The organism is Polycladospora coralii (assembly GCF_014773435.2).
Classification (GTDB): domain Bacteria; phylum Bacillota; class Bacilli; order Thermoactinomycetales; family Thermoactinomycetaceae; genus Polycladospora; species Polycladospora coralii.
In genome coordinates, this window is record NZ_JACXAG020000001.1 from 692057 (window position 1) to 749727 (window position 57671).

Below are 57671 nucleotides of genomic sequence, written 5' to 3' on the forward strand. Positions count from 1 at the left end.
GGCATCCCATAGGCACCAAATGTATAGATAATGTCGGCCGGACAAATTTCATATCGCATTGGATAAAAATCTAAACCAAAGCCCTTCGCAATTTCAGTTATTTCTTCAATTGCATACTCCAGTTTTTCTCTTTCCCCTGACATCGAAACATCCCTTCTTTCCCGAAGAATTCTTGTGAATTCCTATCATTATCAAGCAGGCTTTTCAGCATGCAGGAAAGCCTATTATTTTTGAAATGTCTATTTATAAGTCCCACTCATTTAACAGCATATTAAGTACGATATCCAGTTCATTTTTCATTAATATCGTACTCACTATAATTATACAGAATTTTCAATTTAGTATCAAGTAGGACGAACTTCTTTTATATGATTCGTGAATTGCTCTAGTAGTTCTTTTTGTGTACTTACGATGAATATGGTCCGAATCGCCTCATTTTCATTAATTGGAATCGCCTTTATTTCCTCTTGTTTTAAATCTTTAATCGCAGAATAGGGTAATACCGTAATCCCCCTACCTGCCCTCACGTATCCCAATATACTTTGACCATATGGTGTTTCGTGCGCAATTCGCGGCTTTTTGTTTAGTTTAGCAAACATACGATTGACAAAGTAACGACTGTCACACCCCATAGGATAGAGTAAAAAGGGCTGGTCTATCACATCCGCAAATGTAACTTGATCTCGATTTGCAAAAATATGATTTGCCGATACGATTAGAAATAACGGTTCAGAGAATAGTGGTTTTTGATAAGTGTTTGGGTAATCTTGTTGTAACTCCACAAATGCAATGTCAATATCACCTTCTAATAATTTTGCCATTAATTTTTGTGAATTATCTTCTACCTGTATATGTTGTTGAAGCGGAAAGTGCAGAAGTTTTAAAGGTAAGTATTGTGACGCCAAGCTAGGTAAGCTACCAATTTGTACAATATGCTCAGCTTGCAGCAACGCTAGGTCTGATTGGAGCTTTTTCCACTCTGAAAGAACTTTTTTAGCATAATCTAATGTTCTTTCACCTGATTTTGTTAGTTCTACCCCCTGAGGTGAACGGTTAAGTAGTTCACTATTTAGCATATGTTCTAACTTCTTTATTTGTTTACTTAATGCAGGTTGTGAAATGTTTAGTTTTTGACTCGCTCTTGATAAGCTTTTTTCTTCAGCGATTATTAATAATGATTGTAACCAAACTAGTTCCATAGCCATCTCCTCAATCCCTCTCTTATAACCATCCGTTATACCCCTATAATGATTATGAAATTCCCATCGTTTGTCTTCTCCATTATGCTGTATGTAAAGGAGGAGTTATGATATGAAAAGAGCGTTACTCGTTATTGATGTACAAAATGAATTTTTTTCCGGTTCTCTACGTGTCACATATCCCGAAAATAGCTTTGAAAATATACGAGCCACAATGGATGTGGCGAGAGAAAATGAAATACCTATTATCGTGATTCAACATACTGCACGCTTCGGGTCTGATTTTAAAAAAGGAACCGAAAAATGGGCGTTACATGAAAGAATCAAATCTTTCCCGTATGACCATTATATCGAAAAACGATATCCAGGCGCTTTTACTGGTACAAGTTTAGAGGACCTGTTAAAAGAATTAGAGATAGAAACCATTGCGATTACCGGTTATATGACCAATATGTGCTGTGACACGACTTCACGTCAAGCTTATCATTTGAATTACAAAGTAGAGTTTCTCGCTGATGCAACAGGAACTTTTGACCATAAAAATAAAGCAGGCTTCATCTCTGCCAAAGATTTGCACGAAGCTGCATTAATCACACAACAGACTCAATTTAGTCAAGTCTTAACTTTAGCAGAATGGAAAAAAAAGATTGCTGAATAATTCTTGATCAAGGGCTCTTTTAGGGATATTCCATGGCAGTTTACGATTTAAGTTGTCGTGTATATTCGTTAATCGACACTACTGAACAAATGTAGATGAAACGAGCACAATAGCCGTTATTGCTAATATCATTTCGATACGGCTTGTGATCTTACCAAATCTAGTGTTCTTAATTCGTTTTATATTCGCCTCTTCACGAGTCATTCCGCTTATTAAAACGATAAGTAGGATGAAAGCGAAAACGATGCCAAAGATACTTGATGAAGCTACTCTAAAGTGATAATTCCAAGTATAAACGATTATAAAGACCATAAAAAATATAAGCTTAGCGACTCTGAACCCAATTACTTTCATTGCTTTTTCATGCAGAATTTCTTTCACCTCATTAAACATGTAAACACCACCTAATCATAGTGCACTTTATTCGTTAAACGTCTACACATATGCCTAATCGAAAAACACGCTTGGCATTCAAAGATTGCTTTTGTTTATCACAAAAAAGCACCTCAATTGATCGTCGTTTTCCAATTGAGGTGCTTCTCAATTTTCAATAGAGGCTTTCTCCAACCTCTGGAACAAGATCGAAATGTTACAATTTAAAACATGTTCTAAGTGCCTTTTTACACGATTTACTTCTTGTTTTTCAATGGTATAGTCATGCAAACAATAGAAACAAATTTGCAATCCACTTTCTACTCGATTAACTTCTACTTTTTCAACAAGCTTTCGTTTCGTTATCATCAATTTTTTTGAAATTAAAAGTACAGCACCCATCAGCTCTATCTTTTTCCATTCTTTTTCGCTAAACCAGTTCATATAAGGCTTATATAGTCGAATCAGTTGGAGCTTTGAAGAAAAGCAAGCAATATAAATACTTCTCATCTGACTTTTCTGTGAGATCCCATCTAGCGATTGTCTACTTAAAAGATGAAAGAGGCCTTTTGCACTGAGTCCTGGATAAGCATGTTGTACCAAAGAAAATAAAGTGGCTCTCTTTAATGCTAAATAATCTTTTGTATATAACGCGAATAACAAATGTCGCTCTAATGCTTGTAGTATACGATTTGAACAAGCTGCAATGTGGTGCGACTCCTCAGTTATATCATGTTTAGCTAAAAATTTACGCAAACTAGACTGGCTCAATTCTCGCCCGGAGCGCGGTAGCCGCATTTTTAAAGAAGTTAAAATCAACCCTTCACGTAATCCTTTACGACTAATTAATAAATAGGGGCTTCGAATATCGTTCATCAGGGATTGAATTACCCATACAGCAGGAAACAAGGCATCATCTCTAGTTTCTGATTTCACATCTAAGAAAGATTTGCGGTAGTCATGTTCATTCATAATGTGATGAATCGTTTGTTTCACTTCACTGCGAATCATTTGGTATTGATGGATATCATATAAAGGTCGTCTATGAAATTGGGCATGTACCTTTGCTAAGCTACGTACAGTCCCCCCTAGACCAATAAGCGGAAGTCTCAGATTTGTAACCCATGGGATCGCTTTCCAATTCTCCTCTAAAAAGCGGTGGATGACCTCAAACTTAGACTCATTTGTACGCTCTTGCTCTACAAGTTGCTTTAATGTTACCGAGCCAAATGAAAAGCTATGACTATTCACCATCTTCCTATCCTTCACAAGGGTAACTTCTGTACTTCCTCCTCCAATATCGACGATCACACCATCTTTTACATAAGTGGTATACATGATACACCGATAACCATAATAGGCTTCTTCTTTTTCACTCAGAATGCGAACTTGATATCCCGTCTCTTGTTTAATTTGAGCAACCATCTCTTTATTGTTTCGTGCCAGTCGAAAAGCCGCTGTAGCGATCACATCCAAATGGGTGATTGCTAATCCGCTTATGGCTTGCTTAAATTTATGTAAAGTGGAAATGGTTAACTGAATTCCAGCCTCTCGCATCTTTTGGTTTTCATCTAAATATTGGCGTAATCGTATCGGAACTTTATAATTATAGAGTTCATAAAGATTTTGTTCACTCCCCCACTCATATACGACCAGTCGAATGGTATTTGATCCGATATCGATAACTGCAAACCTTTTAATCACTCCAATTTCCATCACTTAATCCATCCGTTCCATTCAACGTATTTCGTTCTATTGTATCATCTTCCGCTTCGAATAATACCTATATGATCAGACATATTGGCATAAGGTTAATATGAGGAGACGTATGAACATGAGGTATCCATTACTCCCCACTATTGACAAATTAACCTTAAAGTATGCATCCATTCATGTCTACTCAGTATGAAGCCTCAGATAAAGTTCTTAATACCGCACGAACAGGACTACCATCCCCTCCAACAATGGGTAAAGGGAGTGCAATTAACTCATAGTTACCTTCTTCCACATGGGACAGGACAGCACCTTCTAAGATATAGATTCCAGCATCAGCTAGTGCATGATGAGTAGGGAGCTCTTTGCTGTCAAGTGGATCAACGGAAGGAACATCTAAGCCAATCAGCTGAATCCCCTTTTTTGCTAATAGGGGAACGAGATCAGGTCTTAGATACGTACAGGTCTCTGGAAAGCGAGTGGGATCCTGCCAAGAATCCGTTCGAATGATTAATCTTTTTACACCCTCTAAAGAAATTCCTTCAAAATCTGAGGCCCCGATGGACATCCGATTTGGCAAATGAATCACCCGTACCTGTCCCATAAATATTTTCAAATCTAACTGATTAACTTGATCTCCGTTTACATCAAAATGATAGGGCGCATCCACATGCGTACCTGTATGAACACTCATCTGGATACGACCTACATTCACAGAACCGCTCTGTTCCTTTGTTACCGCTAAATCATATGTTAAAGGTGTATCTCCTGGCCACACAGGGATTTGTTCAAGTAGTGGTTGACTAATATCGATAATCTTCATGCTACCACATCCCGCTGATTTGGATATTGTAAGTATACTTGATCATCCATAATTTGTTTTAAGCGTGATATGGCATCGTATACATCAAAATAAGATGTATATAGGGGTATCGGAGCCAATCGGATCATATTGGGAGAACGATAGTCAGGTACAACTTCGTTTGCTTTTAATGCTTTACAAATACGAGCAGCATCTGGATGCTCTAAGCAAACATGGCCACCTCTTCTTGCCTTATCACGCGGGTTTACGATTTTAAATCCATGACCGACTAGTCTTTCTTCAATCAAATCCATCATATATTCTGTTAAAGAAAGAGATTTTTTCCTCAGGTTTGTAATTCCCACTTCGCTAAAGTGTTCAAGTGAACCCATTAATGGGGCTAAACTCAGAATATGAGGTGTTCCAATCTGAAATGCACCTACATCAGAAGCGGGTTCAAATTGGTGTAGCATATCAAATTGTTTCTCTTTATCAGAACCAAACCACCCTGCTAAACCTGGTTCTAAGCCATGGTGTTGCTCATGAACAAACAAAGCCGCAACTCCACCTGGTCCGCTATTTAAATATTTATACGTGCACCATACCGCAAAATCCACATGCCAGTCATGAAATGCATGTGGGATCACCCCAGCAGAGTGACATGCATCAATTCCAACTTTGATTCCCCGTTTATGTGCTTCTCTTGTAATGCCTGCTACATCAATTAATTGACCACTTCGATAATATACAGATGGTAAAAAAATGAGTGCGACATCATCCTCCATTGCAGCTATGATATCTGCTTCTTCAATTAATAAGCCATCATGGCTTTCGATTTGAATAAGCGCATCTTCAGGGTCATAACCATGTAATTTAACTTGACTCTGAAGCGCATAAATATCAGATGGAAAATTAAGCGTATCTGTTATAATTTTGTATCGCCGCGCTTGCGGTTGATAAAAACTGGCGATGAGTTGATGGATATTCACAGTCGTAGAACCCGTTACAATCACTTCATTTGGTTTAGCTCCTACTAGCTCAGCCATTTTTCGACCTAGTTTTTCACTTAATGTATACCATTCTCTTTTTCCCTGTGTCCAACCATCTATACCGTATTGCTTCCATGAGTCAAGCACCTCTAAAACAGTGGATTCCGCTCTTTTTGACATCAAACCTAAAGAGTTACCATTCAAGTAGAGTAACTTTTCTTTTATGTAGAATTCATCCCGATAACAAGCAAGTGGATCCGTTTGATCCATTTGTAGCGCCAACTCTTTCATCGTACGCATGCTATCTCTCCTCTATAATTTGGTACGTAAATCCCATAATTCCGGAAAAAAACGATGGTCCAATACTTGTTTTAGATATTGCACACCAGAAGAACCACCTGTACCACGCTTAAAACCAATAATACGTTCTACGGTTTTCATATGACGGAAACGCCATTGCTGAAGCCAGTCTTCAATATCTACTAGTTTTTCTGCTAATTGATACAAGTCCCAGTAATTTTCCACATCTTGATACACTTGTAGCCAAGCTTGTACGACACTTTCATCCCCTTCATAAGGCAAGCTCCAATCCCGCTCTAATACTTCCGGATTGATTTTAAAGCCAGCTCGCGCTAGTGCCATAATGGCAACATCATATATGCTTGGACTTTGATAGGCTTTTTCTAAACGTTTTTTTAACCCTTCATCTTTCTCGTATATTTTCATAATGTGAGGACTTTTATGGCCCAATGCGAATTCAATTAAGCGATATTGAAAAGATTGAAATCCGGATGACTGTCCTAACTGGTCTCGAAACTGAATATATTCTGACGGTGTTAGAGTGGAGAGCACATCCCAAGATTGAATAATTTGAGACTGAATCTTAGATACACGTGCTAACATTTTAAATGCTGCCGACAATTCCCCCTGTTTGATGTGATGAATAGCTTCGTCTAGTTCATGTAATATCAGCTTCATCCATAATTCAGTGGCCTGATGAATAATAATAAATAACATTTCATCATGATGGTTCGCTAATCCTTTTTGACAGGATAGCAGTTGATCTAGTTGTAAATATTCGCCATATGTCATTTCATTCTTAAAATCAGTATGTATGCCTTGTTCAAGATGCTGCTCTTTTCTACTCATATAATAGCTCCTTTGATTGCAGATGTATGGAGTCACTGTGATCATCCATGACCGAAATACACGCCTCATTTTTTGATTAATCTCTTTTATGGACTAAGCGTCTACTTATGACAAACCAGACCAACCAAATTAAGATGAATAGCAATATCCAGCCCAATACGGAAAGTGTAATTTTGATTGCCTTTAAGGTAAGTACCATTAAGATCACCAGTACGATAAAAGAGATCGGTAAAATTCGATTCAATATCGTTACCACTCTTTCTCTTTGCGATTTACTCAGTTCTAGTGCAATCTCACTTTGTTTCAATGAATCCAATTTGCCCCCGCATCCTCATTGGTAAAATAAGGATCAGGAGGCCATCAACCTAATCATACGCCTAGACTTCCCTCAGAAGATCCAGCGTGTGATTGTACACACCTATTATTTTAGCATAAGGTAACACATATCCTCATCATGACTAGTCAATTCATAAAACAATCGTTATACTGATAGTGCTTATTTATTTTAATATATAGAGGTAGCTAGCTAATACTACATCTATCAAAGGAGGAAATCATTTTGAGTAAAATTGCAATCGTAACTGATAGTTCATGTGATTTACCTAACGAATTAGTAGAAAAATTTAACATTACAGTAGTCCCCTTACGGATTAACTTTTCTCATGGAGAATACCGGGATGGAATTGACATTTCTTCTGATGAAGTAGCCGATCAACTAAAAACGGAAGTCCCTAAAACATCTATGCCTTCACCTGAAGATATTGAGCAAACGTTTATCCAATTACGTGATGCGGGCTATACCCATTGTATTGCACTTACGATTTCATCCAATATGAGTGGTACATATAACACATTTCGCATTATAGCAGAAGATTTTGAAGGAATGAAAGTAGAAGTAGTCGACACCAAAGGTTTATCTTGGGTGCTTGGCTTAATCGTACTGGAAGCGGCACGAATGATTCAAGACAAATTTGATTTTCAAGACATACTGAATGCGATGGATGAAATTAAAGAAAAAGTAAAAGGTTTTTTCGTCATCGATACATTAGAATATTTAAGAGAAGGAGGACGCATTGGTAGAGTAACGGCTTCCCTCGGAACAATGTTAAATTTAAAACCTGTTATTACAGTTGCTCCAGATGGGCGCTTTGTTTCATATGGTATGGGAAGGGGTAAAAAACAGGGTGTGAAAAAAATGTTGGTTCCAATCATGGAACAGCTGGAGTCTGCTCGCTCAAGTATCGCCATTTTCCATAGTAAAGCTGAAGCTGAAGCTGAAGCGTTAAAAGAAAAATTTAAGGATCTTGAAAACGTCTGTGACCTTTATATTAGTTCCATTAGTCCAACATTATTAGTTCATGCTGGACCCGGTATTCTCGGAATTGCGATCAGCACATTCCGTAAAGAAGATCAGTAGGAGGGCCCTATGAAAAAAGTACTAGTTTTAGGTGGAACACGTTTTTTTGGTAAACGATTGGTCCAACTGCTCGTAAAGCAAAATTATGATGTAACCATTCTGACTCGTGGTCAAACAGCTGATGAGTTTGGAGATAACGTCAGACGCTTGGTATTGGATCGAAATGATCTTCACGCATTAGAGCAAGCTTTAAAAGATCAGTTTTTCGATATCATTTTTGATCAGATCTGTTATACACCTGAGATGGCAGCACAATCGATTCATGCTTTCAAAGGGAGAACAAATCGGCTTATTTTCACTTCAAGCAAATCTGTGTATCAACCACAATCGTATGCGCTACCTGAAACTGACTTTGACCCCAGCGGCTATCCCATTTTAATGAAACAAACCGATTTATCCTATGCTGAGGGGAAACGTTTGGCGGAAGCCGTGTTTGCACAACAAACGGACATCCCAGTCGTTTCTGTTCGACTCCCAGTGGTGCTTGGACCCGATGATTACACAGAGCGGCTATCTTTTCATATTGAACATATCGCAGCTGGTACACCTTTCAGCGCTCCCAACTTAGACAGCAAGATGTGTTTCATTCATGCACAAGAGGCAGCCGATTTCTTATTATGGTGTGGCGAAGCCTCCTTCACAGGGCCGATTAATGCTTGTGCAAGTGGCCACATTCCAATCGGTGATTTTTTTAAGCTCATTGCACAAACCTTAAAAAAACCTGTGCATGTCATAGACCCAGCTGAAAGCGTGCCAGCCTCTCCTTATGCACCACCCACGTCTTGGTACATGGATAATACACTAGCAAGTAAGCATGGCTATGCATTCTCTCAGCTAATGGATTGGCTACCCGATCTTATCCGACAAGAAGCAAATACATAATACGTTGTAAACCGAACAATAATTGTTCGGTTTATTTTTCAACCACCACCACTGCTGCTATATTTTCTTTGATATCGCGCAAATGTAAGCAATGGAAAGATATAGGGATAACTATGATAGTAGATATACATCTGTCCAGCTAATCCTGCTCCTACCGGATAGGTTTCGGCTTCTTTTTTTTCATGCACGAGGAATAATAAACGTTCTATACCACGCCGAATCACATCATTTGGCGTTGAATGGTATGCAATGAGCGCATCTAATGCCCAAGCTGTCTGCACAGTAGTCGAATTTTTTAAGGGTACATACGCCTCTTTTAAATCACTATAACAAGATTCTCCCCATCCGCCATCTGACAATTGAATCTGATAAAGCCATTTCACAGCTTTTTGTACCATCTCCTCCTGTTTCGAAACCCTTATAGCAGCTAATCCTGTTAATGCAGCCCAGGTGCCGTATATATAAGCAATTCCCCAACGGCCGGACCATGCACCACTCGTTAATTGATTTTGTTTTAGCCATTGGTAACCTTTTTCTACTTCTGGACGCTCTCTTCCCCACCCGAGTGTAGTGCCCATAAATTCAAGTGTACGCCCAGTTAAATCAGCCGTAGAAGGATCGCCATAAACATATTTACCTTCTTTAAATGGCAAAAGTTGATGCCAAGACTTATTCATATTTTTCTCAAAAGCTGGCCAGCCCCCATCTTGATTTTGCATCGATTGCAACCAAGATAACCCACGATTCCATGTTTCCTGGTATTCTCCTTGACTTACAGAAGGTGCGAATGCACGTAAACAGGCTGAAGTGTCATCCACATCAGGATTAATCGTATTACAATCTGAAAAACCCCAACCGCCTGGTGGTGCATAAGGGTTATTTATAGACCAATCCCCTTTTTTAGTATGTTGCTTCTCATTTAAATAGCGTAAGCCTTTCTGAACGCATATGTGATGTGCGGGAAGCCCAGCTGTTTGTATGGCATATAAAATCAATGACGTATTCCATACGTTAGCTGTCGTTTCTTGTATATGCATGCCTGTTTGCATAGGATAAGCCATATTTAGAATACCTTGAATTGCCTTTTCAATGACAGGATGTGTCGCATCATACTTTAATGCGCGCAATCCATAAATCATTAAAAAAGTACTAGTCAAGTAATTATATAGTGTACCATCTGATTCAATTCGATTAAGCATGAATCGCTCTCCCCACTTGAGTGAGCGTCCATGAATAGAAAACCGTTTAAAATCAGACCCTAGAGCGCGTTCAATCTCCTTTTTTGTCCAAAAGCGGATATGTGGATCTGGTTTAAATAACGCTTTTGTATAAGGTAACCAATCGTTAATCTCCCACATCCCATCCAATTCGACACAATACTTTTGGTCAGCAGCAATCATGATTGGTGCTGTATGAACACGCGTATATCCAACAAAATCGAAAAAATGAACAGGGGACTGTAACGGTAATAAAAAAAATTCAACCGGTATTTTAGGAAAATCACTCCAACTACCATGTCCTAAAAGAGTGAGTAACACACGTGTCAATCCACCTGCTTCCCGTGGACCACCTTGTGAAATGATAAACTCTCGTGTTTTTTGTAATAGCCGATCATCCATATTCATTTTCCCAATATATAATAGCGCTAATGTCGCCTCAATCGTTTCGGATAAATTGCCTTCCCTCTCATCAGAAAACAGTTTCCAAGTCCCCTCTTTTGTACGTCTATGTAATAAACGATCTCCTATTTCTTGCTCCACATTTGGTCTTTTGATGTTAAATGAACGTAGCAAGATCAACGTAAGTGCATCTGTTTTCACTCCTGTTTCGAAGCAAAGGTCCCATGATCCATTTGCAGTTTGATTTTTGACCAACCAGTTGACCAATTCATCCATAGTCGCTTGTACATGTTTATGTATGGACGTCATATTTCTCCCCCTTTCAACTTCTCTTATCCCATCTATATGTAGAAGTTCCTATGTTTTATGAGCAAATATAAAGAAAACTCGCTGATCAGCGAGTTTTCTTTATATGAAGTGCTATGCTTTTAACTGAATCGAACAGGTAATTCGACTAAACCTCTAAATATCGAAGCGTTACGCCATTTGATTTGGTCTTCTTCTATGGCCAATTCCATATGGGGGAAGCGTTTAAATAAAGCATTTAATGCAATTTGCCCTTCCAGGCGTGCGAGCGGTGCCCCTAAACAAAAGTGAATACCGAATCCGAATGCAATATGGCGATTAGGTGTACGTCCGATATCAAGTTCTTCCGGTTTCTTAAATTGAGCAGGATCACGATTCGCACTCCCAATTGCTATCCACACACCATCTCCTTTTTTGATAGGCTGTCCATGAAATACAAAATCTTCATTTGCCCAACGTTGTGTGGTGATTTGTACTGGATTTGTAAAGCGAAGTAACTCTTCAACCGCCGTACCAATCAACTCGGGTTGTTCTTTTAGACGCTTAAATTGATCTGGGTGTTTCAATAGTGCTAACGTCCCATTTGCAATTAGATTTACAGTTGTTTCATGTCCTGCGATAATCAATAAAAAGAGCATCGAAAATAACTCTTCCTCCGACAATTTCTCTCCGTTTTCCTCAGCTTGTACCAGTCCACTAATTACGTCATCGGTTGGATGTTCACGCCTTGCTTTAATCAGTTCACCAATGTAATTTTTAAACGCTTTCATCTTTAATTGTGTATCTTTTATTTTAGATTCATCATTCGATTCATCAATTAAAGCATTTGACCATATCCGAAACTGTTCCCGCTTTTCCGGTGGAATACCCATCATTTCAGAAATAACGATAATCGGAAGTGGAAATGCAAAGTCAGACAATAACTCCCCTGTTGATTTTTTTTCCATTTCATCTAAAAGCTGATCAGCAATTTCTTCAATTCTTGTACGGAGATTTTCGATCATACGTGGGGTAAATACTTGATGAACTAATGAGCGTAAACGCGTATGATCAGGTGGATCTTTCATTAACATATGTTCAGATAAAAAGGCTAGATCTCGATCTTCACTTCGTTTCTGTAAATCTTCTTTAGAAAAGATATTGTTTACATCTTTTGTTAATCGATTATCTCGCAATAAAGCGACACAATCGTCATAGCGTGTGATCAACCATGAAGGCACTTCTTCTTGAAACCCCTTAAAAGTGAAATAATGAACGGGATCATGTTCCCGAAAGTGCGCATAAACTGGATAAGGGTCTTTACGATATTCTGGTGAAGTAATATCAAACACTACTTTTTCCATAGCGAACCTCTCCTTAACAATAAATCAAATAAACGGCTACTTATTACACTTATGCAATAATAGTTTATCGCTTTATGCGCAGATCGTAAATCCAAAATAACATAATTTAATTTATTTTTATATTTTTTTATCAACTCTTTATTTAATGACAAATGATTAAATGCAGGCTGATATGCCATTGACTTCTTATTTGCATCAGTTTATAATGCGTTTAAATGTTTAAACCAAAGAAAGGTTGGCGCATTATCTTGAAAGAAGAGGCAGTTGAAGTATTTCGCTCATGCATCCCCCTGTTTCATGCACTAAGCGATCCAGCACGACAAGATATTATTCTCATGTTAGCTCAACATGAGCATTTAAGTGTCAATGAAATTGCAAATCATGCTACCTTATCACGACCGGCAATTTCTCATCATTTGAAGGTACTGCGAGATCTTGGTATCGTTGCAATTCACAAACAAGGTACTTCTCACTATTACTATCTTACCTTAGATGACGCTACTTCTTTACTTAAACAACTTGTATACACAGTAGAGAAAGCTTGTGAAAAAGACAACTAGGGAAGCTTCGCTTCTACTAGCATACGCTTTAAATGTTTATATGTTTAAACGCTTAGATACTAAACTTACGCGAATTGGAGTGAATGACTTTGAAAAAAACCGCACTAATAACTGGCGCATCATCTGGTCTTGGTAAAGCATATGCATATCGACTCGCTTCCATGGGACATAACTTAATCCTTGTTGCACGCTCAACTGACAAATTAGAGGCATTAGCTAATGATTTAAACAACCAATTTCAAATCACATCTTACGTTATACCAATCGATTTAAGTGAAGCATATGCTGCCAAAAAGCTTTATCATGAACTAAACGAACGATCATTACATGTAGATATCCTCGTCAATAATGCCGGTGTGGGTGCCTCTGGTCCATTCATAGATCATACGTTTGAAGAAAACCATCGTATGGTCATGTTGAATATAACTACGCTTATGGAATTAACGCATTTACTCTTACCTGCAATGGTAAAGAAAGGATATGGCGATGTCATTAATGTCGCTTCTCTGATGTCTTTCTTCTCCTCTCCCTACATGTCGGTATACGCCGCAAGCAAAGCATTTGTATTATCGTTTAGTGAGGGAATATCAAGGGAATATATGAGTCAAGGAATTCGTGTGATCGCAATATGCCCAGGAACCACAGATACCAATTTCTTTGCCCAAGCACCTTTAGATATCAAGCAACGAGAATTCCGTACACCTGAACAAGTTGTTGATAGTACCTTTCGTGCGTTAGATCGTGGTAAATCACATACTGTTGATGGCCTCTCTAATACACTTTTAACTTTATTGCCACGTCTATTACCTCGAAAATTACTAACCGCCATTTTTGGCACAGCAATGAAAAAGAAAACTTCACAATCTTAATTCTTCGATAACCGTTATCAAAATAAGGGAGTGTATTTTGAGCGAAAATGCCTCCCCAAAACCCGCAGGAAGAAGCGAACAACTCGTCTGAAAAAGCAAAATAGACAATGATAAATTGTTAAAATAGTTAAAATGAATACATCTACTCTTACCTATACCTCTATATGCTAACCGCCTCGTTTATTCCGATTATACTTTTACTTCAATATTCGTTATAATGAGAATGAATATAAAAGATCGAAACATTAAACATATTTTTAAACCTAATCACGAATTGTATGGCGAGAGGGGGATATTATATAGGATATAAATGTTTAGACATTTCATATCCTATATCGTATAATATGAACAGAGCCAAAGTTATTTATTTGCCAGATGAAAATGGCAATCAGCTTGCACTCGACACTATTTTCTCTATTGCTCGAAAAGCTTCTAATGGTGATCAATTATCCGTTCAATTATTACAGTTAATTCGTCTAGGCATTCGTGATATTGAATTGAGAGGAATTATCGAATGGGATCAGTTTAGAGAACATCAACTCATTGTTGCAAATGAAAAAGGTTATTCCTTAACAGCTAATCTCATCAAGAAAATTGGACTAAATAAACCTCTATATGAATTCAGTGTTAATCATAACCATTTTCCAACAGATCAACGTGAACATGGATATTCATTTCGAATGATTCTATTTTCATACAACAAAGACTACACCCAATACCTGTTCTGTACGGACGCCATCATTCAAAAAGAGCCTACAGATACAGTATTTGAGAAAATGGTATCAGAGGCACGCAAAAGCTATCACCATTTCATGCGAGATCCGTCCAAATACGTATAGGGAGTGCTTTAGAATGAAAAAGCCCAATAATCAGGAAGAGTTACTACATTTTATTGATAATATACCTCAAGTGAAGGAGTTTATGGAAAACTTTCCGGTACAGATGAGAGACATTATCCTCGAACGTCGTCTGGAATTAGGCTGGACTCAAGCCGAGCTCGCCCGCCAAATTAAAGCTGTAACCGGCCACCCCATGACACAAGCTACAATATCACGCCTAGAAGGTGGAACACCTGGCATTACGGCTGACACATTTGATAAAGTCCTAAAAACCTTAGGGATGAAAAAGATACAAATCGAATTTGGGGAGACCCCTCTCGCTCCCGATCAGGGCAAGGCAAGTATTTCTTCCAGCTATTAATAGGAGTGTTGTTGCTTTATCACCTCCTTTTGGATAAACTTTTCATGCACCCTCTAATTGAGGGTGCTTCTTTCATTTGATCATAGGAAGGTTTTATTTTTAATGATACAAAAAATATTACAACGACTATCTCCTTTACAAATTTTTATCTCTGGCTTTTTGTTAAACATTTTGATTGGTTCCATTCTGCTCTATTTACCTATTTCAGCAGAACCGGGTGTCAAAGTAAGCTTTATCGATGCGATCTTTACAGCTACGTCTGCTACCTGTGTTACAGGCCTTGTTGTACAAGATACAGCGGCTACATTTAGTCGTTTTGGTGAAACTGTGATTATGCTTTCCATTCAAATTGGTGGACTTAGCTTTATGACATTTAGCGTACTGCTTTCTATTCTACTGGGGAAAAAAATTGGCTTAAAAGAGCGCATGGTTATTCAGCAGGCTTTTCACAACTCTGATTTACAAGGTTTGGTAAAGTTAGTGGTATCTGTTTTTACCATTTCTTTCATTGCAGAATTCATAGGAATGATATTACTTGCGATCCGTTTCGTTCCTGATATGGGTATATCACAAGGGACATATTATGCTCTTTTTCACTCTATTTCTGCTTTTAACAACTCTGGTTTTGACCTTTTTGGTCATGTCCATGAAGAGTTCAGTAGCCTAATTTACTATGCGACTGATCCACTCGTCAATTTTACAATTACTGCCCTCACCCTAACAGGAGGAATTGGATTTCTTGTTGTGATCGGCCTGATTAACTATCCGAAAACACGCCGTCTGAGCTTACATGTTAAACTCACCCTCACTGTAACAGGGTTGATCATAGCGATCAGTACAGTCCTCTTTTTAATATTAGAGTGGAATAACCCCCACACACTAGGCGCACTAAGCTTGCAAGAAAAGCTGACAGTCGGCCTTTTCCAAGGCTCTGTTCCTCGAACAGCCGGTTTTAGTACACTCAATGCAGCAGATAGCTATCTGCCTACACAGATGTTGTTTATGCTTGTTATGTTAATTGGCGCATCACCAAATTCAACTGGTGGAGGAATTAAGACCACCACGATTGCACTCATATACCTCACCGTATGGGCTATGATTCGCAGAAAAGAAGACATTGAAGTTTTTAAGCGTCGTATTTCGAATGACTTCATGTATCGTGCACTCGGTATTACGATGATGTACTTTGCTCTTATCCCCTTACTTACGATCCTACTAAGCATAACCGAAACACAAAACTTTAATGTGATCTTATTTGAAGCGGTTTCTGCAGCTGGAACTGCTGGATTATCACTCGGTTTAACACCAGAGCTCTCTCTACCCGGAAAACTATTCATTATTGTTACCATGTTTATGGGGAGAATCGGTCCCTTGTCGCTCTTATTTGCACTGGCGCATAATAAAACAAAAGAATCGATTCGGTATCCAACCGAACCGCTTATCCTTGGGTAAGCAGAGATCAGTAAAAGCTGCTAAGCATATTTGCCTAGCAGCTCCACAGTAAGAATAGCTTTTAATGAAATGATGAGAAACAGACTAACCCCGAATGTACTTATCCCACTGAACACAATTAGATGAGCAATTGATAACCACTTCAAAGCGAGGAAAAATTCAACAATCCCCCTCTTCGCATGCCATTAAGATTTATAACCGATGTATCTTCAATAACGATAGGATCGTACCTGAAACTGACGCTGGTGCCGTAACCGTTACGGTTCTTTTTCCCCGATTCACCAAACGAATGATACTGAAAGCGGGTACTGTAATATTGTTATAGCCAATTAATTGGTCAATCTCATCTTTACTTTCAGCATATCTTCGCGTAATCGCTCCCCGATTAATATTTAATTCTATAACGACAGGAGCAGATGATATCGCTTGCACAATCCAGTCAATTTGATATGTCCCTGAACGCGTTGTAATTAAAGCATCTATTTCACCTAAACGATTTCGGTTTACAAATACTCCCTGTTGATTACCTACATTTGTGAAAGTTAATACTTCGTTAGGAGAAAAACTTTTGGTATTTTTGCGAAAGACATCAGCAGAAACGGATTGCATATTTAACAATCTCCCTCCTCGATGCGAAAACAAAAAACTTTGTTTGTCTCATTAATTAATATATTCATATTTTCATAATATGATTGTACTCATTACAAAAAAACACTTGTAGCTGTCTCTTCAACAAATGTGAAGAGACAGCTACAAGTAAACACGTTTCAGCCAAGGCTGAAGGTCTTTGAGTACGCTAGGAGACAACGAGGGAATAGCCTCTTTTTGAATTATATAGCGCACGCCATTTGCATATCATAAAAAACGATCTGTCTTTTTGGGACAGATCGTCGTATCCTCTAATCTTAAGCAATGCTGCTAGTATCGATGGTTCAGTCTCATCCGTGTAGTAATGTCCACTCAAAATACACTTTCGATATTCCCCATCATTCTTCTTTTTCCTATCCACTCTATCACGCTAATGGAATGGTAAACCAAAACTCACTCCCTTGTCGCTGATTTTCGGGTTTGCGCACGCCGATTTCTCCTCCGTGTAGCTCGACAACAGATTTGGCGATCGCTAAACCTAGTCCTGATCCTCCCGATTCTTTGTTTCTAGACAAGTCCGTTCGATAAAAACGTTCGAAGATCCGATCCTGATCTGTTATCGCTACGCCTTCACCTTCGTCACGAACAACCACTTCGATTTTTTGTTCACTTTCATACATTTGAATCAAGATTTGAATGATTCCATTAGGTGGTGAGTGACGGATTGCATTTTGCAGAAGATTACCGATCACGCGTATGATTTTATTCGGCATCATATACAAAAAAGGAAGCTGTTCAGGCACCTTGACTTGCAAGTCAATCTTTTTCTCTTGTATCACAACAGTATGAGCATCTAATACTTCTAACAAGATACTTTCTAGGTCAGCTCGTATGGGCTCAAAACGCTCCTGACCCGCTTCTAGCTTAGATAGTTCAAATAAATCATGGATCAAACTACTTAACCGCTCTATTTCTTTGAGACTTGTCGTAAAGTAGCGTTCTCTAGTTTCCTGATCTTTTATCAAATCATCTTGTAGCGCTTCAAGCATCGATTGTACAACTGCGATAGGTGTTCTTAAGTCATGAGAGACATTCGCAATCAATTCCCTTCTAGCACGCTCTCCATCCTCTAGTTGCTGAAAGCTTTGGTTTAATTTACGTCCCATTTGTGTAAAAGCAACTTCCAAATCACGAAACTCTTGAGGTCCACGCTCACTTACACGTATTTCTGAAAAATCACGTCGGCTGATCTGATTCGTCACACGCATCAATTGTTCAATCGACTTTTGAATCGGTAATGTCATAAGCCAGTAGGCGATGATTGAGACCAAAACGGCGATGAAAGCAATACTGATAAAAAAACGTACTTGCTCAAAAGTTAACACCATCTGGACATAGCAGACAATAAGCGCAGCAATCATAATGCCATGACACAGTAAATTAATGATGATCAGCTGATGACGTAGTCTCATAGCTCCTCTCCTTCAGTTGGTTCAAACCGATATCCAATCCCCCACACCGTGTGCACCCACCTCGGTTTAGAAGGATTTTGCTCTAATTTCTCACGTAGACGACTAACAATCACAGTTACCACATTGCGATCTCCTTCATAGGTACTTCCCCAAATACGATCCAATAATTGCATTCTAGAGAAAACTTGTCTAGGATGCTGTGCTAATAGTAAAAGCAGATCAAACTCTTTCACAGTCAGCTCCAATTCATTGCCATATACTTCAACACGCCGCGTAGCCATATCGATTTTCAGATCTGGATATTGAAGAATTTGCGATGAAGTAGAAGGATTGCTCATCGTTTTCATTCGTCGTAGTATAACTTGGACGCGTAATACAAGCTCCCGTGGTGAGAAGGGCTTAGTTAAATAATCGTCTGCTCCGATCGTCAGTCCCAAGATACGATCCCGTTCTTCGCCACGTGCTGTCAACATCATGATCGGAACATCAGAGTGCAGGCGAATCTCTTCACATAATTGCCAACCATCTTTTTCTGGCATCATTAAATCTAAGATCACTAAGTCCGGTTTATGATGCAAAAAAGCATGCAATCCTTCTACACCATTTATGGCTGCATAAACCTCATAGCCTTCTCGCTCCAAGTAACGCTTACAAACCTCACGAATACTCGATTCATCTTCTATCATTAAAATACGCGCTTTGGTCATCCGGTTTTCTCCTCCTTTCATTCATCTTCATCTTTCTTCGTTCTCCACTTCTTATATATCAATGGGGTAATGGATAGCAACACCACAAAGCCAACCGCTACAAAAAAAGTAGGTGAAAAAATGTGATGTAGGGATGAACCCAGGTAGTTAAAAGCAAATGCTCCCGGTATAATGCCTATTGTAGTAGCAATTGCATAATCTCGAAAGCGAATTTTGGTAAGACCTGCACCATAATTGATGACATCAAAGGGAACAAGAGGTACTAATCTTAAAAATAATATCGTTCGAAAACCGTATTTATCTGCTTGAGCCTCGAAGGATTGCAATCTCTTTCCTATTAACTTACGTACTGTATCTCTACCTAACCATCTTGAGATGCCAAATGCAAGATAAGCGCCTAATGAAGCGCCAATTAAATCGTATAATGTACCCCAAAACGGTCCAAATGTGAGTCCTCCTGTTAGCGTTAAGATCAGCGCTGGAAAGAAAAACAGTGGACGAACCGCATATAAGAAGATATATAGTATAGGAGCCCACACCCCAAATGAGAGAATGAAGGCCTGAATTTTATCAGGTGTAAATTGGGTCAAATCAAAATACTGCAACACAAATACGCCTACTCCAATAATGAACAACCATATAACCAATTTTAAGTTATTCCTTTTCATTTTCATCCCTCATCTAAACCACCGCACATATCGTGCAATCCATTTCGTTATTTTACTCGAAAACAGTTTATCTCTCCAGAATAAATCAGCCGTTTTTTGCAAGGCACCTGTCCGCGCTGGATAGGGATGAATCACTTGTGATAAATCCCCAATTTTATGACCATATCGCTTCGCAAACACAATCTCTTGCATCCAATCTCCCGCATCAGAGCCGACCGCGTGTGCTCCTAATATCACACCACGCTTGTCGGTAATTATTTTGACAAGTCCCGCCTCCGCTTGTTCTGTTATAAAACGATCCGCTTCAGCTAGTGTCGTTTTGTAAACCTGAATTTTGGTATCTTTCTGTCTGGCTTCTCTTTCTGTCATTCCTAGATGAAAAACTTGCGGATCCGTATAAGTAACCCACGGGAGATGTTGATAGTTTATTTTACGTCGCAAGCCCAGCACTGCATTTGAAACAACCAGTTTCCCCTCTTCCCCGGCTGCATGTGTGAAAGCAAACTTGCCAATCACATCCCCAACCGCATAAACATGCTTCAAGGTGGTTTGCAAGCGGTCATTCACCACAATTACGCCTCGTTCGGTCTGAATCCCCACCGAATCTAAATTTAATGCTTCAATATTGGGGGTTCGTCCTGTAGCAACGAGTATATCTGTAACCGCAATCTTCTTTTCTTTGCCTTGGTGAATCATCACCACTTGTTTCGCTTCTTTCGTCACGCTAACTTCTTTTATTTCAGCACCCGTAAAAATCTGAATTCCTTCCTCTTTTAATGTTTTCATGACAGGAGGAATGCAATCCTCATCATCATGGATCAAGATTGATGGGGCCATTTCCACAACTGTGACTTGACTTCCAAAACGAGCAAAGGCTTGAGCGTATTCTAATCCAATGGGCCCTCCCCCGATGACAAGCAAGGACTTCGGTGTTTGTGACCGTTTTAGAATGGTTTCGTTGGTCTCATATCCTGCTTCCCGTAAACCTTGAATTGGCGGAATAAAAGGACGCGCTCCCGTTGCGATCACAATACGTTTACCATATATTTTTTCAGAACCATCAATTATCATTTCATGTTTACCAGCGAAGCTGCCACGTCCATCATAATAATCGATCCCCATATCGATGAAACGCTGTGGATCATCATGTTTTTGAATGGTTTGGATCGCTCGCTCAAGTCGAGCTTTAGCTTCTTTAAACTCAGGTTTTCCTTCCGTCTTAAGCCCAAATTCACCAGCCGATTTCGCCGTATAGATAAGTTTTGACGAATGAATGAAAGATTTCGTTGGCACACATCCAGTCCACAAGCAATCTCCACCCAAAGGACCAGGATCGATTAAGGCCACTTTAGCCCCAAAGCTCGCTGCACCCGCAGCCGCGACGAGGCCCCCTGCACCACCACCTAATACAATCAGGTCATATTTTTTCATCTTCATAATCCCCCTTGTTTAAACAAAGATGTAAATTCTCCGTATCCTTCATCTTCTAACTCTGCTAAGGGTACAAACCGCAGTGCGGCTGAATTGATACAATAACGTCTTCCTGTTGGTGCAGGACCATCATCAAAAACATGACCAAGATGGGAGTCCGCTTTTACACTTCGCACCTCCGTCCGTATCATTCCAAAACCAAAGTCTTCCACTTCAACCACAGCATCCTCCGTTATCGGTTTTGTAAAACTGGGCCATCCAGTGCCTGATTCATACTTATCTAATGAGGTAAATAAAGGTTCACCCGATACAATATCTACATATAGTCCTTCTTCCTTGTGATTCCAATATACATTTTGAAAAGCTGGTTCTGTTCCATTTTTCTGAGTCACTTTATACTGTAATGCTGTAAGCTGCTCCTTCTCTGCATGATAGGGATCTGCTACTTGCTCCTGAATCATTTCTGTATCAAGTCTACAACCTGAGAGTAGCAAACCGATAACAGTAAGTACAATCACACCTTTCATGGGAAATTCACGCATGAGTCTCCATCCTTTCATTCCAAACCATATTATCTTTCATCCTGCCAAACCTCGTCCAAATACTGATCTCTCCCCGAGTTCTTTCGATATATTTGGTATTGAAATGTATTCTTTTTATAATAATCTTGATGATATTCTTCAGCTCTATAAAAAGTATCCGCCGCACGAATTTCCGTGACTAACGACATAGAGAACCTATCTGATAAAGCCAGTTCTTTTTTTGATTTTTCTGCTGCCATTTTTTGTGATGCATGATGATAAAAAATGGCTGTGGTATAGGATGATCCACGATCCACAAACTGACCAGACGGATCTGTGGGATCAATTTGTCGCCAATATACATCAAGTAACTCTTCATAGGAAACCTGGCTAGGATCATAAATTACTTGTACAGCTTCTACATGACCCGTATCGCCTAAAGTTACTTGTTTGTATGTCGGATTTGGTGTTGTGCCACCTGTATATCCCGAAACTACGCTTTTAACACCTGCTAGCTTTTCAAAAGGAGGTTCCATGCACCAGAAACACCCCCCTGCGAAAGTAGCTACTTCCTTCATCTCACTATCTACATCTACTTGAAGTTCAACACTACCTGTTGACTTGTATAACAAACTATTTATTGATTTTACGCCTATAAATAAAAGAATAAAAGCACCTATGACATATACGCCTCTTTTTAACCATTTCTTCATCAAAATCGATACACGCCCTCCCACATAAATCGTTAAATAAATAGGTTGCATTTATGATACAAAATGGATCTATCATAGTGATGCAAAATGTATTGCAAAAGTCTTGCATTTCTTAACACAACAAAAACGCTCTCTATTTTCCAATAGAAGAGCGGCTTCTTCAAATGATGCTGATATTTTTCAAACTATCTTTTCTTACCACTTGATAGATATACAACCATCATACTAATCAAAAAAGCGCATACACTTACGATGAATGAGAGTAATGCAACAAGAGATCCCAACACTTCCATAGAATGCGGAGATGTATTCATAAGCGCATACAACGAAAAGAGCCCGATGATTAAGAAAAAGCTATTTCCTCCTAGTGCTACCAATAGTCTCTCTTTTTTACGCCCACTAAATTGCCGGCCCATTTTCATCCACAACCAAATATAAGCAACAACACTTATACCCCCGATAAAAACTGGCATAACAGCGAAATTAAAATAGGCAGTAAGATAGAAAAAAGCTAAGGTTAAACCATAAACCACAACATTGAGTAGGAAAAGCTTAATGATAAACATCCTATTTTGTCCTTTTAACTGTGACAACCCTATCCCGCCTTTACTTTAAAAAGATTAAGAATTGAATTATACATTTATTATAACTTGTGAAAGCACTATTTGAATAAATTAATAATGGTATTTTTACCCATCTAGTAATAATTAGCAGATACAAGCTCTTTTCTTATTCCATCCATCTATTTTTGTAATATTAAGTCGAACTAACAAATCTTTACAAAACATGTGAAGATGGTATACTAGTTTTATTTGAATTTGGAGGGTATTTATGAAACGTATTATAGGAATTATAGCTTTATTGGTACTCATTAGCGGTGGAATCTATTGGTACCTATCTATGGACAAACCAAAGATTTCTGATACAAAAAAAGAAGATGAATCCCTAGTTACTGAAATCACTCTTGTATTTAAAACCCTAGACGGAAAGCGGACAGGTGCCAACTTTAATCTGAAATGGGGAGATAAGGATAGTTGGAGAAATGAAACAGCTCCATATCCTGGGGATGAGTTTAAAGATCAGGATGGTAAATATACAACTCTTTTCTCAGATAGATTAGATCTAATCGTATATTATCGAGGACAGGAGTATCAATACAACTTTGAAGGAAATGGAAAATCTTTATATAAAGAGATTATACTTCCTCATACTTCACTCTGGTCTCATGTAAAGACAGAGCCCGAAAAAAAGATAACTACTAAAAAAGAAGTGATACAATTAGCTGATTATCCATTAAAACAAAAAGAGCAGCCCTTTTGCGATCCGAATGCATGTGAAGAAATCGGCAATAAAATGCTTACTAAAATCAAAAAGAAACATGGGAACATCTTAGATGTTTATACCAGCTATTCTAGTAATAAAGAGTATAAGCAACTGGGGATGTATGAAATTGAAAACTTAGCACTCGTTCCCGAACCCCTAGATATAGACCAAAATGACGATTGGCAACAAGTGAAAGATCCCCCCCAAAAAATAGAACAGCTTTGGAACTTCTGGAATTCCATCATCCCTGAAAAACATGCACATAAATTAGATAATCTCTATTTTTTTGCCTATGAAGATTATTTAACCGAGTTGAATTACGATCAATATGGTTGGGGTTTGGGAATGAATATCTCCCCTTCATTTAATAAAAAAGCTTATATTAATTCTTTTATATACCAGCTTGGTGAAATTATTTCAAGTTATGAAGATTCCATTGAATATGTTGCAACGGATAACTGTAAAAATTATTATTATAGGTATTGGTCTGGTTGTAGCTATGAGGACTCATATATTAACCAATTCTATCAAGCTTATTGGAAAGATATAGAGAAGCCTTGGAGTTTCTTGGATACTATTAATAATACAGAGCATCGCTTACAATTTTATAAAAATCATCAGTCCGAGTTTTTAAATGAATTTGCAACTCAGGATGCCGTTTCAGATATGATGGAATCCTTCTCATACTTTATATTTAATCCTCCACCAAAGGAATTGAACAAAATATCGAACCAAAAAATCGCCTTTTTTTATCAGTATCCTGAACTAGTTGAGTTACGGGCTGAGATATTAACCAACATTGATGAAAATTTATAGATAAAAAATGCTCTCTGAAATATGAGAGCATTTTTTTGTAGTTATGGGTCATAGGCTATCACTAACTAATGGCATTTCGATCGTTTCAGCCTCTAATACTTCTTTAGGAATCGCAACATCATGGATCTCATTCTTAAACTCAGTTATTGAGTTAAAGTCAAAATTCAACTTTTTATTCGTTTGGAGCGAATTATCAGCTTCAATAAGAGTCGCTTTCAGAAGTACCTTCTGTCTCGTGAGCCGATAGCTATTCTTATCAATCCATAAATACATGGACATATCATCAAATTGAATACCTTCATTTTTTAGTTGGTTATTTGGTAACGCTTGAATGTCTTTTTGTGCTAGTTCACTTAAAACCTTTTCATCTTGAGTACGAAATTCAATTATAAAATATGAATCGTCTTCTGTGAATGAAACATCCTCTTTTAATTTAGTAATCCTAACGATTTTTTGTAAGATTCCTTTCACAGTCGCGCCATGTGTTAATTGATTCATAAAATCTTGATTATAGGGAAGTTTCCCCCATCTTTCTTCCATAGGTAAGTACATAAACATCGCGTTCTCATTTTTGTACATTTCCATCCTTTGAGATATATTTCCGTCAATTGTGGCCCCTTCCATCTCATAATTCAAGTAATAATTACCATCGGCTACATCTTGTTGCATATTTACCTTAGCCTCCATCAATGGCTCATAGTCATCTATCGGTGATATTGCCATATCTAAATCAGTTTCCAATGCATATCCTCTTGCCTTCTTCATAGAGTCCATCATTTTTTCTGTTATTGTTTCTACTGTCATTTTCTCTTCTTTTTTAACTACTTCCTGTTGTTTCACACCATTTACGGCTGAAGCACAACCTGTTAGCAAAGAACTAATAATGATGAAAGTCAGTAACGATCTTAACATTAAAACATCTCCTATTATTAAATTAAAACCCTATCAATATATCATAGGAAACATTCTGTTTCCAGATATATTGATAGGGTTATTAAAAATTGGGTTAAGAAATATAGTTATATCAATCATGAAACTTATACGATGAAGCCAAAGTCTTTCTTATCTTACTTCGTAAAGCGTTGACCATAACCAATAAATAGGGTTAACAACAGAAAAAGTATTGCAGGAAAGGTTTTCGTTAAGCCATCCCCAGCAAGAATATGGACGCCAATTGCTCCCACCATGATCACAGCTAACAACCCTGCACCCCAAAGTCCATACTTATGCTTCCAAAGCCCTGCCAACAAACCAATCCCACCTATTATTTCTAAAACACCGGTTACATACATAAACCAAACGGGCAATCCAAACTGATCCATTTGACCTGCTAATGCCTCAGCATTCAATAGTGGCATACTTCCAAAAAAGATAAACGCTAGACCAACTAAAGCCTGTATGCCTTTAACTGCAATTTTCATTTTTATCTCCTTTCGATTCCTATTATTACGAATAATAAATATGACATCCTATATCGATCATACCAAAGTCATACCCTTTAATATATGTTTTTTAAATGAAAATAATGAATTCTGCCTAAGTTCCTATTTTTTATTAATTCAATGAGATGCTACTTCCTCTATTTACAATTCGATATACAAAAAATGCAAAGATCAAACAGAGGCGCCTTTGCTGAAAAGGCGCCTCCCATTTGATCCTTTTATTGATCATCCGCTATCAAGCTAAACGGTGCTGTATAAGCACTTACATCGATGAAATAATCTCCTGTTCCTGAAGTTGCTTTTATTTGAATGGTATATATGCCTTTAGTGGTAGGTTGATAATAAATATGTTTGAAGGGGCTATTACCTGTACTAGAACTTACTAGTTTGTTATCCGCATCATACAGATACAAATCAAAATCTTTAGCAAAGCTCCAATTTGGAATAGTTAACGATACAGAGATAGGAACGCCATTTTCTAGTTTTTGCGTGTCAATCTGCCACGTATCACTGATGTTTGAACTCGGCAAATCTTCTTCTCCATACTTCAGGTTAGGAGTAAATAGCCCCTCTGTGATTTGGCCATTTTTTGCAATTTGAACGGCACCATATGTGTTAATTTTTCCAATTCCATAATAATAATCAACACCACGTGGCCCCATATCATGGGCCGTTTCGACTAAAATTGATTTTATTTCGGAGTATGTCAGGTTTGGATTTGCTGCTATCATAAGCGCCACACTACCTGCCACGTAGGGCGAGGCCATACTTGTGCCGCTGTATGCAATATACTGATCACCACTGTTGGCTCGCGGAGCTATGATATTAACACCCGGCCCTGAGATATCCGGCTTTACCCTTCCATCTGCTGTTGGCCCCCGACTAGAAAAGCTCGCTAAGGCAAATCCACCCCTAGAGGGGTCTGCCAGCGCTCCAACTGTAATCGCATCTTGAGCTGCTGCAGGTGTACTAATCGTTCGTTCGTTTGGACCTCCATTTCCAGCCGATACAACGGGTACAATGCCTGCTGCTGCTACCTGATTAACGGCTTGTGAAAGCGCATCATTTCCATCTGAACTTCCACCCGCACCTAAGCTCATATTTAACACATCGATACCATACACTTCTTTATTCGCAATAACCCAGTCTATTCCTGCCAATACACCACTAAAAGTACCACTACCAATGGAATTAAGCACTTTCACTCCCACTAAGGAAGCACCAGGTGCGGCACCCTTGTACTGTTCTCTACTCCCCTCACCAGCAGCAATTCCTGCTACATGTGTGCCATGACCTTGGTCATCGTATGGTTGGGATCGACCATTAATCCCATCATACCAACCTACTACCTTACCGCCATCTAAATTGACATGATTAGGATCAATGCCAGTATCAACAATGGCGATTGTGGCATCCTCTTTCGAATAAGATGTTGAATCTCCATCCATATCTCCATCTATATTTAACTTGTTTTCCTTATTCACTTCATGCGAGCCAAACCAGATTGTTGATTTGTACATATGCGCCTTTACAGTACTATCATATTCAATTTGCTTCACTTGCTTCATATTCACTAATGCTTCAATTTCGCTTATATTCACATAGGCTGCCACCATAGGCAAGGTACGATAAGATTTTTTAATCGTTAATTTCGGCATATTTTTTTGTAGCGTTAAAGCTTCCTTGCGATCCGACAAAGTAATAATAACAGGAACCTTTTTATCATTTTCCTTTGCATGCATGTATGGCATCAGATTACTAAATACTTTACTTCCATCCTGCTTTATCCATTGTAATTGGTTTGTAGCTAAGGAGTTGGCCGGTTGAAACATAGCTAGACTTGAAAAAACAAGCAGAATCGCCATACACGAGCTTAGGTACAGTCGTCTCATCACACATCTCTCCTAAACGGATTTATTTTCACATCTTTTAGTTTATTTATTATTTTCAATTATATGTATTTATTTTCATTAAGAATTTATTAAGATCCATTTTATAGTCATACTGCAAATGAATTATAAAAATGAAGTTTCATGACTTTCAAATCTGGGAAGTTAAATGATCAAGAGGAATAAGCCGTCTAATGACTAACAAAGGAGTGCTCTGACATGATTAAAACGTTATTAGTAATTGCCTTAATATTATGGCTAATAGGTGTGTTAACAAAGAGAAGTTTTGGCGGATTCATTCATGTTTTACTTGTGATAGCCGCTATATTATTAATATTAGAATTATTGTGAATATTATAAGATATGTATATTATGATTTTTATGACAGCTCCACTTGTAGTCATCTGCGGCATCGACACCAATAGGCTATGAGCGGAGCTAGAGGTTTTTCTATTATGTTTTTCCATAGAAACACCTCTAGCTCTTACTCTAAGCGTATCGGTTTAGCATGATAAGAAAGTTCGATGTGACTCTAAAATAAAGTCCCATTTTTGTAAAAAAATGCAAGCATTTATAAAAATATTAAGTTTATCGCACTCGTTTGGATAATGCTTTATCTAAAGGGGTTTTTATCGTGAAGCGATCATGCCAAACAGACCAGCTAGTCAAGTAAGTCTTCTGCAACTAACCAGGTAATATGGTGTGATAATGCTATACTTATAATGTATACGAACGCTGAATATAAGGAGGTAAGATGTTTGGAACAACATAAACTTACCAAGAGCTTTTCTTCAACATACGGAAAAATAAGTTATGATATAAAAGGTGAAGGCCCCTCCGTTGTGCTCGTACATGGAACCCCTTGGTCTTCTTTTAATTGGAGACATATTATCCCTGCACTTAGTCAGTGGTTTACTGTGTACTACTACGACCTTCTTGGCTATGGTTATTCTGAGAAGACTGATATAGATGTCTCATTAGGGATTCAAAATAAAGTGCTTTCTGAACTTCTTGATTTTTGGGGATTAAAGAACCCGATGATTATTGGACATGACTTTGGTGGGACAACCGTCTTAAGAACTCACCTTTTAGAAGAACATCATTTTGAAAAAATAATACTCATTGACCCGGTCGCAATAGCTCCATGGGGATCACCTTTCTTCTCACACGTAAATAAATACGAATCTGCGTTTCAAGGTATACCTGCATATATACATGATGCAATGGTTTCGACTTATGTTCAGGGAGCCATGTATAAAGAGATGGACAAGGAAACCTTAAAAGGCATAAAGGCTCCCTGGTTAGGCACTATAGGGCAACAAGCTTTTTATCGTCAAATCGCACAAGCAAATCAAAGGTATACTGATGAGATTGAACCGATTTACAACACTATAAACAAGCAAGTATTAATTATATGGGGAGAAGAGGACACATGGGTACCCATTGAAAAAGGTCGAAAATTACATAAAAAGATTAAGAAATCAAGTTTCATTTCTATACCAAGAGCAGGTCACTTGGTTCAAGAAGACCAACCAAGTATTCTTTTGTCTTATATTTTGAAGTTTCTTTTTAAGTAGAGACGATGTAAGGTTTCGGAACAAATCACATATTATTTATCGTTTTTATAGAACAATAAGCTTGTCCATTTCGATTAAACTGATTCCTTCTGATCCATAGTTAAAATGAAAGTGCTTGGAATCGGACAAGGAAACTGTGAATCCGATGTTTCAGCCAAGGCTGAAACATCGGGGAATCAGGTGGAGACTCTACTCTATCTGACTAAAGCCCCACAATCCACCCTAAAGATCAATGAATGGGAGCTGGAATATGTTTAGCATCCCTTTTTAAAACCATCTGGTACGGATAAAGCTTTCGGCCCCTGTGAGATTAGATTGTTTTCCTAATGCGATCATTCTGGGAATAGCAGACACATCATCTGCTGCCACCGCTTCTGCCCCAAGATTAACGTTAATACGGTTAAAGCGATCATTCAATAAACTTTGACTATATTGTGTATCGATTTCATTTACGCCATCAGAATTCACTGTATTTAACGGGAAAGTAGGCTGGAACTTTTCATTCCGATTCGGATTTAGAGACCACTGAATCGCACCCCAATTTTCTGTTCCGTTTAAGCGGTAGGGATTAAAACCAGTACCAATAGATAATAACACAATATCTTCTAGCCTCTGCCTTCCAAACCTCCGATCGACCCCATAGGAAATGCCAAGCATACTTGGATTATTTGCAAAAACACCGCCATCAACGAAGTTCATATAAGATGGAAATGCAATGGGTAAAGATTGAGAAGCAACGGCGGCATCTACAACTCTGACACTTGCATTGGGCGAACCAGGAAAGTTATTAAAAACGGCTGGGCGCCAAGGACCGCTCGGAGTCCTGACCTGAAAAGCAGGTACCACAACCCGTTTTTTTAATTGATTAAGTCGAAGTGTACCTGTTAGAAATTGTGTCATCGCAATAATTAAATTGCGATTGGAATATTCCGGTTGATTTAAAGGTGGACGAGGATTAGAAAAAACAAAGCCTGCATTTTGAATGAGAAATTGAAGGCTTTCTTGTGGGGTTTTGCCCGATGCCAATCCCAAGCCTAGAGCAGCACCCGCAGATGTACCAGCAATCAGATCAACAGATTTTAATAAGGTAGGAAATTTAGCTGCTAAACGTATTAAAATGGTAGCCGTATAGGCGGACCGGATTCCTCCACCATCTAAAGTGAGAATGCGATACTTTCTTCGTTGTACCATGATAATCACCTCCATGATGCATATTATGAAGGTGATTACCCTAATGTGAAGGATACGATAGCACAACCCCCTGCTGGAGTAAAAACACTCCAGCAGGGGGTTGTTTCATGATACCGGCTCTTTTTTATCAAAGAAAAATTTTAATGCATCGTACACTTGCCCTTTTTCTTTAATCACATAGTACATAAATTTCTCATCTCTGAGAGGGCGATAAGCACTCATCAGCGTACTGTGGCGATTATATTGATTGACTTCACCATAACCAAAAAGATTGGATCGTTTCATCAACTCTCGCACGAGCTTCACACATCTTTCATTATCAGAAGTGAGATTATCGCCATCGGAGAAGTGAAATGGATATATATTATAGCGACTGGGTGGAAAGCGCGTATCGATTATTTCCAATGCTTTGCGATAAGCAGAAGAACAAATTGTACCGCCACTCTCTCCCTTAGTAAAAAATGCATCTTCGGTTACCTCTTTGGCTTCGGTATGGTGGGCAATAAATACGATTTCTACTTTTTCATACTTGGTGCGAAGGAACCGAACCATCCAGAAAAAGAAACTACGTGCAATATATTTTTCAAATATTCCCATTGATCCACTTGTATCCATCATCGCGATGACTACCGCACTAGAATGTGGAATCACGACATCTTCCCATGTCTTAAAGCGTAAGTCATCAATAGATATTTTCGCTTTTTGATGCTTGTCGACTAATGCATTTCGCTTGATGGCAGCAAGTAAAGTGCGTTTTTTATCAATATTACCCATCAATCCCTTTTTGCGTACATCATTAAAGCGTATATCATCGACGATCATATCCGTTTGCTCTTTTTGCTTCAGATTAGGAAGCTCCATTTCAGAAAACAAAATCCCTTCCAGCTCTTCAATCGAGACTTCCGCTTCATAGTAATCAGAACCAGCCTGATCACCCGCTCCTTTTCCTTTGCCAGGCCCTTTCTTTTGTCCTTTTTGGGGTTGTTCACGACCAAGCAAGTCCCCCACTTTACTATCTCCACTACCTTGCCCCACATGTTTATTCTTATTGTGATTATAGCGAAAACGAAATTCTTCCATAGATCGAATCGGTACTTTTACAATTTGTTTACCATCAGACATGATGATGTTTTCTTCACTAATCAAGTCTGGTAAGTTCTTTTTAATAGCCTCCTGTACTTTTTCTTGGTGTCGCATCTGGTCCTGATACCCTTTCCGATGAAGAGACCAGTCCTCTTCCGAAACGATAAAAAGGGGGTGTTTCATCTTTTTCACCTCCCATATCCAGTTGCGATACACAATCTTTATCGATTTAACAAACTTCCCACATAACGTAAGAGTTCATTAGCGCTTGCTGGTGTATAGCCGTAATCCTCTACTAGGCGATTAATGACTTCATTAATCTTTTTTAACTGACTTTCATCTGGTGTTTTGGTAGAAGTCGTAATTTTAACGACGTCTTTTAAGTCGGCAAATAATTTTTTCTGAATCGCCTCACGCAGCCGATCGTGGCTGTTAAAATCAAATCTTTTTCCTTTGCGTGCGTAGGCTGAGATCCGAATTAAGATTTCCTCCCGAAAGCCCTTTTTAGCATTTTCCGAGATACCGATCTGCTCTTCGATTGAGCGCATTAATTTTTCATCTGGTTCAATCTCTTCTCCAGTAATGGGATCTCTCATTTTTTGCCAATTACAATACGCTTCTACATTATCCAAGTAGTTATCCATCAGATTTTTGGCTGACTCTTCATAAGAGTAAACAAATGCTTTTTGAACTTCTTTTTTAGCAATTTGATCATATTCTTTTCGGGCAACTGAGATGAAGTGTAAATAACGCTCACGCTGTTCTTCTGTGATCGACGGGTGTTGGTCTAAACCATCTTTCAGTGCTCTTAAAATATCGATTGCATTAATAAATTTAGTCTCAGTGCGAATCAACGCACTTGATATGCGATTAATGACGTAACGAGGATCGATACCAGACATGCCTTCATCCAGATATTCCGTCTGTAACTCCTGTAAGTCGATTTCTTTCGTACCTTCTACGGTGTCACCGTCATATAAATACATCTTTTTGAGTAGATCCATCCCCTGTTTTTTTGATTCTTTTAGTCTAGTCAGCGTCGAGAAAATGGCAGCTGCACGTAATGAATGCGGAGCAATATGAATATGTCCCAAATCACTTTGTTTAATCAATTTTTGATAAATTTTTTCTTCATCACTAACCTTGAGATTATAAGGGACGGGCATCACAATCATACGAGATTGTAGTGCTTCATTTTTCTTATTGGCAATAAATGATTTGTATTCTGTTTCATTCGTATGCGCTACAATTAATTCATCCGCAGAAATAAGTGCAAATCTTCCTGCTTTAAAGTTTCCTTCCTGTGTCAAGGATAATAAATTCCATAAGAATTTCTCATCACACTTTAACATTTCTTGAAATTCCATTAATCCTCTGTTTGCTTTATTTAATTCTCCGTCAAACCGATAAGCACGAGGATCAGACTCTGATCCAAACTCAGTAATCGTAGCAAAATCAATACTTCCTGTCAGATCGGCAATATCTTGGGATTTAGGATCAGACGGGCTAAATGTACCAATACCCGTACGCTCATCTTCTGATAAGAGTACCCGTTCTACTTCCATTTCTTCAATACGTCCATTGTATTTTTCCTTGAGACGAAAACGACATGATGGACATAAATTACCTTCTACTCTTACTTGATAGGATTGTTCAAATTCCTTGCGTAGCGAGTGTGGAACGAGATTAAGTGGCTCTTCATGCATCGGGCACCCTTTTATTCCATACAATGCACCCTCATCTGTCCGTGAAAAACGCTCTAATCCCTTTTTCAACATCGTAACAATTGTGGATTTACCACCACTAACCGGCCCCATTAGTAACAATACACGCTTTCTTACATCAAGCCGACGAGCTGCCGAATGAAAGTATTCCTCTACCAGACGTTCGATCGCACGATCTAGTCCAAATAATTCTTCGTTGAAAAACAGATATTTTTTATTTCCTTCTGCATCGGTTTCTATCCCAGCTTGCGCAATCATATTGTAGACGCGAGAATGAGCAGTTTGAGCCACTTGTGGATTCTTTTTTACGATATCTAAATAGTCAGCAAATGTTCCTTCCCATCTTAGCTCTCGCTCATGATCGTGATACTCAGAAATACGTCGTAAGATATCCATAGAAAGCTCCTCCCATTCATCAAGATTTCATCAAGGACATTGCCTTGCATGTGAGGGAATCGCTATGATTTAGAACCTTGAACTGGGGCATCCTCTATTAAAATGACTAACCTCACATTATATAAATTGCGAATAATTACCAGTTCATATCGCGTTATCTTCATCATTCATTCCATCCTAAAATGGAATATGCAAATCCTTAAGAAGGATACAATAAGATTAATATTAATTATATGCGTGGTTCTTAAGGGTGTTACTTCTATTTTATCAGAATTTATAGAAAAATAATAGGGTAACTAGTCACTTTACCTACTTTTCTTTATGGATTATGCACAATAAGCTCCATAGTTAAGTAGGGAGCTTATTGACACTTATACTATACTACAGTCCAGCTTGTTTCCACATCAAAGATAAATGAATCCATCTCTATATCCATTCGTTGAAAATCAACCACAAGTTGTGTGATACCGTGACGATGGAGCAGGTTTATGGTATTTAGCTTCGCTTCGATACGAGTAGACTGTCTGATTAGCTCTGTCAAATCTTCATCTACTACTTCTGAGGAGCAAGTAAATGTTTTCACAACAATATGATCATACGTTCCCACTTGTTGGTTCGTTAAAACAATCTCGTCATGTATTAAGTCCATGAATTGCTGATAATGCATCGCATCCTTCCAAAAGGATAAGATAATCGCTTCAGTTGGATGCCGCCTCTCCCATCCGCCAACTTGTCCCACAAAGCCATGTATACCGCGTAGTGCAAACCATTGTGCTTGTGCTTTCGTAAATGATGACCGGTTGTTTTCTGAGACTGAACATTTAATCCATTTCGTGAACATGTTTTTGTTCCCGTTGAAAAATCCCGCTACCCGTTTGAATCGCTACGAGCAACTCTAGCATTGTACCTTCTTGATCAAAAGTATAAGTAGGTGTACCACGATCAATGCGATGATCTGTACTTAGGTAAAATGTTTTCATTCCCAGTTCAGAAGCGATCATATCTTCCTGCATGTCATTTCCAATCATAATACAGTCAGCAGGCGCTAACTTCAATTTTTCCATGATAGCTTGATAATACATCGGATTCGGTTTGCAAAAGTGGGTTTCTTCGTTAATTGTAATATATTCAAAGAGATTGGCGTCAATTCCTGCCCACTTCAGCCGTTCATAAACGGCAATTTGAGGAAAAACGGGATTTGTAGCCAGTACAACCCGGTACCCGGCCGCTTTAGCTGCCAATATAACTTGCTCAGCATTTTGTTCATATTGCACGTGCTCTTCTAGTTTTGGAAAGGACGATTCATAGTACAGCTCAAAAACGGGCCATACCTCTTCTTTTTTCATCTGAGATTGGTTTAGAAATTCCTGCTCAAATACTTGTGCATTGGTATATGTGACATCTGTATTTTTTACCATTGTTTGCGTTGCGTGCCATAGCATGGGGACTAATGCATCAGCAGGAATCATTCCTTCAAAATGTGGAACTAATGATTGAATATAAGCTTGTACAAATGTTGCGGTATCCATTGGTAGTAGCGTACCATCTAGATCAAATAGCAATGCTTTTTTCATACATACTCCCCCACTTATTCAGAAAAATAGTTTTCTAGTAATGTCTTTTTACGTAAAGATAAACATTCACACGATTCTTGATTGGCATCGATCCCCTTTATACTATCAATCAAGATATGCGCTATCGTTTTACTCTCTTGGAAGAAGATATCTTTTAAGTCTTTGTGCGCCCAATCTTTGATGATTCCTTCGGCATAATTTACGACCATATAAATGCCGGCATAACATGCGCCAATTTCACGAGCTAGGTAAACTTCTGGTGTAATACTCTGTCCGACAATATCCCCATGCCACCCCTTAAACATTTGCACCTCTGCCCGACTTTCGAAGTGGCGCCCATCGGTATTCACATACGTTCCCCGCTTATACACATAACGGCCTTCCTCCATCACGCGTTCTTTTGCTACATGATATAATGCATCTTTTTGGGTAGGACAGATGGGATCACGCATCACAAGTAAGTAAGGACTATTAAAACCAATATCTTGTCTCATCGAATGATCAATGTAATCATCAGGTATCACAATGTCACGTAATTCCAGCAGATGATTGATCGCACCAACGCCACCTTCAGCAAATATTTTTTTAACTCCAGCTTGTTCTAATACCCAGAAGACTTGTTTAGAAGCTTGTCCACGCGAGACAACACCCGGCCGCCACCCATGCATACGACAAGTAAGCACTTCTTTATCACCGATTTGTAGAAGTTTGAAGGTAGGACTTTCCCCATAAGGCGTATCAAAAACAAGGCCTTTTTCTAAAACGGTGACATCATCACGTTCAATATCTTCTGGAAAGCGAATCGAAAACGTACTTGAACCACCTATAATGGCAAAATCAGTTTGTGGTATGTGTGACATCATTACAATCTCCTTTAGTTATATCGTTATTTCCAGGCATGTCAATTTGCATGGTGATTCCACTTTATCATTGTGTAGTTTGCTCTCCGTGCACTTTCGCCTTGCCAAGCAGATGAAAAGACCGCTTCACCAAAACCTTACGGTGCTATCCAAACTCCCTATCGATCAAAAAGGGTTTGGTGAAGCCAAGTAGCGGCGAGGAGGCATTTCCGGTCAAGATACCCTTCCTTATATGGGTTAATCGACACGACTCATTTATTTCATATTGGGAAACCCAAACTGGCGGTATGCCTCATAAACGACAATCGCCACTGAATTGGACAAGTTAAGTGATCGCGTTTCCGGTCGCATCGGAACCCGAATGCAAGTATCTTTGTACTTCTCCAAAGTGGAAGGGGGCAGCCCCTTCGTCTCTTTACCAAACACAAAAAAATCCCCATCTTCATAATGGAAATCTGTATAGGTAGCAGTTGCTTTCGTAGTCGCACAAAAAAAGCGAGCATGAGGGTATTTTTCTTCCAACTCAGCAAATGAATCATGATATACAATATCTAACTCATGCCAGTAATCTAAGCCAGCGCGCTTTAATTTAGTATCATCAATCGTAAAACCAAGTGGACGTATAAGATGTAATTTAGCACCAATAACAGCACAGGTACGTGCAATATTTCCAGTGTTTTGTGGGATCTCTGGTTCAACCAAAACTACATGAATCAATCTATGTCATCCTTCCTACCATCACATGCACTTATTGTACCCAAAAAAGACCTATTACGACAACTAGCTATCGAATATGAAAAAAGGCATACTTTGTTTTCTCTGTCCATGCAGGTGAATTTAAATATCTCCAATCCCGATACTGACTATTATAGGTGTGGGCATTTACAAGCGGATTGCCATAATAATCAAACCCCGTTACGATCGCGTTATGATTCCATCGACCGTCACCTTCCCAATCATAGCAGATCACATCTCCCGCTCTCAGTTGTTGCGGACTACTCACTTCTATTGTATTTCCAGTAGGGCCACCTGCTTTCAAATAATTAAAAAGACTATGGGCAACCGCCCAGCTAAAACTCCAAGTATCTGCTAGTCCCCCTCTTCGACGATACCACCACCCCTTACTCTTACTACTGGAATACACCATAGGCAGATCTCCTGCATGAATGCATTGTGATACATAATTTGTACAATCATCGTCAAACTGGCGAAAAGCAGGATTTGCACTATTCCAATATTTATTTGCGTATTGCACTGCCTTTGTCCGATCATATGTAGCTTGTTGAATAGACATCTTCATCTCCACCTTTGCCTTTTTTTTAGCATATGTGGAAACGATACGTCTGGTGACCAGCACGCCCCAAAAAGGAGACAGCGTGCTGTCTCCTTTTTAGCTTACCTAATTATGATTATGTTTCACCTTTGACTGGAAGCCTTCTAATGAAAGTAAAAACTTTTTATTTTCCATTCCACCGCCATAACCGACTAGTGATCCATTGGAACCAATCACACGATGGCAAGGCACTACAATTGATATGGGGTTTTTATTATTGGCACCACCAACTGCACGTACAGCCTTAGGCGAGCCGATTCCTTGAGCAACTTCTTTATAAGAACGTACTTCCCCGTAGGGAATGGTGGTGAGTTGATTCCAGACCATTTTTTGAAATGGCGTACCGTATAACGCAACAGGCATATCAAATATTTTCCGTTCACCAGCAAAGTATTGTATCATTTGTTCGATATAAGGCAGCGTTTCTACTTCATTGTATTCGAGTTTAACATTCCGTAACCAATGATTTAACCATATGTCTAGTCCGACTTCAGAATTATTTTTTTTATTAAAAGTTAGGTAACATAATCCGTTTGTGCTGGCAGCCAGTGTAAGAAGTCCCACTGGACTCTCCATTTTACTCCAAACAATCGTTTGCTTCAGTAAAGTCATCCGTTTCTCCTCTCCTGTCAACCAGCTTCGTATTTCTTCTTCTATCTTTTCATAATCGTACCCATTTTCCAATAACCGAGTCATAAATGGAAAAAAATGATTTATGCCTATCATTCTTCGTGTAGTTTATTCTCCATTTTTTCAGGTTTCGGCTACGCTATGCCACTCAAAAAACACTTTCCCTTTTTGATTAATCAAGCAGTATATTTAATCCCGCATCTATCTCAGATACTACTTCTGCATCATCTTCATTTGATCGCGCATCTCTTAAAATCTGCTCTACATGATCTCCACCGATTTGTACAAGTGCCCATGCGGAAGTGCCACGAATCACAGGGCGCGGATCACGTTGTAGCAACTCAGTAAGAAGCGGTATAGCAGATTCATCCTTAAAGTGCGCCAAGGCAATAATGGCATTTCGTTGAATCGGTTTCTTACCACGCCATGAACCTGACATCTTACCAAAGCGTTCTTTAAATTGACGATTACTCATATTTAATAGGGGTTTAAGTAAAGGTTTCACCCATTCTGGCTCCGGTTTCATTTGTTCATGATGATCAAAATGCAGACGACGATTTTTAGGACATACTGTCTGACAAGTGTCACAACCGTATAAACGGTTCCCTAATTTTTTGCGATATTGCTCAGGTAAAAAACCTTTGGTTTGGGTCAAAAATGCAATACAAGATTGCGCATCAAGCTGTCCTGGTTGCACAAGAGCACCAGTAGGACATACATCGATACAGCGATTACAATCTCCACACTGATCCAATATGGGTTCGTCTGACGGCAAATAAATATCGGTTATCATTTCCCCCAGATACACCCACGAACCAAATTCCTCTGTAATGACCGCTGTATTTTTACCACTCCAACCAATACCAGCTCTTTCTGCTACAGCACGATCGGAAAGAACCCCCGTATCGACCATTGATTGCACACGAACATGAGGGACCAGTTCTTTTAGATAATTCTCTAATTCCTGAAGTTTTTGCTTCAGTATAATATGATAATCTTCTCCCCAGGATGCTCGTGCAAATATGCCTCGATATCCACCTTGTTCAGATACCGGTGCATCTATCAGGCGCGAGGGATAAGCGAGAGCAATCGCGATGATACTTTTTGCCTGCGGAAATGTAAGCTCCGGATTTACTCTTTTTTCGATATCCGGTTCTTCAAAGCCAGATGCATAGCCTTTTTCTTGGCTCTCGATTAGACGTTCTCGCAAAGCAAGAAAAGGGTCTGCGCTGGTGAAGCCTATCTTATCGATGCCAATTTCGGTTGCCTTTTCTTGCAGTCTTTTCTTAATATGCTCTGCCCTCATCCTTATCCCTCCTTTACATAGTACATTTCATTATAACATAAAAAACTATTCTAAATCAGAATAAAAATCCTCATCCTCGCGGCACAGCTGCACGTGCCAGCTCATCACAACGGTTATTCAGTTCTACATCACTGTGACCCTTCACCTTAATAAAGGTAACATCATGTTTGCTAGTCAATCGTAGCAATTGTTGCCATAAGTCTTTATTCTCCACAGGTTTTTTTTGTGAAGTTTGCCAACCATTCTTTTGCCATTTTGCGTACCAGCGTTGATTGATACAATTGACGATATAAGCACTATCCGAATGTAGTTTCACTTTGCATGGTGTTTTCAATGCACGTAACGATTCAATAACTGCTTGTAATTCCATCCTGTTGTTGGTCGTTTCAGATTCTCCACCAGACAATTCCTTCTTCTTTTCACCATACATCAGAACCGCCGCCCATCCTCCTGGGCCAGGATTGTGAGAACAAGCTCCATCTGTATACACAATTATCTCTTTCATCAAAACTTCCACTCCTTATTAACCACAGCGTGATCAGCATTACTGCTATCCATTGTTCTCTTTTCCCCTTTTATTAATTAAATCCTTTAACTTTAAACCCATTCTTGCTCAACTTCACCATTTATTATCAAAATGAAAAAAGACCGTCAAATTGACGATCTTGTTATTTGGTCGGGATGACAGGATTCGAACCTGCGACCCCCTGGTCCCAAACCAGGTGCTCTACCAAGCTGAGCCACATCCCGATATTTAATTAGCGACCTTTATATCTTATCAAAAACGCTATACTTTGTCAACAACTTCTTTTTCAATTTATGTAATAAAATGGTCGGGATGACAGGATTCGAACCTGCGACCCCCTGGTCCCAAACCAGGTGCTCTACCAAGCTGAGCCACATCCCGATATGTTGTTGTCTCAAGCACAAGTAATAATTTATCACAGCATATAAAAACTGTCAATACTTTTTTTGAATTTATCTTTGAGATAGGTTTAGACCACCTCCAGTTCAATGAAAGGACCCTTAATCAGATAGAGCCTCTTCGAAGTTTTAACCTCATCTAAAATGGTTTCATTTTGTTATGGTTTTATTCTCATTAAACTTCAACATGAAAATATCATTTATTCGTGCAGGAAATATATTCAAACTATTCAATTTATGATATACTCATATAAGGGGTGCCAATATGTTTAAAAATAAGAACCGGTGGAAAAATGCTGGTTTATGGGTTTCCATCATTGCATACATCCCTACTATTCTCGCTTCATTTCAGATCCAACTCACAGATCCAGAGTGGTATACTTATGAACAAACATTAAAAGGTATTATAGCCATTTTAGTTTTACTCGGAATCCTGAATGACCCAACAACCAACAAAAAAGGTTTTTCTGATGATAAATAAGTACACACCAAAAGAAGCGATCTCTGAAAGTATGAGATCGCTTCTTTTGTATTTCATCAAGTCTCGTATTTGGTACCGAAGGTCGGGGTCGAACCGACACTCCCGAAGGAACACGATTTTGAGTCGTGCGCGTCTGCCAATTCCGCCACTTCGGCATATTTTTGGGAACAGCTATTAATCTATCATATGATGGGTATTCTGTCAACTATTTTAGGATTGGAACAAACAAAAAAAGAAAGCCATCGAAATGGCCTTCCACATCTATATAACCCCACTCATTCTTAAACACCAAATGGATTAAGTGGTTTTCCACCTATATACGAAAGCACACTTTTCGTTTCTAGATAAAGATCCAGCGATTCAATCGCCAGCTCTCTTCCGAAACCAGATTGTTTATAACCGCCAAATGGCAATCCTGGGAAAGCTGAGAATGGATTGTTGACCATAATAATCCCTGCTTTTAATTGTGCAGTAATACGATGCGCCTTGGCAAAATCACTTGTCCAGACGGCTGCTGCTAGTCCGTATATGCTATCATTCGCAAGCTTTATGGCTTCTTTTTCTTCACTAAATTTTTGAATTACGACTACAGGCCCGAAGATCTCTTCTTGCGTCACACGCATTTCATTGGTTACATCAACGATGACGGTTGGTTCATACCAGTAACCTGTTTCAAATTCTGCGCCTTCGGGTCGTTTTCCTCCATATAAAAGACGTGCACCTTCTTCTTGTGCCAATTTCACATACTGATCAACGGTATCCCACTGCGATTGTGAGATAATCGCACCAATATGTGTATCGTCTTGAAGGGGATCACCAATCTTCAGTTTCTTTGTTTTTTCGATAAATTGATTGATAAAGTCATCATAAATATCCTCATGAACATAGAGACGCGAACGCGCTTCACAAGATTGCCCAGTATTATAGTAAATACCAAAAATAGAGCCGTTCACAGCTGCTTCTAAATCAGCATCTGCAAAAACGATATTGGGTGACTTCCCACCTAACTCTAACGTCACGCGCTTAAGTGTTTCTGATGCTTTCGCCATAATATCTTTTCCCGTTCCGGTTTCTCCTGTAAAGGCTACTTTATCTACACCAGGATGTTCTACTAGATAAGATCCAATCTCCTGACCACTGCCCGTTACAACATTAAGCACCCCTGGAGGAAGACCTGCTTCATGGCAAATGTCAGCTAATGCATAAGCCGTTAAAGGCGTTAAGCTAGCTGGCTTTAATACAATTGTACAACCAGCCGCTAATGCGGGTGCCACTTTCCAAGCCGCCATCATCAGTGGATAATTCCAAGGTATAATTTGTGCACAAACACCAACCGGTTCTTTGGTCGAGTAATGAAAAAAACCGTTGGGCACAGGTTTCGTACTCCCTGCAATCGTTGTAACCGCTCCAGCATACAACTCAAAGTCTTCAATCGCTTGCATGACTTGACCTTTTGCGGCAGATAATGACTTACCTGAATTTAATACTTCCAATTCTACTAGTTCAGAAAATTTACTGCGCATAATAGATGCAATGCGATTTAATATTTGTCCGCGTCTAGATGCTGGCCAACGACTCCATTTACCACTTTCTAACGCAGTTCGTGCTGCGTCTACAGCCCGATTAATATCTACTTGGGTCGCTTTGGCTACACGAGCAATTTTCTCTGAATTAGCAGGATTAAAGACATCAAAGTAATAACTCGTTTCGCCTGGTACATGTTCCCCATTAATGAGTAGCTGGTATTGATCTTGCAACAACGTATTTTGTTCTTTTAACATCATCGATTCGCTCCTTTAGTGGTTAAGATTCGATTTGTTTTACTAGCGTTGCAATCCCTTGACCTACTCCGATACACATCGAAGCAAGGCCAATCTCTTTTCCAGATCGCTTCATTTCATGAATTAATGTGGTTAGAATACGCGCACCGCTTGCACCTAAGGGATGTCCTAAAGCGATTGAACCACCGTTTATATTCACCTTTTTGGGATCTAAGCGAAGCTCTCTCATACAAGCAAGCGCTTGTGCCGCAAAAGCTTCATTTAACTCGATTAGGTCTAAATCTTTAATGGTATAGCGAGTGCGTGATAGTAACTTACGCACAGCAAATACAGGACCTAATCCCATATAATGTGGATGTACACCCGTAACGGCATAATGGATCACTTGAACGAGCGGTTTGATTCCAAGGGCGTGTGCAGTCTCTTTTTTCATCAGTAATAGCGCACTTGCACCATCATTAATTCCTGAGGCATTACCTGCTGTCACCGTGCCTCTTTGGCTGTCAAAGGCAGGAGAAAGCGAAGCCAGTTTTTTCAATGTCGTATCAGGACGTGGCTGTTCATCAGCACGCACTTCATAATCAGTGCCATCCCGTTTTGTCAAAGTTAGCGGAACCATCTCTTCTAAAAACCGGTTTTGCTGAACGGCTTCTTTTGCTTTCTTTTGGCTAAGATGTGCAAATTCATCTTGTTCATGGCGCGATATTTGGTACTTTTCAGCCACTTTTTCTGCGGTTTCTCCCATAGAGATCGGGTCATAAGACATAGCTAATTGTGGATTCACAAACCGCCAACCCAATGTTGTGTCGACTAGCGTTTGATTGCCTTTTGCTAGACCATGCTCTGGCTTTAACATAACGAGTGGGGCCCGTGTCATGCTTTCTACTCCACCCGCTAACACAATATCCGCACATCCCATTGCAATCGTAGCTGTTGCTTGATTAACTGCCTCTAAACCTGACCCACAAAGGCGATTCACTGTCACACCAGGTACACGATCTGGAAAGCCGGCTAATAAAGTTGCCATCCGGGCTACATTGCGATTATCTTCTCCAGCTTGATTGACGCACCCCATCATTACATCATCAATTTTAGCGGGTGAAATCTCTGGATTACGGATAAGAAGTTCTTTTAAAACGTGAGCAGCTAGATCATCTGGTCGCACAGAGGCAAGCGCACCTCGATATTTACCAATAGGGGTTCGCACGGCATCTACAATTACCACTTCGTTTAACATGATCGCTCCTCTTTATCCACATCAAAATGAGCATTTGCGTAAAACATTTTCTTTAAGTAGGGTGCAGGTCGATAGCGCTCTTCACCGAATTCACGATATAAACCACTTAATATGGCGACAATACTAGCGATTCCAATTTGGTCTGCCCATTCAAAGGGGCCAAAAGGAAAGTTTGTACCTTTTTTCATGGCGATATCAATTTCTGTTTGACTAGCCACTTGCTCTCGCCATGCAAACACAGCTTCATTGACCAACATCGCTATGGTTCGAGGGAACACAAGCCCTGGTTCATCAGCCACTTCCTCAACTGTTTTTCCTAACGTCTGCCACAATGCATATTTTTCATCCTCATTTTTAATGCCTTTCGCTTGTAAGGGCCGACTTACTTCTAGGATATTACGATCTTGTATGGCTATCGGTGAGAAGCCGACTAATCGCGTCGGATGTATCAGCCACGAAGCCATTTCTGTCGCAGAATAATAATGAGCAGACGAAAATATGGGTATATCTGCCCCCATTTCCTGTTCGATTAACGATAGCCATTTTCTCTTATTGGTCGTAAAACCAGAATCAAGATCAATAACAATATCTACTTGAGGTTGATAGAGCGTAAATTCTGTATGTGTAATCACTTCAATTTTTTTCTGCTTAAAATATTTACTTACTTCATGAAAAAGGATGCCCTCTCCCTTTTCGTATATTAAGGCTGTTCTATTCATAGTGGTAATGCCCCTTCTTCGTCTTACGCCCAAGCAGACCAGATTGTAGCATTTTTTGTTGATTCGGATGCGGACGAAGGCGCGGTTCATGATTAAACGATTCGTACACAGACATTGAGGCCGCATAATTGATATCGATACCGATTAAATCTTGTAACTGAAAAGGCCCCATCTTAAAACCAGCGTCTTGTAAGATTTTATCCACTTGGGTTTTACTCGTTTCACCAGAGGCTACCATGCGATAGGCCTCTGTATGAAAAGGGCGGGCAACCCTGTTGACGATAAAGCCTGGAGCATCCCGAACCATCACAGGTTCTTTTAAGAGCGTTTGTTTCAACCATGTCTTCATTTCTTCTGCTACATTTTGATCCGTATGCACTCCGACAACCACTTCCACCAAGGGCATTTTAGGAGCTGGATTGAAAAAGTGGAGCGCAAGCATTCTTTTAGGATTTTGCATAACTGACGCAATCTCCGTTACCGACAGTGATGATGTATTAGTTGCCAATATACAGGACGTTGAGACAACCTTTTCTAAGGCTTTAAAAAGTTGTTGCTTTACTGACATTTCTTCCATAATCGCTTCAATGATGAGATCACAAGTATGAAACGCGTGAAGTTGGTCGACTGGATGAATAGCTGCTAGCATTTTCATCTTCTGCTGCTCTGATATTTTTGTACGATACACTTGTTTATCTAACTGATTTTGGATATGAACAAAAGCACGTTCCACAGCTGAACGGTCTTGGTCATAAAGGTAGACATCTATCTCTTGTCTCGCCATTACTTCGACAATGCCTCTTCCCATAGTACCTGCTCCAATTACGCCAACATGCTTAATGGTTTTCATTGGTATCTTCGGCAATCATCATGGTCACCAATTTGCCTGCAAAGGACATCACATCTTTCGCAGCTGCTTTCCCTTCTGGTGAAGACATAGCGGTGTTTAAGGCATCTTTATTTTCAAACACCATTTCTGCTTGCAAGTAAAAAGGCGCTTCCCCTCCCATCGGTGTTCCTGTAAACTTCATTACATTCGCTTCAATTAATCCTGGCATTTTTTTTGTCAGTTCAAGGTGTGTTCCGAAATAGTGTTCATCAAACGCCTTAGAATCTTCAGGTTGTTTATACAATGCTACTAACTTGACCATTGTGTAATCGCCTCCGATTATAGTTAAACTACTTTCATTCCTTCAAACGGCTGCTTACAGCCACGACAATAATAAATAGCCCGGCAAGCTGTAGGTCCAAATAGATTTAAAATTTCCCCATCTTCTTGATTACAATACGGGCAACTGGGCAATTGTTGCAGACTTTTCTGAGGTGGCGCAATGCCAAACTGTTTTAATTTTTGATGTCCATCCGGCGTGATCCGATCACTAGTCCATGGTGGATCAAATACAAATTCAACATGAATTCGATTTTTTTTATCGATTTGTTGCAAGCGATCCATAGTTTGTTTTTTGATCAATTCAAGAGCGGGACATCCCACAAAGGTAGGCATTAGTTGAACCGTTACATCGTGATCATTTACCAAAACACGATGTACCATTCCCATTTCGATGAGACTAACATCAGGTATCTCAGGGTCTTTTACATCTGCTAACGCTTGGAAAATGCGATCTTGTAAAGTATCGATATGCCATCACCTCACTACCATTTCGCAGATGGCTCTGATTGATAAACTTCTCCCATTGTCAGAAGCAGTGTTTTAAGTGCAGCAGAATGCTCTCCTTTACGGCCATCATGTTTCAATTGGGGAAATTCCCCGGGCCATGACATATTTGCTTGTTGAAAAAGTGCTTTCATTTCAGCTTCCCACTTTACCCGCATTTCTGTAGGAGTGAGCTGAATCAGTTCAAACCGGAGCAGATCTTCTTCAATACCAGCAAAACTAAACATCCCATTCACATCTGGCCACAATTTTTCTATCGCCTGTTGTAACTTTTGTGTGGCTACTCCACCTGCTCGTCCGAGTTGTTTAAACCATGTTTTCATATGGAGAAGATGGTAATATTCTTCACGAATCATTTTCTTTACCCCATGCTGTAAAGGCTCATAACTAGAGGTGCACATCGCCTGCAAACGAATTTGATCAAACTGATCAAAAAATAAGTGCCTCGTGATGGAATACGTCCAATCATCATTTTCTCGTTCTACTAGCATACAGTTTCTCCACTTCGACGCATCGCGTCCAAATGCGAGCCGATCTGGATCATCTTCACCTAGTTGATGGAGTAATTGATAATAAAAAGTTGCATGACCAACTTCATCTTGCGCAATCGAACTAAAAGCGACATCACCTTCAATATCTGGACAACATCCTAACCATTCAGAATCACGGTGTCCCAGTAGTAATTTATCATCCGCCATCTGATAGAGACATTCGATCAAGACTTCACGGTAACGTAAATCATTGATGTTATTCACCTCTCCCCCCCTTCCGTTTCTCCACGCTCTTTCTCTTCTACAAACGCTACAATTTCTTCTAAAGTCATCACCTTTTCTCGAAACATCCGCCACAAACGGCCGTTTTCTGTATAACCTTTCACCTCACGATAGCCTCGATCCATCTCACGTGCAAAGAAACGACCCCCATAAGTAGAAGAAGTCACCTGGCTTTGAGGAACCACCCACAAATTAACAGCATGGTCACGGCGCAGAAAATTTTCTCTGGCCATTTGAACTGCCATATCAGGAGAAGGGGCAATTAAACTCCCTACATGTTGATGTTGCTCAGCGTGTGATTTTTGTACAAACACTTCATAAACATCGTTTTGATTGTTTTGCATCTTACACCCCTCCCTCACAAGGCACTCGATATCGATATATTATGATTTCTCATCGCTTCTCTCACCCATTGCTGATCTTCATGTGCTTTTTTCCTTAATAACATACGTTCCTCTGATTTAGGCCCTTTATTTTGCGTTACAATCTGACTAAATTTATGCCAATCTGGTGCTTGATATCGCCATTTTTTCTGGCTATCATCATAGCGAAGTGATAGATCTGGTATCGTAAGTCCCAGGGATTGAATACGGGGCACATACTTATCCAAAAACTTCTGCCTTAGCTCCTCATTCGTCTTTAATCGGATCTGATAATGCATCATTTGCTTGGCAGCTGGCGTTACTTCTTGCGGACCAAAGAAAAAAAGAAGTGATTCCCACCAGTAATCTAAAGCGGTTTGTAAACTCTGACGTTGTGCATCTGTTCCCATCGCTAATGCTAAAATAATATTTTCCCCATGTTGCATATGAAAGCTCTCTTCAGCACAAATTCGCTTTAAAACGCGCGCATAAGGACCATAAGATGTCTCTAATAGAGATGCCTGATTAATAATTGCAGCACCATCAACGAGCCAACCGATTACACCAGCATCTGCCCACGTTCTCGCTTCCATATGAAAAACATTATGAAATTTCACTTTACCATGATAGATATCAGATACTAATTCTTCACGTGTACGCCCGAGCGGAGCTGATAAATCTTCCACGACACGAAGCAATAATTGACCATGTCCCATTTCATCTTGTACCTTGGCCATAATCGCTAATTTTCGTCGCAAGCTTGGTGCTCGTGGCACCCACTCTTTCTCTGGATAAGCCCCCATAATTTCACTTACTGCATGCATATGAATCAATTTAATTAAAAGCTTTCGGTATTCAATTGGCATCCAATCCGTTGCTTCTATCTTCTCTCCAGCTCGAATCCGTTCCATAAAAGATGCGTATTGTTTCTCTTCAGTCAATCGGGTCACCTCCTTGATGAGAAAAACCATGGATCATTAAGTCAACAAATCGATTTGCAATGGTAGAAGCATCATTCTCACCATCAGGCTTATACCATTGATACAACCAGTTTCCTACTGATAAAATAAGTAACTTGGCAAACTTCTGATCTAAATGTAAGAACTCCCCACTTTGTACACCTTCTGCTAAGATTTGCGACCAATAAGCTTCATAGCGATCTCTTTTTTGTTGAATATTTTGTAATTTATCTTCTGAAAGCGCTTTCCATTCATGAAAAAAAACGGTGGCTGCATCTAAATTTTCTCCAATCACCTGTATATGCTTGGTTAGACCGATCCTAAGTTTATCTGTAGCGGAAACATCCATCTCTACTACCGGTGCAAGTGAAGCCAGAAAAGCATCCGCACCTCGTTCTGCAATTTGATAAAGTAGATCTTCTTTTGTCTTGATATGGGCATATAAACTACCAGATAAAATACCACAAGCTTCTGAAATATCTCGAATCGTCGTCCCATGATAGCCTTTTTCTCGAAATAGTTCCGCTGCTATTAAAGCAATTTCTTCACGTCTTCCTCGTTTCACATGTGTATTTCCCTTCTACTTGAGCAAGCGTTTGCTTGGTTTTATCATATAGAAAATTCAGATAGTCGTCAAGAGGGGTTTTTATTATTTTCTGAATCTATTTTTATGCTATGATGATTTGAAAGGAGTTTTGTAATATGATTTCCATTCGGCCAATCCAACTTGAAGATGCAACACTTTTTCTTGCATTTATGAAACAACTAGATTTGGAAACACCATACATGCTCTATGAACCAAATGAACGGAGTACCTCCGTACAAGAAGTTGAGAATGAAATCATTCGCTTAAATGAAACCAAGCAGATCTTCATCGCGCTTGCACAAGAGCAAGTGATCGGGTTTATCATGATCAAATCAGGTCAGTTGAAACGAAACCGTCATACAGCTTATATTGTCATTGGCATTCGTGCAAAATATCACGGCTTAGGATTAGGAACAAGACTCCTGCAAACTGCTGAGAATTGGGCCATCCAGAAGCAAATACACCGCCTCGAACTAACGGTTATGACGCACAACCAAGTCGCCCTTGCGCTCTATCAAAAAATGGGCTTTGAAATCGAAGGGATATGTAAAGAAAACCTTTATATAGATGGTAAATTTGTGGATGAATATTATATGGGGAAAATATTTTCTTCTTCCAAATATACGTAGTCACAATTTCGTCATATTTTCTAGTGATATGAAACACAAAATCAAACTATCCTTTCGAATTATTATATTGTAAGGCAATTATATCTTTAAGGAGCTGTTTATATTTGAGTATTAACAGAAAGAAACTTTTCACTAGCGCACTTGCAGTAGCCGTTGTTTCGTCATCTATGCTTTTCCCTTCTATCACACATGCTGATAAGAAAAAAATGGCAGACATAGAAGAAGAAATTCTTCTCGCAAAAAAGCATGAAACGATTCAAAAAATCAGAAGCTTGGATGAGCAACGCGAAAGTGTACTAAAAAACTTGAAGAAAAGCAGTAAATCTTCTAACGCACCTGCCAATACACCTGACCAAAATGTAAAAGAAGCTACATTTACTGGATCTATTGCTTACCGTGAGATTCATGTGTATCCATTTGATTTAGCAGTCGGCGGTGAAGTAAAAGTTGAGGATATCAATGGTTCTAATCTCGCTTATGATTTCTATAACCATGATACTGACACATACCATGAAGCTGACACCAATTTGCCTGCTGGTAAATATAGCCTTGAAGTGTATGTCCTAAATGAAGATCTTGTTACACCACAATCCTATGAGATTAAAGTAAGTAACATCACATTTAAAAATGCGCCAGATTCAAGTGCACCTAAGTTAAACATTTCATCACTTGATCGTCTAGAAAAACGTCTGGACAAAGATACAAAGGATATTTCTTTAAAAGGTAGCCATGACGCCGATCAAGCTATGCTCCTTTCCAATTCCGGTCAAACGCAACTTTCGAAAAACTTCGATCAGAAGCTACCACTTGATATCGGACTAAATGAAATGAGATTTATGGCGGTAGAAAATTCAGGAAACCTTACACTTAAGTATCCTGCACTTACCGTACCAGGGACAAAACGTCTTGGTGGTGCAAACCGCTATGATGTTTCCGCTAATATTAGTAAAGAGATGTTTAAAGGTAGTGAATCAGCTTCAACCGTAATCATTACCCGTTCTGATCTATATCCTGATGCACTTTCCGGTGGTATTTTAGCTGGACTTGAGAAAGCACCTATTTTACTATCCGATCAACGTAATCACACCTTACCTGCTCAAATCAAAGAAGAAGTCAAACGCTTAAAACCAGAGCGAGCGATTATTTTAGGTAGTACAGGTTCAGTTGGTACACAAGTAGAACAGGAGCTAAAAGGTCTTGGTGTACAAACCATCGAACGTATTGGCGGTGTTAACCGTTTTGAAGTTTCAGCTAACATCGCAACATATGTAAATAAAGAAATCGAAGCGTTACATGGAGCTGACGCTTTACCAGACACAGCATTTATTGCAAGCGGATTAAAATTCCCTGATGCATTATCGGCATCCAGCCCATCAGCTTCATATTTTATGCCAATCCTGCAAGTGTCTACCGATAGCATTCCAAGTCAAATCGATAACTTTATTAAAAACAATTCACAAATCACCAATTTTATTATTGTTGGCGGTCCAGCAACAGTATCTGATAACATCTTAACTAAGCTAGAATCAATTTCTGAAGATCGTGGTGGATCTACTGAGCGTATTGGCGGTGCTAACCGTTATGAAGTTTCTGAGAACATCGCTAATTACTTCGGTCAAGGGAAAGACTTCCACACCTTTGCAAAAGGAACGGATTTCCCTGATGCGTTGTCTGGTACTCCATTGGCAACCTCAGTAGATGCACCAATGATTTTAACACCACCTAACCAAGTACTTAATACAACAAAGGAATATCTTGAAGGCTCATCTGAATGGTTTGATGAACCCCATGATGTTTTCTATCTTTTAGGTGGAGAAGGCTCCATTCAACCCAATGTTGCCAATGAACTATCTAAATTTATTAAGTAGAAACAGCCCGCATAAATCAGAAATGATTTATGCGGTTTTTTATGTTTAGAGTATATTTATACCGGGTATTGATTAAATGTTGACCAATCCCAACTTTTTTAGGAGGCTAAATGTGAGTGTACTTACACCCAGTGAAGTAAAAAAGATTGAAGATCAGGCCAAACAGGAGCAACTAGCGGACCGGAAGGCAAATGAAGTTCTAAAAGAAATTAATAAGACAAACTTGAAGGAATGGGCTAAGTAAATACCCTTAACATAATCATAGAGCCGTCTATAAATTTATAGACGGCTCTATGATTATTCTCTTTTCTCTTCTCTTTTATTCAGGTAAGATAGGGAGAGAAAAGGAGGGAGAAATTTGTCCATCCAACAGGCAGAAGAGCTGCTCCGCACACATTTTGGTTATCCTCGCTTTCGCTTAGGGCAACGAAAAATAGTGGAGAGCCTTTTAAACGGAAACCATACCCTCGGTATCATGCCGACTGGTGGTGGTAAATCAATTTGTTATCAAATTCCAGCGATGATGCTACCCGGTGTCACAATCGTCATTTCCCCGCTGATCTCGCTGATGAAAGACCAAGTGGACGGATTAAATCAGCTTGGAATCCCTGCAACTTATATCAATAGTTCTTTAACACCAGCAGAAGTAGCAGCACGCATCTCCGCTATCCAACGTGGTGAAATTAAACTTTTATATATCGCACCTGAACGACTCGAAGCGGGTAATTTTCAAACTTTGCTAGACCAATTACCTGTTTATTTGGTGACAATCGATGAAGCACATTGTATCTCACAATGGGGACATGACTTTCGGCCAAGCTATCGTTCGATGGCGAAGTTTATTATGGCTTTACCGCGTCGCCCTGTGATTGCGGCTTTGACAGCAACTGCCACACTAGAAGTGCGCCAGGAGATCGCCGAGTTACTCGACATTCCGGATCAACATGTATACACCTCTTCTTTATTACGTCATAACCTATCTTTTGCGATTCGTCATGAAAACCAAAAAGAACGATTTATTCATGCTTATTTACAAGAGCATCGCGATCAAACCGGTATTATTTATTGCTCAACCCGGAAAGAAGTGGATCAGCTTACGGACAGTCTGACTCGCCAGGGCGTCGGATGTGCCGCTTATCACGCAGGTTTAAGTGACCATGAGCGCAATATTGCGCAAGAAAAATTTGCATTTGATCAAATTCAAACCATCGTCGCTACCAACGCCTTTGGCATGGGAATCGATAAATCAAATGTTCGTTTCGTCATCCATCATAATATCCCAGCCAATCTCGAATCTTACTATCAAGAAGCTGGACGAGCTGGTCGCGATGGAGATGAGAGTGACTGTATTTTGTTATATGCACCGCAAGATATTCGTACCCAGAGATACCTGATCGAACAATCCGAACTCATAGCGGATCGAAAAAAGCATGAATTACACAAGCTGGTAGAAATGCAGAAGTATGCATTTACAGATCGTTGCCTGCAACAAATCATTATGTTCTACTTTACCAAGGAAGAAGCACCACCGTGTGGGAAGTGTGCCAATTGTAAAGCGAGCAATGAAGTAGAACAGCAGGACATTACTGTAGACGCTCAAAAAGTTTTTTCGTGTATTAAGCGGATGAAGGAAAATTTTGGTATAACAACCATTGCTAAAGTCCTCAAAGGGTCTAAAAGTAAGCGCATCTTGGAGTGGAAATTAAATCAACTCTCCACTTATGGATTATTAGCAGATCGTACGGAAAAAGAGATTCAACAGCTATGCCAGTGGTTCGTATCGATGGGGTATCTGAGCATCGTACACAGCGCTTCATCGATGCCCATCATCAAGTTAACACCACTCGCCCTAGAGGTTCTAACGGGATCAGAAAAGGTTTATCAACGTATAACGGCTACAACATCACCTGCCTCTATCAGCACAGTTGCTCATGATGCATTATTTAATCGCTTAAAAGAAGTACGTAGTCAGATCTCCCTTGACACGCAACTTCCACCTTATATGATCTTTCAAGATAGCACCTTAAGAGAAATGGTGAAATGGCTACCGGAAGATGGAGAGGCGTTGTTGCAACTGAATGGGGTAACCGCCGATAAGTTGAAGTTGTATGGTCAATCCGTCATAGAAGCGATTTTGCAGTATGCGCATGAACATCAGCTCACATGCTCAACTGCAACGGATATTGTACCGAGTAAACCCACTAAAATTTTGAGTCACGTACAAAGCTACCAACTTTATCAAGCCGGTAAAACGATTGAGCAAATTGCTACTGAGCGCGGTGTTTCCAAGGTAACCATAGAAGATCATCTTTTCCGCTGTGGTATCGAAGGTTACCCCATCAATTGGGACAACTTTATCCCTCCTGAGTGGGAAGCACTTATCATGGAACAAATTGAGAAGATCGGGGCACAAAAATTGCGTCCCCTTAAGGACGCACTCCCACCAGAAGTAGAATATATGAGTATTAAAGCAGCCATAGCCAAGCACACACTGCTGGCAAAAGAGGATAAAGTGAAATTGTAATGAGAGCAGAAGGTTCATGCCTGGGCCTTCTGCTTCTATGTATATACACGTACTTTTTCTTGAACCAGTTGAAACGTTTTTCCTTGTTCCGTAAGCGCAATGCGTTCTCTTTCTGATCCCGCGGCATGTAGTAATCGTTGCAAGGGTTCCGCAATTGGCTCTTGTGATAAAAGAAACGTGTCCCAATGCATGGGAATGAACCATTTTGCACCTGTATCGAGAAACATTTTCCATGCTTGTTCAGGCGTACAATGTGCACTTTGGAAAGAATCTGGGTAATAGGCTCCAATCGGCATAAATGCGATATCAATTTCTCCGTATCTACGTAACTTCAGAAAATCAGGAGTATAAGCTGTATCACCAGGAAAAAACAGACGAACCCCATTTTTTTCAATCAGAAACCCTGTATAACCGTAGTCGCGATTCCACGGATATCGATTCCCCCAATGCTTCACAGGAACCGCTGTAATCTTGACGCCATTCTCTAATTGAATGGACTCTTCACTATCTAATTCAGCAACGCTATTAAACCATAAGCGATTCAACAAATGAGAGATCCGTGGGGCTGTAACCACATGGGTATCAGCGTGCGCTAATTTTTTGAGACTCGGAATATCTAGATGGTCAAAATGACCATGTGAAATCAAAATCAAATCTACTTTATCAAGTTCTGAAAGATGGATAGCAGGCGCTACAATACGCTTAAATCCTACTTGTAAACCTGGAAATAAAACTTCCCCTACTCGCTTTCCTAGAACAGGATCAGTAATGATCTTCGTACCAAATAAATTGATATACATGGTAGAATGACCAATCCACCCGACCGTTACTTCTTCATCACTCCACAGTTGAGGCTGTAAATACTGAGCTGGTTTTTTCATCGTGATACGAGACGCTTTCCCATAGCGATAAGATAAAACAATGCCTCCAATAACTAAAAACACGCCACCTACAACCCACAAAAACAGCATAATCATACATCCTCTCAAGGTTATTCGAAAAAAATATGTTAGAATAGCTTGGAAGCTAAAACATCGTGATATAAAAAGGACGCGTTTTAAATGATCAAACTTTTTGTAAGTGATTTAGACCATACCTTATGGCTTACACACAAGACCATAAATCCACAAGATCGGAAAGCGGTACAATCCCTCAGCCAAAATAATATTGCACTATGCCTTGCCTCTGGCCGCATGAATAAAGAAATGAATGACGTCATGCATGAATTGGGTGTACCACTTCACCGCATTAGTCAAAATGGCGCTTTTTTGCATACAGCAGAACAGAAATGCTTATATCGTGCTTCCTTCCAAGATGATATCGTACATAAAATGTACCATCTCGCACATCCATTTGACATTCATGGCTTCATCAGTGTTGAAGATCACATGTACATCCCGGAGCGAACCCAAACTCTTAATGACATCATTCAAGAGATGCAATTAATCGTCGATGTTCATCCTACGCTACTGACAGAGTTGGGACGTACCGTTTATCCAAGCAAAGTCTCGTTTTTTGGACCTGTCGACCAGCTAAAGGCATTCGAACAACTGATCCAGGGACAATTTCCAGGGCTAACTGATTCGTTTATGTCGGATACACATTGTATGGACTTTATGCCCCCTCACATATCTAAGGGAAATACCTTACAGCGTTTGCTTCAGCATCTCGATTTAAAAGCTGATGAAGTCGCCTGTATTGGAGATTCCCACAATGATATCTCGATGCTACGCTTAACGCCTCATAGTTATGTAATGGCAAGCGCCAGTCCCGAGGTATTGCAGGTAGGTCAATATATCGTCAACTCTGTTTCCGATGCGATCGAACACTTTACTTCAAAATGAGAGGAATTTTTTTCATGGAAATCATCTTTGTAGGGACTGGAGCCGGTATCCCTTCTCCCCTTCGAAATGTATCATCACTTGCTCTGCTACTACCTGAATATCAAGGCGAGACATGGCTATTTGATTGCGGTGAAGCTACTCAGCACCACATTTTATCTAGCCCTGTTAGGCTTACTAAAATAACGCGTATATGGATTACACATTTACATGGTGACCACATTTATGGTTTACCTGGATTACTTGGTAGCCGCTCCTTTCAAGGGGCTGAAACCCCTTTAACCGTATACGGCCCTCGTGGTATTCAAACATTTATTGAAACGACATTACAAACCAGCTATACCTACTTGCGTTATCCCCTAAACATCGTAGAAATTGAAGATCACATGCAAATCACAGTACCTCCATTTGATGTGACCATTCGATTGCTCGAGCATGGTATTCCATCATATGGTTATCGTTTGGAGGAGCATCCACAACCCGGAACCTTAAATGCTAAAAAGCTACTGGCAGACGGATTACCACCTGGCCCACTCTACCAATCGTTAAAAAGAGGTGAAACGATTACCTTACCCGATGGACGCACCTTTTGTGGAAAAGATTATTTAAGCACGCCTAAGCTGGGCAAAATCATCTCCATACTAGGTGACACACGCTTTACAGAGGCGAGCATTCAACTAGCAGAACAGGCTAACCTACTTATTCATGAGTCGACCTATGGAGCAGGTCAAGAAAGCCTAGCTTTTCAGCATCATCACGCGACTTGCACACAAGCAGCTGAGGTAGCACTTCGAGCGGGTGCAAAATCACTCATCCTGAATCATATTAGTTCGCGTTTTACAGATGAGACAGCGACCGATCTAATCACTTCAGCTCAGAACATTTTCCCACAAACACAGCTCGCTCATGATGGGTATTCCTATACCATTGACTAATTAAGTAAGCGAAATGGACGGTTTGTAGTTTGGATTAGGCAGGTCAAAACTACTTACCATTCCTTTCGTGAAGCGTGTTTGAAATGGCATTTCTTCAATTTCTAGATTTTTTAATATTTGACCACTAGGAGAATCACCTATTTTTAAGTAAGTATAATCAGCCTTCATGTTTGCTTTAACAAGCGCCTTCATATTTTTATTCACATGAAACCGAGATTTAAAGTTGGTTTCGCTTTGTAGGATTTCTCCTTCTAATGTGGTGTACAAATTGGAAGTAACATCAAATTCCGCTTCCTGACCATTCATCGGTATCGATAATTCAAAGTAAGGTGCTCCATTCTCTTCTTTAGCAATCGTTGTACAATAACCACTATTTTCAGTAATATCAATCTCCTGTACAACTTTGGGTAATCCCCATATCTTATTTCCACGAATACGATTTTCAAGCGATGTTACCGGCATCGAAAATACATAGTAGCCAAAGTTTTTAAACATTTTTTCTGCTACCATTGGCACAACGGGCGGGTTAAAACCGGGATCGACAAGTACGGGAATACTCATTGCAATCTCATAATATGGCGGAATGCCTAACACATTCTTATA

60 protein-coding genes, 3 tRNA genes and 1 pseudogene (2 of these 64 running past the window's edge) are annotated in these 57671 nt (G+C 39.5%); 18 read left to right on the plus strand and 46 right to left on the minus strand.

The annotated features are described in order from the left end of the window. Both IC619_RS03510 and IC619_RS03515 read right to left on the minus strand, forming a co-directional pair. Window positions 1-143 carry the start of a SpoVR family protein gene (locus IC619_RS03510; protein WP_191138755.1) on the minus strand. The gene continues 1270 nt to the left of window position 1, outside the view, so only the first 143 of its 1413 coding nucleotides appear in the window; its start codon is at window positions 141-143; the stop codon falls past the left edge of the window. Window positions 144-344: 201 nt separating this feature from the next. Continuing rightward, window positions 345-1199 carry a LysR family transcriptional regulator gene (locus IC619_RS03515; RefSeq protein WP_191138756.1) on the minus strand — a complete coding sequence of 285 codons (855 nt, stop codon included), beginning with the start codon at window positions 1197-1199 and terminating at the stop codon, window positions 345-347. A gap of 112 nt (window positions 1200-1311) precedes the next feature. Here IC619_RS03515 and IC619_RS03520 point away from each other — a divergent pair, with 112 nt between their 5' ends. Further along, the gene (locus tag IC619_RS03520) at window positions 1312-1857 is read left to right on the plus strand and encodes a cysteine hydrolase family protein (RefSeq protein ID WP_191138757.1); all 546 of its coding nucleotides are present in this window, start codon (window positions 1312-1314) and stop codon (window positions 1855-1857) included. A gap of 78 nt (window positions 1858-1935) precedes the next feature. Here IC619_RS03520 and IC619_RS03525 read toward each other — a convergent pair whose 3' ends face one another. The 6 genes from IC619_RS03525 to IC619_RS03550 all read right to left on the minus strand — a co-directional run bounded on the left by IC619_RS03525 (window position 1936) and on the right by IC619_RS03550 (window position 7198). Further along, complete coding sequence (locus tag IC619_RS03525) at window positions 1936-2250, minus strand: hypothetical protein (protein ID WP_191138758.1); 315 nt, start codon at window positions 2248-2250, stop codon at window positions 1936-1938. Window positions 2251-2397: 147 nt separating this feature from the next. Beyond that, window positions 2398-3945 (minus strand): Ppx/GppA family phosphatase, encoded by a 1548-nt coding sequence (locus IC619_RS03530; RefSeq protein ID WP_191138759.1) that lies wholly within the window; start codon window positions 3943-3945, stop codon window positions 2398-2400. A 184-nt stretch (window positions 3946-4129) separates the two neighbouring features. Next, on the minus strand, window positions 4130-4765 hold the full coding sequence (kynB, locus tag IC619_RS03535; RefSeq protein ID WP_191138760.1) for an arylformamidase: 636 nt from the start codon (window positions 4763-4765) through the stop codon (window positions 4130-4132). Further along, entirely contained in the window at window positions 4762-6033 is a 1272-nt protein-coding gene (gene kynU, locus IC619_RS03540; RefSeq protein ID WP_191138761.1) for a kynureninase, read from the minus strand. The genes kynB and kynU overlap by 4 nt, the downstream gene beginning before the upstream one ends. A gap of 12 nt (window positions 6034-6045) precedes the next feature. Next, on the minus strand, window positions 6046-6882 hold the full coding sequence (gene kynA, locus IC619_RS03545; protein ID WP_191138762.1) for a tryptophan 2,3-dioxygenase: 837 nt from the start codon (window positions 6880-6882) through the stop codon (window positions 6046-6048). 76 nt (window positions 6883-6958) lie between these two features. Continuing rightward, window positions 6959-7198: a hypothetical protein gene (locus IC619_RS03550; RefSeq protein WP_191138763.1), complete on the minus strand. Its 240-nt coding sequence runs from the start codon at window positions 7196-7198 to the stop codon at window positions 6959-6961. A gap of 243 nt (window positions 7199-7441) precedes the next feature. On the opposite strand from IC619_RS03550, the gene IC619_RS03555 reads away from it, so the two are divergent. Together IC619_RS03555 and IC619_RS03560 are read left to right on the plus strand one after the other, a co-directional pair. Further along, the gene (locus IC619_RS03555; protein ID WP_191138764.1) at window positions 7442-8299 is read left to right on the plus strand and encodes a DegV family protein; all 858 of its coding nucleotides are present in this window, start codon (window positions 7442-7444) and stop codon (window positions 8297-8299) included. A 9-nt stretch (window positions 8300-8308) separates the two neighbouring features. Beyond that, window positions 8309-9181 carry an NAD-dependent epimerase/dehydratase family protein gene (locus IC619_RS03560; protein ID WP_191138765.1) on the plus strand — a complete coding sequence of 291 codons (873 nt, stop codon included), beginning with the start codon at window positions 8309-8311 and terminating at the stop codon, window positions 9179-9181. A 38-nt stretch (window positions 9182-9219) separates the two neighbouring features. On the opposite strand, the gene IC619_RS03565 is transcribed toward IC619_RS03560, so the two are convergent. Both IC619_RS03565 and IC619_RS03570 read right to left on the minus strand, forming a co-directional pair. Beyond that, entirely contained in the window at window positions 9220-11109 is a 1890-nt protein-coding gene (locus IC619_RS03565) for a prenyltransferase/squalene oxidase repeat-containing protein (protein WP_191138766.1), read from the minus strand. Between the two features lie 119 nt (window positions 11110-11228). Then, window positions 11229-12449: a cytochrome P450 family protein gene (locus tag IC619_RS03570; RefSeq protein WP_191138767.1), complete on the minus strand. Its 1221-nt coding sequence runs from the start codon at window positions 12447-12449 to the stop codon at window positions 11229-11231. 248 nt (window positions 12450-12697) lie between these two features. On the opposite strand from IC619_RS03570, the gene IC619_RS03575 reads away from it, so the two are divergent. The 5 genes from IC619_RS03575 (at window position 12698) to IC619_RS03595 (ending at window position 16530) form a co-directional block, all read left to right on the plus strand. Next, window positions 12698-13009 (plus strand): ArsR/SmtB family transcription factor, encoded by a 312-nt coding sequence (locus tag IC619_RS03575; protein WP_191138856.1) that lies wholly within the window; start codon window positions 12698-12700, stop codon window positions 13007-13009. An 89-nt stretch (window positions 13010-13098) separates the two neighbouring features. Then, window positions 13099-13878: an SDR family NAD(P)-dependent oxidoreductase gene (locus IC619_RS03580; protein WP_191138768.1), complete on the plus strand. Its 780-nt coding sequence runs from the start codon at window positions 13099-13101 to the stop codon at window positions 13876-13878. A 344-nt stretch (window positions 13879-14222) separates the two neighbouring features. Continuing rightward, window positions 14223-14717, plus strand: coding sequence for a hypothetical protein (locus IC619_RS03585; protein ID WP_191138769.1), 495 nt, complete (start codon window positions 14223-14225; stop codon window positions 14715-14717). A gap of 13 nt (window positions 14718-14730) precedes the next feature. Beyond that, window positions 14731-15078: a helix-turn-helix domain-containing protein gene (locus IC619_RS03590; RefSeq protein ID WP_191138770.1), complete on the plus strand. Its 348-nt coding sequence runs from the start codon at window positions 14731-14733 to the stop codon at window positions 15076-15078. Window positions 15079-15180: 102 nt separating this feature from the next. Beyond that, window positions 15181-16530 carry a TrkH family potassium uptake protein gene (locus IC619_RS03595; protein ID WP_191138771.1) on the plus strand — a complete coding sequence of 450 codons (1350 nt, stop codon included), beginning with the start codon at window positions 15181-15183 and terminating at the stop codon, window positions 16528-16530. 192 nt (window positions 16531-16722) lie between these two features. Here IC619_RS03595 and IC619_RS03600 read toward each other — a convergent pair whose 3' ends face one another. The 7 genes and pseudogenes from IC619_RS03600 to IC619_RS03635 form a co-directional block, all read right to left on the minus strand. Beyond that, window positions 16723-17148: a hypothetical protein gene (locus tag IC619_RS03600; protein WP_191138772.1), complete on the minus strand. Its 426-nt coding sequence runs from the start codon at window positions 17146-17148 to the stop codon at window positions 16723-16725. 395 nt (window positions 17149-17543) lie between these two features. Further along, entirely contained in the window at window positions 17544-18590 is a 1047-nt protein-coding gene (locus IC619_RS03605; protein WP_191138773.1) for a sensor histidine kinase, read from the minus strand. Then, window positions 18587-19297 carry a response regulator transcription factor gene (locus IC619_RS03610; protein ID WP_191138774.1) on the minus strand — a complete coding sequence of 237 codons (711 nt, stop codon included), beginning with the start codon at window positions 19295-19297 and terminating at the stop codon, window positions 18587-18589. The genes IC619_RS03605 and IC619_RS03610 overlap by 4 nt, the downstream gene beginning before the upstream one ends. Before the next feature lie 17 nt (window positions 19298-19314). Then, window positions 19315-19965, minus strand: coding sequence for a TVP38/TMEM64 family protein (locus IC619_RS03615; protein ID WP_191138775.1), 651 nt, complete (start codon window positions 19963-19965; stop codon window positions 19315-19317). Between the two features lie 9 nt (window positions 19966-19974). Further along, on the minus strand, window positions 19975-21396 hold the full coding sequence (locus IC619_RS03620) for a dihydrolipoyl dehydrogenase family protein (protein WP_191138776.1): 1422 nt from the start codon (window positions 21394-21396) through the stop codon (window positions 19975-19977). Between the two features lie 2 nt (window positions 21397-21398). Beyond that, window positions 21399-22495, minus strand: a pseudogene (msrB, locus tag IC619_RS17280) (peptide-methionine (R)-S-oxide reductase MsrB). Between the two features lie 320 nt (window positions 22496-22815). After that, window positions 22816-23223, minus strand: a complete 408-nt coding sequence (locus tag IC619_RS03635; protein WP_191138778.1) for a hypothetical protein — start codon at window positions 23221-23223, stop codon at window positions 22816-22818. A 238-nt stretch (window positions 23224-23461) separates the two neighbouring features. On the opposite strand from IC619_RS03635, the gene IC619_RS03640 reads away from it, so the two are divergent. Next, window positions 23462-24769, plus strand: a complete 1308-nt coding sequence (locus IC619_RS03640; RefSeq protein WP_191138779.1) for a hypothetical protein — start codon at window positions 23462-23464, stop codon at window positions 24767-24769. Between the two features lie 48 nt (window positions 24770-24817). Here the strand turns inward: IC619_RS03640 and IC619_RS03645 are convergent, their stop codons facing one another. The 3 genes from IC619_RS03645 to IC619_RS03655 form a co-directional block, all read right to left on the minus strand. After that, on the minus strand, window positions 24818-25681 hold the full coding sequence (locus tag IC619_RS03645) for a DUF6612 family protein (RefSeq protein ID WP_191138780.1): 864 nt from the start codon (window positions 25679-25681) through the stop codon (window positions 24818-24820). 155 nt (window positions 25682-25836) lie between these two features. After that, window positions 25837-26190 carry a DoxX family protein gene (locus IC619_RS03650; RefSeq protein WP_191138781.1) on the minus strand — a complete coding sequence of 118 codons (354 nt, stop codon included), beginning with the start codon at window positions 26188-26190 and terminating at the stop codon, window positions 25837-25839. 239 nt (window positions 26191-26429) lie between these two features. Beyond that, window positions 26430-28103, minus strand: coding sequence for a S8 family peptidase (locus IC619_RS03655; protein ID WP_191138782.1), 1674 nt, complete (start codon window positions 28101-28103; stop codon window positions 26430-26432). A gap of 216 nt (window positions 28104-28319) precedes the next feature. On the opposite strand from IC619_RS03655, the gene IC619_RS03660 reads away from it, so the two are divergent. Further along, window positions 28320-28451, plus strand: coding sequence for a lmo0937 family membrane protein (locus IC619_RS03660; protein ID WP_191138783.1), 132 nt, complete (start codon window positions 28320-28322; stop codon window positions 28449-28451). Between the two features lie 407 nt (window positions 28452-28858). After that, entirely contained in the window at window positions 28859-29677 is an 819-nt protein-coding gene (locus tag IC619_RS03665; RefSeq protein ID WP_213260808.1) for an alpha/beta fold hydrolase, read from the plus strand. 267 nt (window positions 29678-29944) lie between these two features. On the opposite strand, the gene IC619_RS03670 is transcribed toward IC619_RS03665, so the two are convergent. From IC619_RS03670 to IC619_RS03730, 13 genes are all read right to left on the minus strand, one after another. Beyond that, window positions 29945-30868 carry a patatin-like phospholipase family protein gene (locus IC619_RS03670; protein ID WP_191138785.1) on the minus strand — a complete coding sequence of 308 codons (924 nt, stop codon included), beginning with the start codon at window positions 30866-30868 and terminating at the stop codon, window positions 29945-29947. Between the two features lie 105 nt (window positions 30869-30973). Continuing rightward, window positions 30974-32134, minus strand: a complete 1161-nt coding sequence (gene yhbH / locus IC619_RS03675; RefSeq protein WP_191138786.1) for a sporulation protein YhbH — start codon at window positions 32132-32134, stop codon at window positions 30974-30976. A 38-nt stretch (window positions 32135-32172) separates the two neighbouring features. Then, window positions 32173-34071 carry a PrkA family serine protein kinase gene (locus IC619_RS03680; protein ID WP_191138787.1) on the minus strand — a complete coding sequence of 633 codons (1899 nt, stop codon included), beginning with the start codon at window positions 34069-34071 and terminating at the stop codon, window positions 32173-32175. Window positions 34072-34447: 376 nt separating this feature from the next. After that, a complete protein-coding gene (locus IC619_RS03685) occupies window positions 34448-34912 on the minus strand; it encodes a YdbC family protein (RefSeq protein ID WP_191138788.1) in 465 nt (154 codons plus the stop codon). Then, window positions 34893-35645, minus strand: coding sequence for an HAD family hydrolase (locus IC619_RS03690; RefSeq protein ID WP_191138789.1), 753 nt, complete (start codon window positions 35643-35645; stop codon window positions 34893-34895). The genes IC619_RS03685 and IC619_RS03690 overlap by 20 nt, the downstream gene beginning before the upstream one ends. Before the next feature lie 14 nt (window positions 35646-35659). Further along, window positions 35660-36505 carry an MTAP family purine nucleoside phosphorylase gene (locus IC619_RS03695; RefSeq protein WP_191138790.1) on the minus strand — a complete coding sequence of 282 codons (846 nt, stop codon included), beginning with the start codon at window positions 36503-36505 and terminating at the stop codon, window positions 35660-35662. 255 nt (window positions 36506-36760) lie between these two features. Continuing rightward, window positions 36761-37219, minus strand: a complete 459-nt coding sequence (trmL, locus tag IC619_RS03700) for a tRNA (uridine(34)/cytosine(34)/5-carboxymethylaminomethyluridine(34)-2'-O)-methyltransferase TrmL (RefSeq protein ID WP_191138858.1) — start codon at window positions 37217-37219, stop codon at window positions 36761-36763. A 70-nt stretch (window positions 37220-37289) separates the two neighbouring features. Beyond that, window positions 37290-37799: an amidase domain-containing protein gene (locus tag IC619_RS03705; RefSeq protein WP_191138791.1), complete on the minus strand. Its 510-nt coding sequence runs from the start codon at window positions 37797-37799 to the stop codon at window positions 37290-37292. A gap of 105 nt (window positions 37800-37904) precedes the next feature. Continuing rightward, a complete protein-coding gene (locus IC619_RS03710) occupies window positions 37905-38450 on the minus strand; it encodes a methylated-DNA--[protein]-cysteine S-methyltransferase (RefSeq protein WP_347239752.1) in 546 nt (181 codons plus the stop codon). A gap of 190 nt (window positions 38451-38640) precedes the next feature. Continuing rightward, window positions 38641-39774, minus strand: coding sequence for a tRNA epoxyqueuosine(34) reductase QueG (queG, locus tag IC619_RS03715; protein WP_191138792.1), 1134 nt, complete (start codon window positions 39772-39774; stop codon window positions 38641-38643). Between the two features lie 70 nt (window positions 39775-39844). Then, the gene (rnhA, locus tag IC619_RS03720) at window positions 39845-40279 is read right to left on the minus strand and encodes a ribonuclease HI (protein WP_191138860.1); all 435 of its coding nucleotides are present in this window, start codon (window positions 40277-40279) and stop codon (window positions 39845-39847) included. Window positions 40280-40447: 168 nt separating this feature from the next. Continuing rightward, window positions 40448-40524, minus strand: a tRNA-Pro gene (locus tag IC619_RS03725). 80 nt (window positions 40525-40604) lie between these two features. Continuing rightward, window positions 40605-40681: transfer RNA gene (locus IC619_RS03730), tRNA-Pro, on the minus strand. A 282-nt stretch (window positions 40682-40963) separates the two neighbouring features. Here IC619_RS03730 and IC619_RS03735 point away from each other — a divergent pair. Then, entirely contained in the window at window positions 40964-41179 is a 216-nt protein-coding gene (locus IC619_RS03735; protein WP_191138793.1) for a phage holin, read from the plus strand. 70 nt (window positions 41180-41249) lie between these two features. Here the strand turns inward: IC619_RS03735 and IC619_RS03740 are convergent. From IC619_RS03740 to IC619_RS17175, 11 genes are all read right to left on the minus strand, one after another. Beyond that, window positions 41250-41334, minus strand: a tRNA-Leu gene (locus IC619_RS03740). A gap of 126 nt (window positions 41335-41460) precedes the next feature. After that, a complete protein-coding gene (locus IC619_RS03745) occupies window positions 41461-42960 on the minus strand; it encodes an aldehyde dehydrogenase family protein (RefSeq protein ID WP_191138794.1) in 1500 nt (499 codons plus the stop codon). A 22-nt stretch (window positions 42961-42982) separates the two neighbouring features. Continuing rightward, window positions 42983-44197, minus strand: a complete 1215-nt coding sequence (locus tag IC619_RS03750; RefSeq protein WP_191138795.1) for a thiolase family protein — start codon at window positions 44195-44197, stop codon at window positions 42983-42985. Further along, window positions 44191-44916 (minus strand): 3-hydroxyacyl-CoA dehydrogenase family protein, encoded by a 726-nt coding sequence (locus IC619_RS03755; protein ID WP_191138796.1) that lies wholly within the window; start codon window positions 44914-44916, stop codon window positions 44191-44193. The genes IC619_RS03750 and IC619_RS03755 overlap by 7 nt, the downstream gene beginning before the upstream one ends. Then, window positions 44909-45781 carry a 3-hydroxyacyl-CoA dehydrogenase NAD-binding domain-containing protein gene (locus tag IC619_RS03760; RefSeq protein ID WP_249669672.1) on the minus strand — a complete coding sequence of 291 codons (873 nt, stop codon included), beginning with the start codon at window positions 45779-45781 and terminating at the stop codon, window positions 44909-44911. Before IC619_RS03760 ends, IC619_RS03755 begins: the two co-directional genes overlap by 8 nt. Next, a complete protein-coding gene (locus tag IC619_RS03765; protein WP_191138797.1) occupies window positions 45753-46067 on the minus strand; it encodes an EthD family reductase in 315 nt (104 codons plus the stop codon). Before IC619_RS03765 ends, IC619_RS03760 begins: the two co-directional genes overlap by 29 nt. A gap of 23 nt (window positions 46068-46090) precedes the next feature. Beyond that, complete coding sequence (gene paaD, locus IC619_RS03770; RefSeq protein ID WP_191138862.1) at window positions 46091-46555, minus strand: 1,2-phenylacetyl-CoA epoxidase subunit PaaD; 465 nt, start codon at window positions 46553-46555, stop codon at window positions 46091-46093. 14 nt (window positions 46556-46569) lie between these two features. Then, on the minus strand, window positions 46570-47346 hold the full coding sequence (paaC, locus tag IC619_RS03775; protein WP_347239753.1) for a 1,2-phenylacetyl-CoA epoxidase subunit PaaC: 777 nt from the start codon (window positions 47344-47346) through the stop codon (window positions 46570-46572). Continuing rightward, complete coding sequence (locus tag IC619_RS03780; protein ID WP_191138798.1) at window positions 47343-47708, minus strand: phenylacetic acid degradation protein; 366 nt, start codon at window positions 47706-47708, stop codon at window positions 47343-47345. The genes paaC and IC619_RS03780 overlap by 4 nt, the downstream gene beginning before the upstream one ends. A gap of 14 nt (window positions 47709-47722) precedes the next feature. Then, window positions 47723-48697, minus strand: a complete 975-nt coding sequence (paaA, locus tag IC619_RS03785) for a 1,2-phenylacetyl-CoA epoxidase subunit PaaA (RefSeq protein WP_191138799.1) — start codon at window positions 48695-48697, stop codon at window positions 47723-47725. Further along, window positions 48660-49250, minus strand: coding sequence for a TetR-type transcription factor C-terminal domain-containing protein (locus tag IC619_RS17175; protein ID WP_191138800.1), 591 nt, complete (start codon window positions 49248-49250; stop codon window positions 48660-48662). The genes paaA and IC619_RS17175 overlap by 38 nt, the downstream gene beginning before the upstream one ends. A gap of 137 nt (window positions 49251-49387) precedes the next feature. Here IC619_RS17175 and IC619_RS03795 point away from each other — a divergent pair, with 137 nt between their 5' ends. From IC619_RS03795 to recQ, 4 genes are all read left to right on the plus strand, one after another. Then, on the plus strand, window positions 49388-49900 hold the full coding sequence (locus IC619_RS03795) for a GNAT family N-acetyltransferase (RefSeq protein ID WP_191138801.1): 513 nt from the start codon (window positions 49388-49390) through the stop codon (window positions 49898-49900). A 104-nt stretch (window positions 49901-50004) separates the two neighbouring features. Continuing rightward, a complete protein-coding gene (locus IC619_RS03800) occupies window positions 50005-51768 on the plus strand; it encodes a cell wall-binding repeat-containing protein (RefSeq protein ID WP_191138802.1) in 1764 nt (587 codons plus the stop codon). A gap of 112 nt (window positions 51769-51880) precedes the next feature. After that, window positions 51881-52012: a hypothetical protein gene (locus tag IC619_RS17010; RefSeq protein WP_255506025.1), complete on the plus strand. Its 132-nt coding sequence runs from the start codon at window positions 51881-51883 to the stop codon at window positions 52010-52012. Between the two features lie 114 nt (window positions 52013-52126). Further along, window positions 52127-54292 (plus strand): DNA helicase RecQ, encoded by a 2166-nt coding sequence (gene recQ / locus IC619_RS03805; RefSeq protein ID WP_224749725.1) that lies wholly within the window; start codon window positions 52127-52129, stop codon window positions 54290-54292. Between the two features lie 35 nt (window positions 54293-54327). On the opposite strand, the gene IC619_RS03810 is transcribed toward recQ, so the two are convergent. Further along, on the minus strand, window positions 54328-55263 hold the full coding sequence (locus tag IC619_RS03810; RefSeq protein WP_224749724.1) for an MBL fold metallo-hydrolase: 936 nt from the start codon (window positions 55261-55263) through the stop codon (window positions 54328-54330). Between the two features lie 90 nt (window positions 55264-55353). Here IC619_RS03810 and IC619_RS03815 point away from each other — a divergent pair, with 90 nt between their 5' ends. Both IC619_RS03815 and rnz read left to right on the plus strand, forming a co-directional pair. Beyond that, window positions 55354-56136, plus strand: a complete 783-nt coding sequence (locus tag IC619_RS03815) for an HAD family hydrolase (protein ID WP_191138804.1) — start codon at window positions 55354-55356, stop codon at window positions 56134-56136. A gap of 14 nt (window positions 56137-56150) precedes the next feature. Next, window positions 56151-57068 (plus strand): ribonuclease Z, encoded by a 918-nt coding sequence (gene rnz / locus IC619_RS03820; RefSeq protein WP_191138805.1) that lies wholly within the window; start codon window positions 56151-56153, stop codon window positions 57066-57068. On the opposite strand, the gene IC619_RS03825 is transcribed toward rnz, so the two are convergent. Beyond that, on the minus strand, window positions 57069-57671 hold the 3' portion of the coding sequence (locus IC619_RS03825) for an acetoacetate decarboxylase family protein (protein ID WP_191138806.1). It continues 285 nt past the right edge of the window; 603 of the gene's 888 nt are visible here — the last part of the coding sequence; the start codon falls outside the window, past its right edge — the gene reads right to left on this strand; the stop codon is at window positions 57069-57071.

Excerpts from the sequence above, each read along its gene's own strand:
- IC619_RS03515 (WP_191138756.1), bottom strand. The coding sequence starts at position 1,199 with ATGGAACTAGTTTGGTTACAATCATTATTAATAATCGCTGAAGAAAAA.
- IC619_RS03520 (WP_191138757.1), top strand. The coding sequence starts at position 1,312 with ATGAAAAGAGCGTTACTCGTTATTGATGTACAAAATGAATTTTTTTCC.
- IC619_RS03525 (WP_191138758.1), bottom strand. The coding sequence starts at position 2,250 with ATGTTTAATGAGGTGAAAGAAATTCTGCATGAAAAAGCAATGAAAGTA.
- IC619_RS03530 (WP_191138759.1), bottom strand. The coding sequence starts at position 3,945 with ATGGAAATTGGAGTGATTAAAAGGTTTGCAGTTATCGATATCGGATCA.
- kynB (WP_191138760.1), bottom strand. The coding sequence starts at position 4,765 with ATGAAGATTATCGATATTAGTCAACCACTACTTGAACAAATCCCTGTG.
- kynU (WP_191138761.1), bottom strand. The coding sequence starts at position 6,033 with ATGCGTACGATGAAAGAGTTGGCGCTACAAATGGATCAAACGGATCCA.
- kynA (WP_191138762.1), bottom strand. The coding sequence starts at position 6,882 with ATGAGTAGAAAAGAGCAGCATCTTGAACAAGGCATACATACTGATTTT.
- IC619_RS03560 (WP_191138765.1), top strand. The coding sequence starts at position 8,309 with ATGAAAAAAGTACTAGTTTTAGGTGGAACACGTTTTTTTGGTAAACGA.
- IC619_RS03565 (WP_191138766.1), bottom strand. The coding sequence starts at position 11,109 with ATGACGTCCATACATAAACATGTACAAGCGACTATGGATGAATTGGTC.
- IC619_RS03570 (WP_191138767.1), bottom strand. The coding sequence starts at position 12,449 with ATGGAAAAAGTAGTGTTTGATATTACTTCACCAGAATATCGTAAAGAC.
- IC619_RS03585 (WP_191138769.1), top strand. The coding sequence starts at position 14,223 with ATGAACAGAGCCAAAGTTATTTATTTGCCAGATGAAAATGGCAATCAG.
- IC619_RS03590 (WP_191138770.1), top strand. The coding sequence starts at position 14,731 with ATGAAAAAGCCCAATAATCAGGAAGAGTTACTACATTTTATTGATAAT.
- IC619_RS03595 (WP_191138771.1), top strand. The coding sequence starts at position 15,181 with ATGATACAAAAAATATTACAACGACTATCTCCTTTACAAATTTTTATC.
- IC619_RS03605 (WP_191138773.1), bottom strand. The coding sequence starts at position 18,590 with ATGAGACTACGTCATCAGCTGATCATCATTAATTTACTGTGTCATGGC.
- IC619_RS03610 (WP_191138774.1), bottom strand. The coding sequence starts at position 19,297 with ATGACCAAAGCGCGTATTTTAATGATAGAAGATGAATCGAGTATTCGT.
- IC619_RS03615 (WP_191138775.1), bottom strand. The coding sequence starts at position 19,965 with ATGAAAAGGAATAACTTAAAATTGGTTATATGGTTGTTCATTATTGGA.
- IC619_RS03620 (WP_191138776.1), bottom strand. The coding sequence starts at position 21,396 with ATGAAAAAATATGACCTGATTGTATTAGGTGGTGGTGCAGGGGGCCTC.
- IC619_RS03640 (WP_191138779.1), top strand. The coding sequence starts at position 23,462 with ATGAAACGTATTATAGGAATTATAGCTTTATTGGTACTCATTAGCGGT.
- IC619_RS03645 (WP_191138780.1), bottom strand. The coding sequence starts at position 25,681 with ATGTTAAGATCGTTACTGACTTTCATCATTATTAGTTCTTTGCTAACA.
- IC619_RS03650 (WP_191138781.1), bottom strand. The coding sequence starts at position 26,190 with ATGAAAATTGCAGTTAAAGGCATACAGGCTTTAGTTGGTCTAGCGTTT.
- IC619_RS03655 (WP_191138782.1), bottom strand. The coding sequence starts at position 28,103 with ATGAGACGACTGTACCTAAGCTCGTGTATGGCGATTCTGCTTGTTTTT.
- IC619_RS03660 (WP_191138783.1), top strand. The coding sequence starts at position 28,320 with ATGATTAAAACGTTATTAGTAATTGCCTTAATATTATGGCTAATAGGT.
- IC619_RS03670 (WP_191138785.1), bottom strand. The coding sequence starts at position 30,868 with ATGGTACAACGAAGAAAGTATCGCATTCTCACTTTAGATGGTGGAGGA.
- yhbH (WP_191138786.1), bottom strand. The coding sequence starts at position 32,134 with ATGAAACACCCCCTTTTTATCGTTTCGGAAGAGGACTGGTCTCTTCAT.
- IC619_RS03680 (WP_191138787.1), bottom strand. The coding sequence starts at position 34,071 with ATGGATATCTTACGACGTATTTCTGAGTATCACGATCATGAGCGAGAG.
- IC619_RS03685 (WP_191138788.1), bottom strand. The coding sequence starts at position 34,912 with ATGTTCACGAAATGGATTAAATGTTCAGTCTCAGAAAACAACCGGTCA.
- IC619_RS03690 (WP_191138789.1), bottom strand. The coding sequence starts at position 35,645 with ATGAAAAAAGCATTGCTATTTGATCTAGATGGTACGCTACTACCAATG.
- IC619_RS03695 (WP_191138790.1), bottom strand. The coding sequence starts at position 36,505 with ATGTCACACATACCACAAACTGATTTTGCCATTATAGGTGGTTCAAGT.
- IC619_RS03705 (WP_191138791.1), bottom strand. The coding sequence starts at position 37,799 with ATGTCTATTCAACAAGCTACATATGATCGGACAAAGGCAGTGCAATAC.
- IC619_RS03710 (WP_347239752.1), bottom strand. The coding sequence starts at position 38,450 with ATGACTTTACTGAAGCAAACGATTGTTTGGAGTAAAATGGAGAGTCCA.
- queG (WP_191138792.1), bottom strand. The coding sequence starts at position 39,774 with ATGAGGGCAGAGCATATTAAGAAAAGACTGCAAGAAAAGGCAACCGAA.
- rnhA (WP_191138860.1), bottom strand. The coding sequence starts at position 40,279 with ATGAAAGAGATAATTGTGTATACAGATGGAGCTTGTTCTCACAATCCT.
- IC619_RS03735 (WP_191138793.1), top strand. The coding sequence starts at position 40,964 with ATGTTTAAAAATAAGAACCGGTGGAAAAATGCTGGTTTATGGGTTTCC.
- IC619_RS03745 (WP_191138794.1), bottom strand. The coding sequence starts at position 42,960 with ATGTTAAAAGAACAAAATACGTTGTTGCAAGATCAATACCAGCTACTC.
- IC619_RS03750 (WP_191138795.1), bottom strand. The coding sequence starts at position 44,197 with ATGTTAAACGAAGTGGTAATTGTAGATGCCGTGCGAACCCCTATTGGT.
- IC619_RS03755 (WP_191138796.1), bottom strand. The coding sequence starts at position 44,916 with ATGAATAGAACAGCCTTAATATACGAAAAGGGAGAGGGCATCCTTTTT.
- IC619_RS03765 (WP_191138797.1), bottom strand. The coding sequence starts at position 46,067 with ATGGTCAAGTTAGTAGCATTGTATAAACAACCTGAAGATTCTAAGGCG.
- IC619_RS03780 (WP_191138798.1), bottom strand. The coding sequence starts at position 47,708 with ATGCAAAACAATCAAAACGATGTTTATGAAGTGTTTGTACAAAAATCA.
- paaA (WP_191138799.1), bottom strand. The coding sequence starts at position 48,697 with ATGGTTTTTCTCATCAAGGAGGTGACCCGATTGACTGAAGAGAAACAA.
- IC619_RS03795 (WP_191138801.1), top strand. The coding sequence starts at position 49,388 with ATGATTTCCATTCGGCCAATCCAACTTGAAGATGCAACACTTTTTCTT.
- IC619_RS03810 (WP_224749724.1), bottom strand. The coding sequence starts at position 55,263 with ATGCTGTTTTTGTGGGTTGTAGGTGGCGTGTTTTTAGTTATTGGAGGC.
- IC619_RS03815 (WP_191138804.1), top strand. The coding sequence starts at position 55,354 with ATGATCAAACTTTTTGTAAGTGATTTAGACCATACCTTATGGCTTACA.
- rnz (WP_191138805.1), top strand. The coding sequence starts at position 56,151 with ATGGAAATCATCTTTGTAGGGACTGGAGCCGGTATCCCTTCTCCCCTT.